Origin of the sequence: Bacillus sp. EB600 (assembly GCF_024494385.1) — a bacterium.
GTDB lineage: Bacteria > Bacillota > Bacilli > Bacillales > Cytobacillaceae > JAEVLT01.
Window position 1 is genome coordinate 57,672 of the sequence record NZ_JAEVLT010000010.1, and the last position, 57,671, is coordinate 115,342.

Annotated in this window: 56 protein-coding genes, 1 tRNA gene and 1 pseudogene (2 of these 58 cut by a window edge); 5 read left to right on the forward strand and 53 right to left on the reverse strand. The window is 39.3% G+C overall.

The window, feature by feature from the left end; genetic code table 11:
- Positions 1-99: pseudogene (locus JN080_RS12755) on the reverse strand (oxidoreductase); its annotated part reaches 963 nt to the left of the window's first position; the annotation flags it as partial.
- 130 nt (positions 100-229) lie between these two features.
- On the opposite strand from JN080_RS12755, the gene JN080_RS12760 reads away from it, so the two are divergent.
- Complete coding sequence (locus JN080_RS12760; protein WP_256236391.1) at positions 230-538, forward strand: ArsR/SmtB family transcription factor; 309 nt, start codon at positions 230-232, stop codon at positions 536-538.
- Positions 539-798: 260 nt separating this feature from the next.
- Here the strand turns inward: JN080_RS12760 and JN080_RS12765 are convergent, their stop codons facing one another.
- Positions 799-1,173 carry a hypothetical protein gene (locus tag JN080_RS12765; RefSeq protein WP_256236392.1) on the reverse strand — a complete coding sequence of 125 codons (375 nt, stop codon included), beginning with the start codon at positions 1,171-1,173 and terminating at the stop codon, positions 799-801.
- 15 nt (positions 1,174-1,188) lie between these two features.
- Positions 1,189-2,679: an FTR1 family iron permease gene (locus JN080_RS12770; protein ID WP_256236393.1), complete on the reverse strand. Its 1,491-nt coding sequence runs from the start codon at positions 2,677-2,679 to the stop codon at positions 1,189-1,191.
- 387 nt (positions 2,680-3,066) lie between these two features.
- Here JN080_RS12770 and JN080_RS12775 point away from each other — a divergent pair, with 387 nt between their 5' ends.
- Together JN080_RS12775 and JN080_RS12780 are read left to right on the forward strand one after the other, a co-directional pair.
- Positions 3,067-3,228: a GNAT family N-acetyltransferase gene (locus tag JN080_RS12775; protein ID WP_256236394.1), complete on the forward strand. Its 162-nt coding sequence runs from the start codon at positions 3,067-3,069 to the stop codon at positions 3,226-3,228.
- Positions 3,229-3,528: 300 nt separating this feature from the next.
- Positions 3,529-3,705, forward strand: coding sequence for an aspartyl-phosphate phosphatase Spo0E family protein (locus tag JN080_RS12780; protein ID WP_256236395.1), 177 nt, complete (start codon positions 3,529-3,531; stop codon positions 3,703-3,705).
- Positions 3,706-3,827: 122 nt separating this feature from the next.
- On the opposite strand, the gene JN080_RS12785 is transcribed toward JN080_RS12780, so the two are convergent.
- Positions 3,828-5,126: a GH25 family lysozyme gene (locus JN080_RS12785; protein WP_256236396.1), complete on the reverse strand. Its 1,299-nt coding sequence runs from the start codon at positions 5,124-5,126 to the stop codon at positions 3,828-3,830.
- A gap of 271 nt (positions 5,127-5,397) precedes the next feature.
- Between JN080_RS12785 and JN080_RS12790 the strand changes: the two genes are divergently transcribed.
- Positions 5,398-5,583 (forward strand): DUF8096 family protein, encoded by a 186-nt coding sequence (locus JN080_RS12790; protein WP_256236397.1) that lies wholly within the window; start codon positions 5,398-5,400, stop codon positions 5,581-5,583.
- 205 nt (positions 5,584-5,788) lie between these two features.
- Here the strand turns inward: JN080_RS12790 and JN080_RS12795 are convergent, their stop codons facing one another.
- The 3 genes from JN080_RS12795 to JN080_RS12805 form a co-directional block, all read right to left on the reverse strand.
- Entirely contained in the window at positions 5,789-6,019 is a 231-nt protein-coding gene (locus JN080_RS12795) for a hypothetical protein (RefSeq protein ID WP_256236398.1), read from the reverse strand.
- A gap of 81 nt (positions 6,020-6,100) precedes the next feature.
- Positions 6,101-6,892 (reverse strand): ABC transporter ATP-binding protein, encoded by a 792-nt coding sequence (locus JN080_RS12800; RefSeq protein ID WP_256236399.1) that lies wholly within the window; start codon positions 6,890-6,892, stop codon positions 6,101-6,103.
- A gap of 394 nt (positions 6,893-7,286) precedes the next feature.
- Positions 7,287-8,168: an SCO family protein gene (locus JN080_RS12805; protein WP_256236400.1), complete on the reverse strand. Its 882-nt coding sequence runs from the start codon at positions 8,166-8,168 to the stop codon at positions 7,287-7,289.
- A gap of 324 nt (positions 8,169-8,492) precedes the next feature.
- Between JN080_RS12805 and JN080_RS12810 the strand changes: the two genes are divergently transcribed.
- Positions 8,493-8,577: transfer RNA gene (locus JN080_RS12810), tRNA-OTHER, on the forward strand.
- 18 nt (positions 8,578-8,595) lie between these two features.
- On the opposite strand, the gene JN080_RS12815 is transcribed toward JN080_RS12810, so the two are convergent.
- From JN080_RS12815 to JN080_RS13040, 46 genes are all read right to left on the reverse strand, one after another.
- Entirely contained in the window at positions 8,596-9,357 is a 762-nt protein-coding gene (locus JN080_RS12815; RefSeq protein WP_256236401.1) for an IclR family transcriptional regulator, read from the reverse strand.
- Between the two features lie 83 nt (positions 9,358-9,440).
- A complete protein-coding gene (locus JN080_RS12820) occupies positions 9,441-10,091 on the reverse strand; it encodes a serine/threonine protein kinase (RefSeq protein ID WP_256236402.1) in 651 nt (216 codons plus the stop codon).
- A 194-nt stretch (positions 10,092-10,285) separates the two neighbouring features.
- A complete protein-coding gene (locus JN080_RS12825) occupies positions 10,286-10,486 on the reverse strand; it encodes a hypothetical protein (protein WP_256236403.1) in 201 nt (66 codons plus the stop codon).
- Positions 10,487-10,580: 94 nt separating this feature from the next.
- A complete protein-coding gene (locus tag JN080_RS12830; RefSeq protein WP_256236495.1) occupies positions 10,581-11,126 on the reverse strand; it encodes an outer spore coat protein CotE in 546 nt (181 codons plus the stop codon).
- A gap of 220 nt (positions 11,127-11,346) precedes the next feature.
- Positions 11,347-11,817: a YlbF/YmcA family competence regulator gene (locus JN080_RS12835; RefSeq protein ID WP_256236404.1), complete on the reverse strand. Its 471-nt coding sequence runs from the start codon at positions 11,815-11,817 to the stop codon at positions 11,347-11,349.
- A gap of 1 nt (position 11,818) precedes the next feature.
- Positions 11,819-13,363 (reverse strand): tRNA (N6-isopentenyl adenosine(37)-C2)-methylthiotransferase MiaB, encoded by a 1,545-nt coding sequence (miaB, locus tag JN080_RS12840; RefSeq protein ID WP_256236405.1) that lies wholly within the window; start codon positions 13,361-13,363, stop codon positions 11,819-11,821.
- A gap of 235 nt (positions 13,364-13,598) precedes the next feature.
- Positions 13,599-14,465, reverse strand: a complete 867-nt coding sequence (locus JN080_RS12845) for a 2-oxoacid:ferredoxin oxidoreductase subunit beta (protein WP_256236406.1) — start codon at positions 14,463-14,465, stop codon at positions 13,599-13,601.
- Positions 14,466-16,205, reverse strand: coding sequence for a 2-oxoacid:acceptor oxidoreductase subunit alpha (locus tag JN080_RS12850; RefSeq protein WP_256236407.1), 1,740 nt, complete (start codon positions 16,203-16,205; stop codon positions 14,466-14,468).
- Between the two features lie 477 nt (positions 16,206-16,682).
- Positions 16,683-16,943 carry a stage V sporulation protein SpoVS gene (spoVS, locus tag JN080_RS12855; protein WP_003211281.1) on the reverse strand — a complete coding sequence of 87 codons (261 nt, stop codon included), beginning with the start codon at positions 16,941-16,943 and terminating at the stop codon, positions 16,683-16,685.
- 209 nt (positions 16,944-17,152) lie between these two features.
- Positions 17,153-17,950 carry a TIGR00282 family metallophosphoesterase gene (locus JN080_RS12860; RefSeq protein WP_256236408.1) on the reverse strand — a complete coding sequence of 266 codons (798 nt, stop codon included), beginning with the start codon at positions 17,948-17,950 and terminating at the stop codon, positions 17,153-17,155.
- Positions 17,951-18,061: 111 nt separating this feature from the next.
- Positions 18,062-19,621 (reverse strand): ribonuclease Y, encoded by a 1,560-nt coding sequence (rny, locus tag JN080_RS12865; RefSeq protein WP_256236409.1) that lies wholly within the window; start codon positions 19,619-19,621, stop codon positions 18,062-18,064.
- Between the two features lie 322 nt (positions 19,622-19,943).
- Positions 19,944-20,987 (reverse strand): recombinase RecA, encoded by a 1,044-nt coding sequence (gene recA / locus JN080_RS12870; RefSeq protein ID WP_256236410.1) that lies wholly within the window; start codon positions 20,985-20,987, stop codon positions 19,944-19,946.
- A 707-nt stretch (positions 20,988-21,694) separates the two neighbouring features.
- Positions 21,695-22,945, reverse strand: coding sequence for a competence/damage-inducible protein A (locus tag JN080_RS12875; RefSeq protein ID WP_256236496.1), 1,251 nt, complete (start codon positions 22,943-22,945; stop codon positions 21,695-21,697).
- A 52-nt stretch (positions 22,946-22,997) separates the two neighbouring features.
- Positions 22,998-23,576: a CDP-diacylglycerol--glycerol-3-phosphate 3-phosphatidyltransferase gene (pgsA, locus tag JN080_RS12880; RefSeq protein WP_256236411.1), complete on the reverse strand. Its 579-nt coding sequence runs from the start codon at positions 23,574-23,576 to the stop codon at positions 22,998-23,000.
- 57 nt (positions 23,577-23,633) lie between these two features.
- A complete protein-coding gene (locus tag JN080_RS29635; protein ID WP_256236412.1) occupies positions 23,634-24,533 on the reverse strand; it encodes a helix-turn-helix domain-containing protein in 900 nt (299 codons plus the stop codon).
- A 21-nt stretch (positions 24,534-24,554) separates the two neighbouring features.
- Complete coding sequence (locus tag JN080_RS12890; protein ID WP_256236413.1) at positions 24,555-25,346, reverse strand: DUF3388 domain-containing protein; 792 nt, start codon at positions 25,344-25,346, stop codon at positions 24,555-24,557.
- Positions 25,347-25,594: 248 nt separating this feature from the next.
- Entirely contained in the window at positions 25,595-25,852 is a 258-nt protein-coding gene (locus tag JN080_RS12895; protein ID WP_256236414.1) for an AAA family ATPase, read from the reverse strand.
- 273 nt (positions 25,853-26,125) lie between these two features.
- Complete coding sequence (locus tag JN080_RS12900) at positions 26,126-26,389, reverse strand: DUF3243 domain-containing protein (protein WP_256236415.1); 264 nt, start codon at positions 26,387-26,389, stop codon at positions 26,126-26,128.
- Positions 26,390-26,463: 74 nt separating this feature from the next.
- A complete protein-coding gene (ymfI, locus tag JN080_RS12905) occupies positions 26,464-27,186 on the reverse strand; it encodes an elongation factor P 5-aminopentanone reductase (protein ID WP_256236416.1) in 723 nt (240 codons plus the stop codon).
- 54 nt (positions 27,187-27,240) lie between these two features.
- The gene (yfmH, locus tag JN080_RS12910) at positions 27,241-28,533 is read right to left on the reverse strand and encodes an EF-P 5-aminopentanol modification-associated protein YfmH (protein ID WP_256236417.1); all 1,293 of its coding nucleotides are present in this window, start codon (positions 28,531-28,533) and stop codon (positions 27,241-27,243) included.
- Positions 28,533-29,813, reverse strand: a complete 1,281-nt coding sequence (gene yfmF / locus JN080_RS12915; protein WP_256236418.1) for an EF-P 5-aminopentanol modification-associated protein YfmF — start codon at positions 29,811-29,813, stop codon at positions 28,533-28,535. The genes yfmH and yfmF overlap by 1 nt, the downstream gene beginning before the upstream one ends.
- 424 nt (positions 29,814-30,237) lie before the next feature.
- Positions 30,238-31,197 carry an ABC transporter permease gene (locus JN080_RS12920; RefSeq protein WP_256236419.1) on the reverse strand — a complete coding sequence of 320 codons (960 nt, stop codon included), beginning with the start codon at positions 31,195-31,197 and terminating at the stop codon, positions 30,238-30,240.
- Positions 31,198-32,244 (reverse strand): ABC transporter permease, encoded by a 1,047-nt coding sequence (locus JN080_RS12925; RefSeq protein WP_256236420.1) that lies wholly within the window; start codon positions 32,242-32,244, stop codon positions 31,198-31,200.
- Positions 32,237-33,772 carry an ABC transporter ATP-binding protein gene (locus JN080_RS12930; RefSeq protein ID WP_256236421.1) on the reverse strand — a complete coding sequence of 512 codons (1,536 nt, stop codon included), beginning with the start codon at positions 33,770-33,772 and terminating at the stop codon, positions 32,237-32,239. Before JN080_RS12930 ends, JN080_RS12925 begins: the two co-directional genes overlap by 8 nt.
- Positions 33,773-33,974: 202 nt before the next feature.
- A complete protein-coding gene (locus tag JN080_RS12935) occupies positions 33,975-35,078 on the reverse strand; it encodes a BMP family lipoprotein (protein WP_256236422.1) in 1,104 nt (367 codons plus the stop codon).
- Positions 35,079-35,169: 91 nt separating this feature from the next.
- A complete protein-coding gene (locus JN080_RS12940) occupies positions 35,170-35,895 on the reverse strand; it encodes a GntR family transcriptional regulator (protein ID WP_256236423.1) in 726 nt (241 codons plus the stop codon).
- Positions 35,896-36,116: 221 nt separating this feature from the next.
- Positions 36,117-38,480: an FtsK/SpoIIIE family DNA translocase gene (locus JN080_RS12945; protein ID WP_256236424.1), complete on the reverse strand. Its 2,364-nt coding sequence runs from the start codon at positions 38,478-38,480 to the stop codon at positions 36,117-36,119.
- 106 nt (positions 38,481-38,586) lie between these two features.
- Positions 38,587-38,823, reverse strand: a complete 237-nt coding sequence (locus JN080_RS12950) for a YlzJ-like family protein (protein WP_256236425.1) — start codon at positions 38,821-38,823, stop codon at positions 38,587-38,589.
- Complete coding sequence (locus tag JN080_RS12955) at positions 38,820-39,572, reverse strand: ClpP family protease (protein ID WP_305473940.1); 753 nt, start codon at positions 39,570-39,572, stop codon at positions 38,820-38,822. Before JN080_RS12955 ends, JN080_RS12950 begins: the two co-directional genes overlap by 4 nt.
- Positions 39,573-39,809: 237 nt before the next feature.
- Positions 39,810-41,477 (reverse strand): ribonuclease J, encoded by a 1,668-nt coding sequence (locus JN080_RS12960; RefSeq protein WP_256236426.1) that lies wholly within the window; start codon positions 41,475-41,477, stop codon positions 39,810-39,812.
- A gap of 169 nt (positions 41,478-41,646) precedes the next feature.
- Positions 41,647-42,519, reverse strand: coding sequence for a 4-hydroxy-tetrahydrodipicolinate synthase (gene dapA, locus JN080_RS12965; protein ID WP_256236427.1), 873 nt, complete (start codon positions 42,517-42,519; stop codon positions 41,647-41,649).
- Between the two features lie 76 nt (positions 42,520-42,595).
- Positions 42,596-43,822, reverse strand: coding sequence for an aspartate kinase (dapG, locus tag JN080_RS12970; protein ID WP_256236428.1), 1,227 nt, complete (start codon positions 43,820-43,822; stop codon positions 42,596-42,598).
- A 25-nt stretch (positions 43,823-43,847) separates the two neighbouring features.
- Positions 43,848-44,906: an aspartate-semialdehyde dehydrogenase gene (gene asd / locus JN080_RS12975; RefSeq protein ID WP_256236429.1), complete on the reverse strand. Its 1,059-nt coding sequence runs from the start codon at positions 44,904-44,906 to the stop codon at positions 43,848-43,850.
- 274 nt (positions 44,907-45,180) lie between these two features.
- Entirely contained in the window at positions 45,181-45,774 is a 594-nt protein-coding gene (gene dpaB / locus JN080_RS12980; RefSeq protein WP_256236430.1) for a dipicolinate synthase subunit B, read from the reverse strand.
- Positions 45,771-46,673, reverse strand: coding sequence for a dipicolinic acid synthetase subunit A (gene dpaA, locus JN080_RS12985; RefSeq protein WP_256236431.1), 903 nt, complete (start codon positions 46,671-46,673; stop codon positions 45,771-45,773). Before dpaA ends, dpaB begins: the two co-directional genes overlap by 4 nt.
- 170 nt (positions 46,674-46,843) lie before the next feature.
- Positions 46,844-47,083: a YlmC/YmxH family sporulation protein gene (locus JN080_RS12990; RefSeq protein WP_256236432.1), complete on the reverse strand. Its 240-nt coding sequence runs from the start codon at positions 47,081-47,083 to the stop codon at positions 46,844-46,846.
- A gap of 237 nt (positions 47,084-47,320) precedes the next feature.
- A complete protein-coding gene (locus JN080_RS12995) occupies positions 47,321-48,559 on the reverse strand; it encodes a M16 family metallopeptidase (RefSeq protein ID WP_256236433.1) in 1,239 nt (412 codons plus the stop codon).
- A gap of 52 nt (positions 48,560-48,611) precedes the next feature.
- Positions 48,612-49,607: a polysaccharide deacetylase family protein gene (locus JN080_RS13000; RefSeq protein WP_256236434.1), complete on the reverse strand. Its 996-nt coding sequence runs from the start codon at positions 49,605-49,607 to the stop codon at positions 48,612-48,614.
- Between the two features lie 330 nt (positions 49,608-49,937).
- Complete coding sequence (pnp, locus tag JN080_RS13005) at positions 49,938-52,055, reverse strand: polyribonucleotide nucleotidyltransferase (protein WP_256236436.1); 2,118 nt, start codon at positions 52,053-52,055, stop codon at positions 49,938-49,940.
- Positions 52,056-52,275: 220 nt separating this feature from the next.
- The gene (gene rpsO / locus JN080_RS13010) at positions 52,276-52,545 is read right to left on the reverse strand and encodes a 30S ribosomal protein S15 (RefSeq protein ID WP_256236438.1); all 270 of its coding nucleotides are present in this window, start codon (positions 52,543-52,545) and stop codon (positions 52,276-52,278) included.
- A 175-nt stretch (positions 52,546-52,720) separates the two neighbouring features.
- Positions 52,721-53,686 carry a bifunctional riboflavin kinase/FAD synthetase gene (ribF, locus tag JN080_RS13015; RefSeq protein WP_375141648.1) on the reverse strand — a complete coding sequence of 322 codons (966 nt, stop codon included), beginning with the start codon at positions 53,684-53,686 and terminating at the stop codon, positions 52,721-52,723.
- Positions 53,687-53,718: 32 nt separating this feature from the next.
- Positions 53,719-54,639 (reverse strand): tRNA pseudouridine(55) synthase TruB, encoded by a 921-nt coding sequence (gene truB / locus JN080_RS13020; RefSeq protein WP_256236439.1) that lies wholly within the window; start codon positions 54,637-54,639, stop codon positions 53,719-53,721.
- A 57-nt stretch (positions 54,640-54,696) separates the two neighbouring features.
- Positions 54,697-55,071, reverse strand: a complete 375-nt coding sequence (gene rbfA, locus JN080_RS13025; protein WP_256236440.1) for a 30S ribosome-binding factor RbfA — start codon at positions 55,069-55,071, stop codon at positions 54,697-54,699.
- Positions 55,072-55,089: 18 nt separating this feature from the next.
- The gene (locus JN080_RS13030; RefSeq protein ID WP_256236441.1) at positions 55,090-55,371 is read right to left on the reverse strand and encodes a DUF503 domain-containing protein; all 282 of its coding nucleotides are present in this window, start codon (positions 55,369-55,371) and stop codon (positions 55,090-55,092) included.
- Entirely contained in the window at positions 55,368-57,650 is a 2,283-nt protein-coding gene (infB, locus tag JN080_RS13035; RefSeq protein WP_256236443.1) for a translation initiation factor IF-2, read from the reverse strand. Before infB ends, JN080_RS13030 begins: the two co-directional genes overlap by 4 nt.
- Before the next feature lie 19 nt (positions 57,651-57,669).
- Positions 57,670-57,671, reverse strand: a 2-nt sliver of a protein-coding gene (locus JN080_RS13040; RefSeq protein ID WP_256236444.1) for a YlxQ family RNA-binding protein. 301 nt of this gene lie beyond the right edge of the window; just 2 of its 303 coding nucleotides fall inside the window; its start codon lies beyond the right edge, outside the window; only part of the stop codon is in view: it crosses the right edge, with 2 bases visible at positions 57,670-57,671.

Sequence of the window (57,671 nt, forward strand, 5' to 3'; positions counted from 1 at the left end):
ATCAGCAAAGCAGCGTGTCATCGGTGCCATAGCGGTACGTGTTCTTAAGTTCCAAGCTCCAACCTTAACAGTCTCAAAAAGTTTCTCTTGTACTGATTGTTTCATTGTGGTTCCTCCTGTTCTACATGGCTTTACACCATAAACTTCTATGTTGATCCTTTATTTGTTCTATAGTTCGAATATATTCGAACTATTTAACGGTATCACATTTTTATGTTATCATGCAATTATGAGAACACTATTTCATCCCAATTGCTCAGATATTCAATTAACAGCTGTATTATACGCTTTAAGTGATCCCATAAGGTTGAATATTGTCAGAAACTTGGCAGGCAGTAAAGAACTAACCTGTGGTGCTTTTGATATATCTATCGCTAAATCAACACTTTCACACCATTTTAAAGTGTTGAGAGAATCCGGAGTGATAGAAATAAGACTAGAAGGAAGGCAGCGTTTAATCTCTCTTCGAACTACTGACTTAGATAATCGTTTTCCCGGATTACTAGAATCGATCCAAACAGCAACTAAACCTTTTTAAAATTCTACTCAGCCTGAACAATTAGGTAGGATTTTTAGCTTTTGTAAATAACCAAGCAAAACTTCTGAAACCATTTTAGTTTCCCCGTTTTTAACCTCTTTATGTTAAAACGTTCAATTTTGCTTGTCGTTTATACATTCGCTGAAATGAAGGTGATTACCATGCCTATAATGGGTTTTCCATATAGACGCATCAATTCAGTTACACCACCAAAAAGAAGAGACTAGCAGCTAGTCTCTTCTTTTGTGTTTTCAATATGTTTATTTTGTTTTATTAGCTAATTCTTTTAAGGCATCTGTAAGTTGACCATTCAAATTACCTAAAGCTTCCTTATCAAGAGTAGCTGCTTCTGATCCGGCAATGGTTGGATCAAGATATTTTTCAATTTTTTCATAGCTGTCTTTATTGTCTTTTTTCACTTCATCTTCAAACGAAGACCATTGATCTTCCAGTTTAGGACCAACCTCTTTTACCTTTGCCTTGTCTCCGCTGTCAATTGCTTTTGAAAGCTGTTCGGTTGTATCCAACATTTTATTTACTCCAGCAGAAACTTTACTATTCTGTGAACCGCAGCCTGCTAAAAGTAATGCACTGCCAAGACCTACTGTTAATATCATTGAAGTTATCTTTTTCATTTTCTCTCCTGCTTTCTAATTTAATTTATTATCAGCTGTTATTAGCTTTTGAACTTTAAATTTCTTGAATAAAACAATAATCCCAGCAGCTAAAACAAGAACTATTTGAGGAATAGTGCTTTCCCACGATGGGTATAGGGCGAAAAACTCCACGCTTGGAATACTTTCGGCATTCGTTGTTGGAATCAGTCCTGCTAATTGCAGGCTGTGTATACCCATTCCGGTAAACTTAATGCAGAGGTAAAATACAATGACACTTGATACCATAAAGAATGGCCTTAGCGGCAGCTTTAAGCCAACAAACACCATTAAGTAGGCGATGATCCCGAGAATAACAGCTCCGATCAGAAAACCTATTAATAGGGATTGCAGTTTAATTTGGCTTGCCATTCCAATATAAAATAACACGGTTTCCGTTCCCTCACGGAATACTGCAAGGAAAGCAAGTACACCTAAAGAAATGAGTTTTCCTGTTGATAATGCCGTTTGACTTTTTTCACGCAAATAGCGGTTCCAATCAGCGATATTCGATTGGCTGTGGAGCCAATAGCTCATATACAATAACATGACGGCTGCAAATACGCCTGTCCACCCGCCAATAAGAGCATTATTATTACCAAATGCGCCGGATGAAATCACAAACTTAACGATCAGAGCCAGAATTACACTCACTCCAAGTCCACTAAGAACACCCGTCCAAATCCATCTTTTCCCCTTTGCTGATTCTGATTTTTTTGCAAAAGACATAAGGGCAATGACAACGAGTAATGCTTCCAGTCCTTCTCGAATTAGAATCATTGCTGCATCCCAATAAGTATATTGAGATTTTTGAGCTAATGGGGTAAGGTAATTAACCATATTCGTGATCGTCTTTTCAGCCTGTTGATAATTTGTTGGATTAGCAGTAAGCATAGCTTGAATAGAAACTAAATCTCTTTCAGAATCACTGTAAACAGAGGCTGACTGTGCAACCACTACGCCTTCCACGCTCAACCAGCTGTCACTAGCCTTCTTAATGCTTACAAGAGCTTGGCCTTGGTTTTGATTACTAACTTCCTTTTTTGTTTGCTGAAGTAGAATAATAAAATCGTCTAAAGAAAGATCCTCTTTCTTAAATCCTGGCTCCTTTGGGTAACCGCCACTTGCAAATTTTTCATTTACAGATTTAAGAGATTGCAACTCCTGTACTACCTGGTCCTGCTTTTTTAGAGTAAAAGCATAAACAACCTTGCCCATATTTGATTCAATATCCCGGTAAGCCGTTGCTGAATCTGCTTTTACTCCCTCTTCGATTTGCCGCCATTTTTTATTAAATTGATCATAAGACTTCTGTGATTCTGCAAGATTTCCTTTTAAAGCAAAATCAATTGCTTTATCAACAGATTCTTTGGCCTTCTTCATGTCTTCATTGGAATTTCCAGCAGCGAATGCAGGAGCAGGAATATGTATTCCAAACCCAATAATGATTAGAAAAGTGAGGATCTTGAGTAATAAATTTTTTTGCATATTCCTTCTCCTTATTGTAATATGTAAGCCTTTTAATTGATAATGAATTTCATTTATGAATCTATTATTATTCTATTTGTAATGAAAATGATTGTCAATTAGACTTTTTTTGTTTTTATTACAATAATGTGAACATTTTTTTATGGTACTGCAAAAACTTCCGGTTTTAACAAGTGCTACCCACAGAAGGAACTGCTTTATAACTCCACTGAAGTTTACCTTGCTCGTTGCAATGGCCTATAATCGAATCCAATCAGCCTTTTGGATTCATAATTCTGTGCCTTCTTTTTTATTAAAAACTGGCTTCCTTTTATTTTGTCTAATTAAAATTTAGGGGAAAATTGAGAGTGGGTTTCCTTTCAATCCAAACAGAGGGAGAAGTATTCAATGAGCAACGAAAGCCACAATGGCAAAGGACTAGGAAAAAAACTAATAAATAGACTAGCCGAATATGCAAGAGACGAAACTAAATATATTGTCCCTGTTTGTCCTTACGCAAAAAGTGTCCTTGAAAGTAAGGAAGAGTATCAAGATGTTCTTGCCAATTGAAGGATTTTTTGGTTCCTGTTTCATCATTAGGAAAACATTTTTAATCTATTCTTAAAAACTTTTTAACCCTCAATTTTTAAAGAATGTTAACTTGTTATTAATAATTTGTTCATTTCTAGTTGGTAAGATTAAAGCATGAAATCGGAAAGCTCTTTTTCATAAGACCCCCTTTTAATTAATTTTATTTTTCCGGCAAATTTTGTCGGAAATTTTTTTGCTTTTATGTGGGAAAAATCACTTATTTTTATCCAAAAAAATGTTAAATTGATACATGTACTTTGTAAAAAAGGAGATAATTTAGTGATTTCATTGCATAAAAAAATTGATAACCCATTTCTCAATAAAACAATTGAATTCCTTCGGCAAGAAATGATTCGGATTGGTATCCAAGAAGGACTTACAAGTGAAAAAACAATTAGAATCAGTCAAGAGCTTGATACTTATATCGCCAAATATCAAATGATGAGCAACAATTAGAAAATTAACTCCAGGCAATTCTCGTAACATACATTTGCAAATGATCTCATAAATTGTTAATCATATTTGGCGCTCAAGTACAACTTTCCATTTTCCTCTTTTGTTGAAATAATATAATAATTCTATTTAACTCTAATCGTTTTTCCGATGTAAATCGTATATCTCCTGTCTAATTTGTTCCATGCTTTAATCTGCGAACTCGATGTTCCAAACTGCTGTCCCAGTTCTGACACGGTATCCCCTTTACGGACAACATGATAGACTGCTTTGGAGCTTCCTGCCTGTGGACTAACAGTTCCTGTTATTTTTAGTACCTGGCCTGTTCTAATAAAGTTTACATTTCTTATATTATTTAAGGATGCTAAAGTTCTAACTGTGGTACGGTATCTTTTGGCAATCGAAGATAAGTTATCCCCTGATTTAACTTTGTAGGTGGAAGTATTTTCCTGAAGCGGAGGTGTCGAATTACCATTGATGATCAATTTTGAGGTATTCACCTTCGCTGGTTTCACACCACTTTTAAGTTTGGAAAGTATCGCCAGGTTTTGGGAAGAAGTTCCACTATATTCCATAATCCCATATTGTTTTGCAAGCTTGGAGCGATTATCGTAAGATGAGTCCAAGCCATTTGCTTTCATAAAATCAACTAGGGAGGTTGTACCTATTTGTCTAACCTCTAGTGTGGAGGATTTAACTTGATTAGTGTATTTACCGGCATAATCTTCATTTACATCAAAATCCCCGTATTCTCCCATACCAATAAACCTGTAATCTGAAGCCCACTGCCAGGCACCTAGACCGTTAGAGAAATTTGCCGTTGGCTGCCCTTTTAGCGGATTGGCCGGATAGGACGCTAACCAAGGATTACTGATGCTTAACGTTCGAGGTGTTAACCTAGTATTGTAAAAACTCGATCCACTGTAAATATCAACCTTTTTATATCCAAGCCTTTTCATTTCAGAAATAAATGTATTTGTAAATTCTGTGAGTTTCGCAGTATTACCTGGCAAATTAGCGGCCTCCACATCCACAACTACATAACCGTCTGTAGATTTATTAAAGCCAACAACCTGCAGCTTTTTATCAAACCATTGCGCTTCTTGTTTGGCAGAATTATTACTTGTAAACCGGGCAAAATGATAGGCACTTACGACCATTCCAGCCTGCTTAGCATTAGTGATGTTTACCGATGCCGCCGAGTCCATGTAATAATATCCCTCGCTGACCTTTACGACAACACCTTTTACTCCGCTGTTTTTAATTGATTGATAGAATGCGAGTGGTAGTCCAGCTTCATTGTTATAATGTGATACATCAATAAAGTCTACATCCGGTTCCTGCGCAAAAGCCGAAAATCCATAAGTGAACGTTAGAAATATTGAAAGGAAAAGTATACTTGCTGATTTAAATAGGTTTTTCACTGTATTCCTCTCCCTAAAAAATTTTGTATTAGCGTATGACATATAGAACCATTGAGTGAACGGTCGCTTTAAAAATCCTCCAATAGTTATACAAATAGGTAGTAAACTTAATAGCTGGACTGAAACTTTCATATTGAGAAATAACTAAAAGAAGGGAGGCTTCCATTTCCATGCTTTGATAACTTTTATAAAGACAGAGTGGTGTTTGATTTTATGAAAAAATGGCGGGGATCTGCTATGATGAAAAGGTGAAAATCTTTGAGGTGATAGTATGGAACAAAATCAAGAACCGAAAACAAACGGCTACGCTACTGACATTGTTTATGATTTTAAAGAATATCCCGACAAGGTCAGCGGTATCTGTGATAACTGCGGCAATACGTCATTTAAATCTTCCGTTTCGCATGGTGTATTTCTTAGAGAATGCAAAAAATGCGGGATGAAAAAAAGTATTTAGTGTTTCTATTGATTTACCAAGTAATTAAATTAAGCCATTCAACATTGTTTGAATGGCTTAATCGTCCTTTAAATTAAACAAAACGAAGATATTCTAATTCTTGTACACGTTCTTCTTTTAGTGATATCTTTGGATCATACACTACATGTTTGTACAAAAAAACCATTCCACATTTCATTTAGTGGAATGGTTTTTTGTACTATTTTTAATGAACAGTTCTTTCTGTCTCCTCAAAGTAAGGCTGAAAGAGGCCTGGCGGCTTACTTATGAAATGATTCGGATTTTCCGGGTCTTCAATCACAATAAATTGTGCTTCAATCCCATTAATAATTCTAACCGATTTGTCTACAACTTTAACAACGTAACTTGGCTCATACTTATGAGTTTTCTCCAACCTTAACAACATTCCTTTTTCAATCTCATTGAAAGTCATCATGTGGCATTCCCCCATGATGCCATTATATTCCTTATAGAAAGAATTAGCATACTTTTTTTGGTGGAAATTCACACCAGTTTTTTATTTTTCTACGGACTGCAATCTTGAAAGCATTGGCCGGCCATTTTTCCAAGAAACATCTACGGGAAGATCGAAAAATCGTGAGAGTATTTCACTGGAAATCAGTTCGTCCGTATTCCCAGTAGAAAAAACCTGCCCGGATTTTAAGAGTAATGTTTTAGTAAAGACAGGCAAAATTTCCTCAACATGGTGGGTGACATAGATAATCGTCGGGCCAATTGGATTTTTTGCAATTTTATCAATCGATTCCAACAAATGTTCACGCGCAATGAAATCAAGGCCATTGGCTGGTTCATCGAGAATAAGCAGCGAAGGGGCTCCCATCAATGCCCTCGCAATCAGGACACATTGCTTTTCCCCTTGTGATAATGTTTCGTAGGCTTGGTTAGCATAATGGAAACATCCCATCTCCTTTAGCAGGGAAATAGCCCTCTCTCTCATTTCATCTGTAGGAGTTTCATAAAGGCCAATCGAAGCAAAACCACCACTTAATACAATTTCAAATGCATTATCAACTGGATAAAATTTTTGTTGAAAAGAGGAGGAAACAAACCCAATTTGTTTACGCAGCTTTTCACCTAGGTAGCTTTTGCCAAATTCTTTTCCAAGAACAGTCACTTTCCCCTTCGTTGGAAAATATTCTGCATGCAGCATATTTAAGATAGCTGTTTTCCCTGCTCCATTTAAGCCAAATAATACCCAATGCTGGCCTTTTTTGATCTGCCAAGTCAAATTTTGTAAAATCCATTTTCCGTCTCTTTTTAAAGAGACCCCTTCTAGATGTAAAACCATCCCGGTTACTCCCCTCATCTACTAAAATTTTTAATATTGAAAATCTTATTTATTTCTATAATACCATACGTATAATAGGATGAAGCTACTAATGAATTAGATCAAATCTCCTAAAACCCCATTCTGCTTTTTTCCAGCGGCAAATATGATTTAGCTGATCATAAGACAGTAAAGACTAATAGGAAGACTTTCACTTCTTTTGATCTTCATCATCTATTCCACATGAAAGTCCTCAGAGAAAAAAAGTGAAGCAATAACAAGAAGCCATTTTTCCTGTAATAAAATGGCTTCTTTTATTGCTTCTTGGCTTTCTATTTACATTTCATTCTTACTTATTCCCAAACGATTCTCGCTTTCGGGTTCCCATAAGCGACGTATAATTATTTTTTCTGCGTTATTCATGACCTGCGACCACCTGGAACAGTTCTTCTTGATCAATGTAGCTTCCAGTGAATTCGTGTGTTAGCGTGCCAGTTTGATCAAATACAAGGGTTTTATTATCATGAATGACTTCAGCATCTTTTTTTTCAAAATGTTCTCCAAGAGGATTCGTTACTTTTACTATTTCCGATAAGTCCCCTGTCAGCATTTTCAAATAGGAGGTATCAAAGTTCATTTCCTGTGCATGTTTTTTTAAAACTTTAGGGGTATCATTCTTAGGATCAATCGATACCGACACAAGTAATATCCGGTTGGTAGGAACATTATTCGCTTTTATTTCCTGCTGCAGCTTACTAAAGTTTCCCAATAAAACAGGACAGGCATTCGGATCTGTGCAGTTTACATAAGTGAAGGTCATTGCCACAGTTTTTCCGATAAGATCCTTTTTAGTAACCTGCTGGCCATTTTGGTCAATAAGCGCAAAATTAGGCAGTTCAACATGCTTCGTCACCTTGTGTGCGCTTTCTTTCGTTTTAACATCAATTGAAAACGATTTGTCTTCCTCATCACTTTTCCCACCATGATCCACCTTAACGGTTGCAACCCAATCTCCATTCATCATTAGGTTTGCTTGTCCCACATACATCCCATCTCCAATTTCTTGGGTTACAATAGAAACAGTCCCATGATCCATATTTTTCATATTTAGATCGGCCGTCACTTTCGCCCCTGTTACGGGAGTTCCTTTACTATCTAAAATTTTAAATTGCATAGCAAAAGGTTGACCAGGAGTAAATGTTTTTGGTGTATAAAGCTTAATCTGTACATGATCTGATCCACAGCCTGCAATAAAAAAAAGCAACAGGCTTACAGCGAAAATAGCAACCCGTTTCATCAATATCAACCTTTCCGATGTAAATCATTTGAATTATTCAATCCTAATCATCTATGCGCTTTTATCAAATAAATGCACAAGGTTTATCATCTTTAAGCTTTGGTAAAGCCTATTTTATCGACAATTTCCTCTACTATCCATTATATTGTCGAAAAACAAGGAGTGGAGTGAAGAAAGTCACCTTTCAAAAAATATTCAGAAAAAAGCAGGAAGTCAAGCCATGAAAAGGTCTTGTCTTCCTGCCTACTTACTTGTCGATCTGTTCTTGGAATTTAACTACTGTTTTGCGTATAATTACGAATCTAACGTGCATAATTTAAGTAAGGACTTGTAGCTCAATGGTCAGAGCAGCCAACAGTTTCATCGGTAACTGTTGTGCCTTTTGTGGGTTCGATTCCCACCAAGTCCATAGAAAAGCGGAAGCGTCTTATAAATCCTTGGACGCATATCCTAAGCGTTGGGAAACCCTTGTGCCTACCTCAATTAATTTATCCTTAATCGCAGCAATTTTATCATCATTCATTCTCAATGCAGTACCTGATATACTTATCGCACCCGCAATTTCACCGCGATGATTAAAAATTGGAGCCGCAATACAGGTTATTCCAGTTTCATTTTCTTCTCGTTCAATTCCATATCCTTGTTCTTTAATCATTACTAGGTTTTCTAGTAATTCTTTTTCAGTTGTGATCGTCTTATCTGTATGTCTTGGTAATCCAGTTTGTTGAATAATCTCGATTGCTTCATTTTTTGGTAAATTTGCAAGAATGACCTTCCCAGCACTTGTACAATGCATAGGAGCTCTTCTGCCCACCTGAGAATGCATTCTCAATGTTTCGTGGCCTTCGAGTTTTTCAATATAAACAGCTTCTTTTTGGAAATAAGTTACCAAATGAATGACTTCATTCGAAATTTCCTCTAATTCTCTTAGGAATGGAATCGCTTCCTTTCGAATATCAATGGATTCCAATAATTTTGTGCTTAATTCGAGTACTTGATACCCTAGCTTATATTTCTTGGTTTCTTTATTTTGTTCAACAAAACCATGGGCTGTAAGTGTTTCCAATATTCGAAAAATAGAGCTTTTATTTAAGCCTAGTTTGTTTGCTAGTTCCGTTACCCCAATTCCTTCTTTGCGGGAACTAACTATTTTAATAATTGTTAATGCCCTGTCAACCGATTGGACCATATTCAACCCTCTCAATCCCAAATTTCCATTTCATCTTTAACTTTATCTTCTCTACAACCAATTATATCATCCGATCCCACACTTTAATTTATCTTCCTCTTAAACTTTTTATAGATCCGGTAGCCCTTGCGGATGCCATCAACAATTGAAAAAGGGATCGGTGGATGGTATTTTCCGATAAAAGGTTTATAAAGTTTGAAATATCCCTTTTTCAAATCATCCCATTTGCTGCAGTAGCCATCCTTGTAGAAGTCAGAAATATCGACTATATAGCCGCGCCCATTTTTCATGACTACATTTTTACCATGGACATCGTATGGATTCAAGCCCACTGATTTGGCATATGCCAAGCCGTTATCAATGTCCTTGATGACGGTTTCAGGAATGTAAACTCCCTTCACCAATGCATTAAATAACGTAATTCCCTCAAGCTTTTTTAATACTAAGAATTGATCTCCATATCCATATAATGTTGAATAAGCTTTATGGCTGCCTAGTTGTTTATAGACATCAATCTCTTTTTTAAGCTCCTCTGGATTTCTGCCATAAACCTTGACCACCCAATCTGGTTTAGATGGATGGACAAAAACTGCTGCATAATTGCCGACTCCAACCGTTTTCCATGTCTTTGATCCATTTTTTAGGCTAATGGGGTCAAAGGGGTTGTCCGATTCCAATTGAATAAAAGGCAATAACTCATGATCTATTAACTTTAAGTATTCATTTATTTCCATATTGCACCTACTACTAATCTTTTCCTAATTTAGAATGATAAGACCCACTGCAAACATGTCCTTATTTCCATTTATTTTACTACTGTAAACCCAGACAAACAAATTTTGGGTGAAAGGCTGTTTTTTCATAAACATCGTATCAAAGTTAAAGTAAAGACGCCAGAAAAGGATATTTCTGGCGTCTTTACTAACCATTATTCTTCAAAATAGTCTCTGAAAGCATTAGGATCTTTTGTGTTTTTAGCTTGGTAGTACGGGTTATTTTCTGTGGAGTCCTTTGGGTCAAGGTTTGTTTTAATAACAAGCATTGGCTCAGACTGTGTTTCAATAATCAAGCGATCAGTTAATTCGTTAAAATCAGGAATTTGTTCATTTCCGGGTTGTTTTGGCTTCATTGTAAAGCACACCTCCTAAAAGTAGGATGCAGCTTTATTAAAGTATTCATGCTATTAAAAGAAAAACTAGGGAAGTAAGTTCTCCCTAGTATGGTTATTCTTCTTCTGAACCGACTAAAAAATCAGGATTCAGCTCTTCAAATTCTTCATCGTCTACATCCATTCCCCACTCGTCATCTTCACAGGAACATCCTTCAGGATTAATCGCTACGCAAACTTTTGTTTCACCGATTACCTCGACAAGGAATTCTCTTTCAACATGAACGATGATTTTATTGCCATTAGGGGAAATAACCGCTTCTACGCAATTAGGCTGCTGAAGTACCTTTGCAATAATTTCGTTATCCTCTAAGACATCCTGATCCCGATACTTTAACTTTATGACATCAGTGTAAGTAACACGTTCGGTAACTACCTCTGTTTTTGTATTATTGTTATAAGAGTACCAAACGTTAATGTCATAGGAGCCATGTATCTCTATTGTTTTACCGGCTTTTTTCGCTTCGTATTTATGGTTGATGATCCAACAGCCTAGAATACTTGTTGGATTATGCGCCGGGCAAATCGTATGATTAGACTGCGTGAATTTTCGTCCTTTCGCTACGACCGCTTTAGTGATAATCTCTCTGTAGTCTCCCATTTCGAGCGAACCCTCCTCATTCATTTTCATTTCATCCTATGCTGATTTTTAGACTAGTGTGCGATATATTTTTGGGAATACTGGTTAAAAGTTTAGTCATAATTCATTTTATGTGGGTGTTTGTAGGATGTTCCTGCGTGGCACTAATTAAGGAGAAGCATCATTTTCTTTAAACTTTGCAAAAAAAAAACCAGGCTTGCAAATAAGCCTGGTTGATAACTTAGTGGTCGTGGTGGTCGTGGTGGTCGTGGTCATGGTCATGGCCGCAACCGCATGCTTCGTCATTTTCTAGACTAGCACCTGTTTCTCCTCGCAAAAGATCTCCGCCTGTTGCGATAATAATTTCATCTGTTACTGTATTTGAGATGGTTGAAGCAATAATTTGCAGTAATTCGTTTACTTCAAGCTGAGATTGTTTAAACTCCTGAACAACAGGAATATCATCCAATTCCTGTTCGATCGTGGCAATTTTGTCCTCTACTTTTTTTTGGGCTTCTGGTTTCCCATAATGCTGGAGATTTACTGCTTGTTTCTGTAACCCTTTAATATCAGCTATTAATGTACTTACTTTTTGGTTTCCATGAATTTGCGCTTCTGCCCGTTTGAAAAAATCTACTTCTTCTGTCTCCGCAACCATCTGCGCCAATTCCTTTGCGCGTGCAACGATTTCATCTTTTGTATACTTGGCCACATTACTTCACCTCTACCCGTTCTACTACTTCAATTAATTCTCCGTTTAAAGACCATGTTTTAGCATCAGTAATTTTCACTTTTACAATTTTGCCAATCGCTTGTTTAGGGCCTGTTAAATTCACAAGCTTACTCTTACTTGTATATCCGGCTAATACATCTGGATTGTTTTTGCTTTCCCCTTCAACCAACACTTCGACGATTTGATCCTGATACTTTTTCATTGCTTCAGCAGACGATTCATTAACTAGATTATTGAGCCGCTGCAGGCGCTCCTTCTTCACTTCGATTGGAACATTATCCTGCATTTGTGCCGCTGGAGTTCCTTCACGCGGAGAATAAATGAACGTATAAGCAGATTCAAATCCAACCTCACGGTACAAAGATAAGGTTTCTTCAAATTGCTCTTCCGTTTCATTTGGGTAGCCTACAATGATGTCTGTTGTTAAAGCTACATCAGGTATCGCTGCTTTAATCTTTCTAACAAGTTCTAAATACTGCTCTCTTGTATACTTTCGAGCCATGATCTTTAAGACATCCGTTGATCCTGACTGAACAGGTAAATGGATATGATTCATAAGGTGGCCGCCTTTTGCCAGAACCTCAATCAAATGATCATCAAAATCACGCGGATGGCTTGTTGTAAACCGAATCCGTGGAATATTAATCTTGCGAAGCTCATCCATCAAATCCCCAAGACCATATTTTATATCTTCAAAGTCTTTTCCATAGGCGTTTACATTTTGACCAAGAAGGGTAACTTCCTGATACCCTTGTGCTGCTAAATGACGAACCTCTTGGATAATTTCATCCGGTCTGCGACTGCGCTCTTTTCCTCGTGTATATGGAACAATACAATACGTACAGAATTTATCACAGCCATACATGATGTTAACCCATGCTTTGATATTCCCACGGCGCACCTTTGGAAGATTTTCAATAACGTCTCCTTCTTTAGACCAAACTTCTATAACCATTTCCTTTGACATATATGCATCATGTAAAATGTTTGGCAAACGGTGGATATTATGGGTACCAAAAATCATATCAACAAAATGATAGGACTTTAATATCTTATTGACGACTGATTCCTCCTGCGACATACAACCGCACACACCTAAGAGAAGGTCAGGGTTTTCCATTTTAAGTGCTTTTAAATGACCTAGCTCGCCAAATACTTTGTTTTCCGCATTTTCACGTATTGCACACGTATTTAAGAGAATGACGTTCGCATCTTCGACATCTTCTGTTGGTTCATATCCGAGAGCCATAAAGATCCCAGCCATGACTTCCGTATCATGTTCATTCATCTGACATCCATATGTGCGAATGTAAAATTTACGGCCTTCCCCCATGCCGCGAAATTCTTCAGGGATTGCAAAATCATTTTGGTACTTTACTTCCTCTTTCCCACGTTTTTTTGCATCTTTAAGGGAAGGAGCCGTGATTACTTTTTCAAAATACTTACTGTAATCCTTGGCGGATTTTTTGTCCGAAGGATTAGCTAAATTTGCTTGCTGACTTTCCAAACGTTGTTTTTCATTCATATTATGAAACTCCCTTCTAAAAAAATAGGCTTTATTTCATCTTTTGTAATCTGATTTTCCCACTCTTATATAGTGGGAAATAGTAGTGCCCAAATTATCTTCACATTATTATAGTATAAAGGTTAGAAGGGTTGAAAACAAGATCAAAAGCGGAAGCACGTTTAGGGAGGAACAAGGCAGTAGAGTTAGATAGCATAGAAAATCCCGCGAGGTAATTCGCGGGATTTTTATTTTCTTACATAAATTCGTTTACTAGTTTATCAAAATAGGCCTGATCAAGAGTCAAATCAGCTTGTGATAATGGCGTTTTTGCATAGTGAGGAACAAGTTCCTGATAGGAAGGTCGCTCCGTATTTTGATAAACAAGACCTGTAACAAGACCTTTATGTTTTAATAAGGTGCTCATTGCTATATCCTTACTTGAAGAATCATAGCCATCGACATCACTTAATTTCATTAGGTTTTCTTTAAACCAATCATAAGTGTTTACTTTATTGTAAGTTACACATGGGCTGAATACATTAATGAAAGAGAAACCATCATGATTAATTCCAGCCTCAATTAAAGCAGTAAGTTCTTTCAAGTCAGTCGAGAAGCTTTGTGCAACAAATGTTGCCCCTACTGATAAGGCTAATTTCATAGGAGAAATGGCTTCTTCAATCGAACCTTCTGGCGTAGACTTTGTTTTAAAGCCCATCGCAGAACGAGGTGAAGTTTGGCCTTTTGTTAATCCATAAATTTGGTTATCCATTACGATATAAGTAATGTTGATGTTACGGCGAATTGCATGAACAGTATGTCCCATACCAATTGCAAATCCATCGCCATCACCGCCGGATGCAATAACCGTTAAATCACGATTAGCCATTTTAAGACCTTGAGCGATTGGTAATGCACGGCCATGAATACCATGGACACCATATGAATTAATATATCCAGATATACGGCCGGAACAGCCGATACCAGAAATAACTGCTAAATTCTCTGGCTCTAAACCAACATTTGCTACTGCGCGTTGTATTGCTGCTTGTACAGAGTAGTCGCCACAGCCAGGGCACCAGTTCGGTTTTACATCGTTTCTGAAATCTTTAAATGTGGCCATTTAGAACAACTCCTTGCATTTGGTATAAACTTCATTAGGAAGGAAAGGGTTCCCATCATATTTAACATACTTAATAATCTTTTGAGCGTTTCCTACATTCATTTTTATAATATTTGCCAATTGACCTGTTGCGTTGTTTTCAATAACCAAAACTTTTTTGGCTGATTGAACAAGCGGCAATAATTCATCTGTTGGGAACGGATGGATTAAACGAATCTGAGCATGGTTAACTTTCATTCCATCTTTTTCAAGACGACCAATTGCTTCTTCGATTACACCGCGAGTTGAGTTAAAACCAACAAGTAATAGATCAGCATCTTCATGTGGCGCATATTTGTAAACTGGTGTATCAAAGCGAATATTTTCAAGTTTACGGAAACGTTTATCCATTTGAGCAATCCTGTTTTCTGGACCCTCAGAAGGCTTTCCTGTTTCAGCGTGCTCAACACCAGTAACATGGTGAATCCCATTTTTCATTCCTGGGATAGGACGAGGAGAAACACCGTCTTCTGTTACAAGGTAGCGCTTGTAATAGCTTCCCTGATGGTTTTCATTTTCTACAATGTCGTGATCGATGAGCTTCCCACGTCTAATTTCCACTTTACTGGAATCTAACGGTTCCACTGTTTGTTTTCCTAATGATAATTGAAGATCGGATAACACAATGACAGGGCATTGATATTCTTCCGCAAGGTTGAAAGCTTCAGCTGTATCATAGAATGCTTCTTCAACCGTACTTGGAGCGATAACAATTTTTGGGATTTCTCCGTGTGTTCCATAAATCATTGCCATTAAGTCTGATTGCTCTTGTTTTGTTGGTAACCCAGTAGAAGGACCTCCACGTTGAGTATCAACGATAACGATTGGTGTTTCAGTCATTCCTGCTAATCCAATTGCTTCCACCTTTAATGACATTCCAGGACCAGAAGATGCAGTTATCGCACGAACACCGCCATAATTGGCACCAATTGTCATTGTAGCTGCAGCAATTTCATCTTCTGTTTGAATAACCGCTCCACCAAGAGCTGGAAGTTTTTTAATTAAATATTCCATTATATCAGAAGCCGGTGTGATTGGGTATGCTGCCATGAAACGGCAACCTGCAGCAATAGCACCAAGTGCAATTGCATCGTTTCCAATCATGTACATCCGTTTTTTACCATCTGCTTTTTCAAGCTGCATGGTTTCAACACTGCCAAGCTTTTCTTTTGTATACTCATAACCCGCTTTGATTGCTTCCATGTTCTTTGCAACCACTTGGGCACCTTTTTTCCCAAAAATTTCTTGAACTACTTCTTCAAAAACGTTAATATCTAAATCTAATACAGCAGATGTAGCACCGATTGCAACCATATTTTTCATTAGGGAAGTTCCCAATTCTGTTGCAATTTCCGTAAATGGAACCGCATACAAACCTGCTTCGGTATCATCTGGTTTCTTTGGACTAAATTTCGCATCGGCTAAAATAACACCGCCTCGATGCAATTCTTTGTAGTTTACGTCAATCGTTTCTTGGTCAAAAGCAACAAGTATATCAAGGTCATCAGAAATAGTTCTTACTTGAGTTGTGCTTACTCTGATTTTATTGTTTGTATGACCACCTTTAATCCGAGACGAAAAGTGGCGATAACCATAAAGATAATAGCCTAATCGGTTAAGCGCAATTGCAAATATTTCCCCAGTACTCTCGATACCTTCGCCTTGCTGTCCTCCAACTTTCCACGAAAGTTGATTGATCATGACTTACACCCCTTTAGATATGTAAAAATTGTGTAAAGCAATTTTATCGTTAATATGTTAGTCCAATCCATGTAGACCACGAGAATTTAGCGATTCAACATGTTCTTTCTATTAAAAAATAGATTAATGGATATGTACTAAACGCTTACAATTCTAGACCTAAGTGTAAAAAATTGCAACCCTTAAGCCGCAAATTTTGTCTAAAATATGAATATTTTTTTACTATTTAAAAATTACTAGCTATTTCGCTAAATTCATATAATAATTTCCATACCTTAGCCCAGTTATTATAGGGTTCCATCCCTTATACAACTGGAAAGATTCCTTCTATTATAATTTAAAAACAATTTTATTCTATTTTACTATATTGTTGACATTTACCAAAAAGATTCTTTTTGTAGTGCAATTCCCCGGACTATAGAAAAAGCCTGCTTATTTCACACTCAAGCAGGCAGTCAATACTATTCGTTCTTCTTTTTATCGAGGTTCCACAATTAATTTTATAGCTGTGCGTTCTTCCCCATCAATCAGAATATCAGTAAACGCCGGGATGCAAATCAAATCAACTCCGCTAGGTGCTACAAATCCCCGAGCAATTGCTACGGCCTTTACGGCTTGATTTAATGCCCCTGCACCGATTGCCTGAATTTCTGCTGCACCTCTTTCTCGCAGAACCCCGGCAAGTGCACCAGCTACAGAATTAGGATTAGATTTTGCTGAAACTTTTAATATTTCCATTCCTAGCTCCTCCTTGTATATCCCGATCCCGCATGAGCAGTTTCATGAACTAATCAGGAATATATAATATTCCACTGCTACTATATTCGGACGGCAAAAGACTTATGCCGGCTTGGACAAAAAAGAGCTAGTAAATAGGAATTTTTTGTTTCAGTTGTTAGAATCGTTAGCGCCTTGTTTTGGGATTGTAGAGTTTGAAAATACTCCCATTATGAATAAAACGGATGATCATCGTTAATTACTATCGTTTCCATCTTTTTCGTATGCCCCGTTTTACGATCAAGTTCAATGAAAACAGCGCTAAGCTGTGTTCTTCCTGTAGTTGACACTTCAAAACGGGAAGGAAGACCGGTTAGGAATCTTTTAAGAACAGCCTCTCTTTCCATACCCAAAATTCCATCGTAGGGACCTGTCATACCAACATCTGTTAAATATCCTGTTCCCCCAGGTAATATTCGTTTATCCGCAGTTTGAACATGTGTATGGGTGCCTACGACTGCACTGACTCTCCCATCTAAATACCAGCCCATTGCCTGCTTCTCACTTGTTACTTCTGCATGAAAATCTACAAAAATAAACGGTGTCCTCACGCGGGCCTGGGCAACTAATTCGTCAGCTTTTTTGAAGGGGCAATCAATAGGGTTCATAAATGTACGACCTTGCAGATTAATAATTGCTACTTCCAAATCATTGATTTTTACATATACAATTCCTTTTCCAGGTGTACCTTCTGGAAAATTAGCAGGCCGTACTAAATACTTCGCGCCGTTAATAAATTCAAAGATTTCTCGGTTATCCCAAGTATGGTTACCAAGAGTCACAGCCTGTGCGCCAACCTCTAAAAATTGCCGATAAATTTTTTCCGTTATCCCTCTTCCAGACGCGGCATTCTCGCCATTAATAACTGTAAGCTGCGGACGATACTTTTCTTTTAACTTAGGGACATACTCTTTGATCATGTCACGGCCTGGTGAACCGACAACATCTCCAATAAATAATAAATTCATTTAACTTCCCTTTCTTAACTAAGCTATTTTTAATGGTAATTGTAGCATACCTTTTTCTTTTCTCTAATGGAATAAAGGCACTAAAAAATAAAGCAGTGCATAAGCACCGCTTTATTTCGCATATTCTACAGCTCGTGTTTCACGTATAACTGTAACCTTTATATGACCTGGATAATCCAGCTCATCTTCAATTTGTTTGCGAATATCTCTTGCCAGTCTATGTGCTGCGAGATCATCAATTGCTTCAGGTTTTACAATAATCCGTACCTCACGTCCAGCTTGAATTGCAAATGACTTCTCTACACCTTCATACGATTCAGAAATTTCTTCAAGCTTTTCTAATCTTCGTATATAGTTCTCAAGAGTCTCACTTCGCGCTCCCGGTCTGGCGGCTGATAAAGCATCTGCAGCAGCAACAAGCACCGCTATAACCGATGTTGCCTCTGTATCACCATGGTGCGAAGCAATACTGTTTATGACGACTGGGTGTTCCTTGTACTTAGTTGCAAGTTCAACCCCAATTTCAACATGGCTTCCTTCCACCTCATGGTCAATGGCTTTACCAATATCATGAAGCAAACCTGCACGTCGTGCCAATGTTTCATCTTCCCCTAATTCAGCCGCAAGTAAACCGGTTAGCTGTGCAACCTCAATAGAGTGTTTTAATACATTCTGACCGTAACTTGTACGGTACTTTAACCGACCAAGTATTTTAATTAAATCCGGATGGAGTCCATGAACTCCTACTTCAAATGTTGTTTGTTCTCCTACCTCACGGATATGATCATCAACCTCGCGACGAGATTTTTCAACCATTTCCTCAATACGCGCAGGATGTATCCGGCCATCTTGGACTAATTTTTCAAGCGCCAAGCGAGCCGTTTCACGACGGATAGGATCAAAACCAGAGAGAATGACTGCTTCAGGTGTATCATCGATAATTAAATCAATCCCTGTTAATGTTTCCAGGGTACGAATATTCCGTCCTTCACGGCCAATAATCCGGCCTTTCATCTCATCATTTGGAAGGTTGACAACAGAGACTGTTGTTTCGGCTACGTGGTCAGCAGCGCAACGCTGGATTGCCAGCGATAAAATATCTTTCGCTTTCCTGTCAGACTCTTCCTTAATGCGGGTTTCATTTTCTTTGACCATTACCGCTAGATCATGCGCTAATTCTTTCTCTGTATGTTCTAGAATGATCGTTTTAGCTTCTTCGCGGTTTAAGCCTGAAATCCGTTCAAGTTCAGCTTGTTGTGATCGTACCAACTCGTCCACTTTGCTTTCCATCTCTTCAATATGTTGTTGTCTTTGATTAAGAGAATCATCCTTCTTTTCCAAAAGAGTTTCGCGTTTATTTAGCGATTCATCTTTTCGATCTAAATTCTCTTCTCTTTGCAATAAACGGTTTTCTTGTTTTTGGAGTTCATTTCTTCGATCGCGAACTTCACGTTCAGCATCACTCCGAAGTTTGTGAATTTCATCCTTTGCCTCTAGCAGTGCCTCTTTTTTCATAGATTCTGCTTCTCGTTTGGCATCATCAAGAATTTGATCTGCAGCACCTTTAGCTCCCGCTATCTTAGCTTCTGCAATGGATTTCCGTATAAAATATCCAACAACTGCACCGACGAATAGGCCAAGCAAAATGGAGATGATTGTAATTGGTTCCATCGTTACACCTCCTCTTGCTATGAACTTTTGTTACGTTTTTTTAAGTGTCGGCATGTACATTGGTTTTGATTTCAACATACAGCAAGCACTAGGGCTTTTAAGCATTGTAATATTACCAAAAATGTAAAATATACATATTTATTGTAAAGGTGCACATATTTATTGTCAAGGGTTAGTCTACGTGCCATTTTCTAATAATTAGAAAGTGTTTATAAAACAATTATGTCAAGAAATTGGCGGATTGTTGCAAATGCTTTTTTACGTATATGATTGGAATGTTTAAAAAGAGTAAAACCCCAAATGGGGGCTTTACTCTTTTGGTTTAATCAAGCAGTTCAATTTGGTCAGACTCATCTACTGGACCAGTAACTGCTTTATCCGAATCTAATTCATAATGATCGCGGATTTTCTGTTTAATTTCTAAACAAACTTCAGGGTTTTCCTTCAAAAACAGCTTAGCATTCTCTCTTCCTTGACCTACGCGCTCGTCATTGTATGAATACCAAGAACCGCTTTTTTGAACGATATCTAATTCTGAACCAAGGTCAATAATTTCGCCTTCAATAGAAATTCCTTCTCCGTACATAATGTCAACTTCTGTAGTCCGGAACGGAGGTGCGACCTTATTTTTTACTACTTTGATTTTGGTTCTGTTTCCAACGATTTCATTACCTTGCTTTAATTGTTCGGCACGGCGCACTTCAAGGCGAACAGTTGAGTAGAATTTGAGCGCACGCCCGCCTGGTGTTGTCTCAGGATTTCCAAACATGACACCTATTTTTTCCCTGACCTGATTAATAAATACAGCAATTGTGTTTGATTTGCTGATTGCACCTGAAAGCTTACGGAGCGCCTGTGACATTAACCGCGCTTGTAAGCCCATATGAGAGTCACCCATTTCTCCTTCAATTTCTGCTTTTGGGACTAATGCTGCAACGGAGTCAACAACGATGATGTCTACTGCACCGCTTCGAACAAGTGCCTCTGCAATTTCAAGGGCTTGTTCACCAGTATCCGGCTGTGATAACAATAACTCATCAATGTTTACACCCAGGTTATGTGCATATTTTGGATCAAGCGCATGTTCGGCATCGATAAACGCTGCTTGTCCTCCCTTTTTCTGAACTTCTGCGATTGCGTGTAAGGAAACTGTTGTCTTACCTGAACTTTCAGGTCCGTAAATTTCGATAATCCGTCCTCTTGGATATCCACCTACACCAAGAGCAATATCTAGTCCTAATGATCCGCTTGAGACAGCCGAGATCCATGTATCTGTTTTCTCGCCCATCTTCATTATTGAGCCTTTGCCAAATTGTTTTTCGATTTGCTTTAGCGCCATTTCTAAGGCCGCCTGACGATCACTCACGTATTTTTCCTCCTTCATTTATAAAAAGCACAAGATGTTTGCGATAATCTATCAAATTAAAATCCTATTTATAATATAACTTCTTTTCGTTCATTTGTCGAGTAAAAAAACGAACATCTATTCGATTGCTTTCAACTTCATTTTACGTTGAAAAACGTGAAATCTCAAGGTTATTCTTGTTTTTTGAAGTTTGATTTCCAGCAGTTTACCTTTAATTGCTTGTTGTCAGACAATTGAGATTATAAAAAATATCTTCTGCTAACGTTGAGGGGGACTGGGCCTGCCTGCCTTAAGTGGAGATTTGTACTTTTTCAAGCAATCTACTTATTTTTTAAGAGATTCTATATAGATGTATTGATATTCTACATGTTTGATGCCCGATTAAACACGCTTGAGGTCACGTTCTACATGTTGGCACCGTATTATTCTACATGTTTGAGTCCATATTCTACATATTTGCCTCCACATTCTACATACTTGCCTCTACATTCTACATGTTTGAGTCCATATTCTACATATCTGCCTCCACATTCTACATGTTTAGGGCTACATTCTACATATTTGCCTCCACATTCTACATGTTTAGGGCTACATTCTACATACTTGCCTCTACATTCTACATATTTGGCCTATGATTCTACATTTAGCCAAATTCCAAGTGCCCGGTACAGGCCGCAAAATCAAAAATAAAAAAACACAGAACCTATTTAAGCATTCTGTGATTCTTGAAGTTTTTTCAAAAGGAAATAGCAGCCATATTTTATCGTTCGAATCCGATTGGCCGCCCGTGTTCCGCCTAGATTAAGCTTTTCAACAACCACTGGCTCACCCTTTATAGCCATTCCAATATAGACGGTCCCAACCGGCTTCCCTTCAGACTCATCGGGTCCAGCCACACCAGTAAAACTGATCCCAATATCCGAGTTTGTAAGCTCAGCAACATTTTCGGCCAGTTCCCTTGCACATTGCTCACTCACAACCCCATAGGTTTCAATTGTTTCCTGCTTAACATGTAAGACCTTATGTTTTACTTCATTTGTATAGCAGACAACTCCACCCTTTAAAATAGCACTTGTGCCGGGAATCGAAGTAATCTCCTGCTGAAACAAACCACCTGTTAAGCTTTCTGCCGCTGAAATGGTTAATTTTTTTTCTTTTAGCACCTTTACTAATTCTGCGACCAGTGAGCTATTATCATAGCCATACAAAAATTCCCCGACTTGTTGTCGAATCTCTTTTTCAATACCATCAAGCATGGATTCAGCCACAGCTGCATCCTCATGCTTTGCTGTCAGCCTTAAAGTAACCTCACCATCTGCTGCCAGTGGGGCAATTGTTGGATTGCTCTGGGCATCAATTAAATCCTCAATCTTTGTTTCCAACGCGGCCTCACCAATGCCAAAAAAGCGCAGTACCCTGGAAACGATTTTTTCAGATGATTTTATTTGGGTGAAAAGTGCATCTCTTCCATATTCGAAAAACATTGGTTCCATTTCTTTTGGAGGTCCAGGTAAAAGCATATAGGTATGTTCATCAGCAGTGAGCATCATTCCCGGCGCCATTCCATGGTCATTTGGAAGGACATGTGACCCAGCTAAAACAAGTGCTTGCTTCCGGTTATTTTCCGTCATGATCCGATTGGTTGTTTCAAAATAAACCTTGATTGACTCCAATGCCTCCTGGTCAAAAACGAGTTCTTTGCCAAGGTGCTTCGCGATCGTTTCCTTTGTTAAATCATCCTTTGTTGGACCAAGCCCACCTGTGAAAATAATCAAATCAGACCGTTTTTCAGCGATTTCAACGGCTGATTTTAGCCGATCAGGGTTATCACCCACTACCGTATGATAAAACACATTTATTCCCATTTCCGCCAAGTGAAGTGATAAAAAGCGGGCATTGGTGTTCACTATTTGTCCGAGAAGTAACTCTGAACCAACTGCGATGATTTCGGCATTCATCATCCATCACATCCTTTTAATCAATTATTTTCAAATCAGCTAAAAAAGGATTTTACTTTGAATTTTTAAAAACGTGCATGTTTTTCGCAAAGTAATCCCACCCTGACCAGATGGTAAAGAACATCGCAACCCATAAAGCTAATTGGTCAAATGGAAATGAGATTGCTTTAAAAATAATATTATGTAAAAGCAGTGCTGATATCGCAATAATTTGCGTCCAAGTTTTAATTTTACCAAGCATGTTTGCAGCGACCACCTCTCCCTCGCCTGCAAGCAGCAAACGAAGTCCAGTCACAGCAAACTCCCGGCTGATAATTACAATGACAATCCATGACGCTGCATAGTTCAAATCAACTAAAACAATAAACGCAGCAGAGACAAGGAGTTTGTCAGCCAGCGGATCGAGAAATTTCCCCATGTTTGTTACCAGGTTATATTTACGGGCGATATGGCCGTCAATCCAATCGGTTGTAGATGCCAAAATAAAAATGAGCGCACCAACTAAATGGGTAACTGGAAGAGTAGTCCACAGCAAATTGATTTCACCCCATTTAAAAGGCACAAGCATGACAATCATGAACAATGGGATTAAAAAGATCCTTGATATTGTTATTTTATTAGGTAAATTCATTTTTCCTACTTCCTCCAAAAAATTTATTAAACGCGAAAAATAGCCATCTTTAGATGACTATTTGTTCTTCGGAACATATTGAATCGTAATGTCCTGACGAACTACTTGCGTCGGTGGAACAGAATAGTCAAGTTTTTGATCATTCACGTATATATCCGTATCGATCGAGTTTCCAACCACGATTACTGCTTGGCTCTCAGTTGATAAATCTACTGTTTGACTATCTGTGCCTCCGGTTTTAAGCATTCCCTGGAAACGTGAAGCACCATGGCTATCTTTTACATTTACCCACGTATTACCCCTTGAGGAAACTTTTACAACAAATTTTTCTGCATTTGTTACCTGGTATGTCGTCTTGCTTCCCGCGCTTTGAACTACAGAGATCGCTTGCTTCGGTGCCTCCGATTGCTTAGCAGTCTCAGTTTTCTGTTTATCTTTCTTATCCGTCGTATTTGATTTCTTGCTCTGATCTTCGCTAGCTTTTGCCTGTTCAAGGTTTGTTGATTTTTCATACTGTACAGGTTCAGTTTGCTTAGTAAGCGATTCATTTGCATTCGTTCCTGCATTATGCTGTAAAAAATAATAAACCAAGGCAGCGGCGCCAATCACTAAAACACCAATTAAAATTTTCGGAAGAAGGTCGAAAATTTTCGGACTACGATCCGAGAGCCCTTTTCTCGTTTTAACCCGAGATAGCTGTTCTGGTAAATCATCATTATGTGCTGCTGGGATCTCATCTTTATAGGTTTCAAAAATTTCATCTGGATCTAACTGAACCGCCTCAGCAAATTGTTTAATAAACGCCCGGACATAAAAATTCCCGGGCATGGTTGAATAATCTCCCTCTTCAATACCAATTAAATAGCGCTTTTGTATTTTTGTGATGGTTTGTAAATCATCTAAACTTAAAGCTTTGGCTAATCGGGCTTCTTTTAGTCGATTACCTAATTCCGTCACGCTTTACACCTTCCAATATCTTTAAAAATCAAAATCTCCAAAATCCGATCCAGAAAATAAATGCCCTTCATTAACCAGATCATATGTAATTTCCTCATTCTCATCATTGCGCAACTCAATAATATAATCAAAATCATCAAGAGAGTAATCTGTATTTTGGACGAAAATATCAGGGTGTTCAACAATTTTCGTTGCCGGAAGGCACATGATTTCTCTTACTAATTGTAAATGCCGTTCATTTCCTCTTCTCGTCGAAACAATGCCGTCTAAAATAAATAAATTATCTGCATTATACTCGTCTTCAATTAATTGATTCCTAAGAGTTTGTTTTAAAAGAGTTGAAGAAAGAAATAACCAGCGCTTACTAGCACAAACACTCGCCGCTACAATGGATTCCGTTTTTCCAACCCGAGGCATCCCCCGAATTCCAATCAGCTTATGGCCTTCCTGCTTAAACAATTCTGCCATAAAGTCAACGAGAAGACCAAGTTCGTCCCGAACAAAGCGGAACGTTTTCTTATCGTCTGCATCTCTGTGAATATACCGACCATGTCTAACCGCTAGCCGGTCCAAAATTTTTGGTTCCCGGAGCTTGGTTATTTTTATTGTGTCCATCGTCTGCAAAATTGACTCCAACCTTTTAATTTGATCGTCATCTTTTGCTAAAATCAACAAACCGCGTCTTCCTTCATCCACCCCGTTAATCGTTACAATATTAATAGATAGCATCCCAAGAAGCGAAGATATATCCCCTAATAAACCAGGACGATTTTTTTGAATCTCATATTCAAAATACCATTCCTTTTTTCCCATAAAAAGCCCTCCATCGGTTCCCGGTTCCTGTTCAACAAGAAACGACAAAATTCTTATGTACTTTTTCTATCCCTTATATTAAATGATTTTGCTAGAAGATGAAAGGAAAAACAAGGAGAAAGATTATTTATCCGAAAAACAGGACGAAAGACTGGTAGGTAATTCAATGAAAAAGGATGATCGTTAACAGCTCTTTATGCTCTTTATGCTCATTTGAGAGCTGTTCATATTCTTGCCGTCCCATTGGTCTACCTTGAACTAAGGGGATTGGTCATCCTGCCAGTACCAGTTGGGCCGACGACAAATAAGTTGCAGCCTGATTGCTCAACTGATAAACCAAATTCCATTGCCCTCACGGCTCGATGCTGCCCAATTATTTCATTTGGCATCCGCTCAAGATCATCTGTTGTTTCAAAGCAGAAAATTCTCGAGTCAAACTCTGGACGCAGTTTTGAGAATGGAACTCTATAGATGGAACGAACATTTTCATATTCTTCTGTTTTCATAGAATCAGCCCTCACTTCTATTTGACGGAGCACTATTTTTGCCATTCCCTACTATATTTGCCATTTTTTTCAAATTACCTTTAAATTTACTAAACGTTCAAAAAAATTTAATAAAAACACCTCCTCATTTGGAGAGATTCTCTTACTTTATGTATATAGATAACATTGATAATTTCCTTATGGTAAGGTAAAAGGATGACCCCTGAATAGAGATCATCCTTTTTACTAGTCATTTTTATGCAACAAGTATAATTCAACTAGTGCATGCAGCACCTACTGTTGCTGTGTCCCGTTATTTTGTATCAGCTTTACCATCATGTTTGCAATTGCACGCTGTTCATTGTCATCTGCAACAGACCATAGATCGGCAAGCACTCTTTGCTGCTCGTTTTTTGGATCAACGTGATCTTGCAGGTAGCCGCCAATTTGGTAAGCAAGATCAGTGATATGATCTTGATCCATTCCAGCACTTTGGGCGTGATGCAGGCGATCTGCTAAAAAGTCTTCCCATTGCTTCCAGTTTTCTACAACAGACATATTTTAACCTCCCTTTAAAATGGTACAGCTTTATTTTGCGATCAGGAGGATTAAAATATTCATTCATTTTTAATTTAAATGTACCAGCCGCCATTAATGGCGAGGACCTGCCCAGTAATGTAAGATGATTCTTCTGAAAGTAAATAGGAAACCCCATCCGCAATTTCATCTGGGTGCCCCATTCTTCCCATCGGAATTTCTTCATTAAGTGCAGCTACTTCCTCGCTCGTAAATCTCGCCATCATCCCTGTTTTTACCGCACCGGGGGCAATCGCATTAACACGGACTCCACTTAAGGCAACCTCTTTACTCAAAGCCTTTACAAACGAGATTTGCGCTCCTTTTGCAGCAGAATAAGCAACTTCACAGGATCCGCCTGTTTGCCCCCAAATCGATGTAATTACAACAATTGAACCCGAGCGCTTGCTGGTTAATTTAGGTAGCAGCTCCTTCGTTAACATGATTGGGTTAATCACATGAATACGCATTAAGCTTTCGACTTCCTCAAGCTGAAGATCAACGAACATCCCATATTGACTGTTTCCACTGCAGTGAACGATCCCATCCAGAGAAAAGATTTCCGAGGCGATTTTTTTAAAGCCTGCTAGTGTATCTAAATCAGCCTGAATAGGAAGGTACTCTCCTTTATAATTGTCCAGTTTATCGATCAGCTCTTTTATGGCAGCCACATTTTGATTGTAATGTAAATATAAATGGTATCCCCTTGAAGCAAGCTTTAACGCAACAGCTTGTCCGATTCCCCCGCTTGCCCCTGTTATCAGAACATATTTCTTCACTTATACTTCACTCTTCCTAAAAAGAAAGCGCCGCTACCCGACGCCTTCTTCGACTCATTTCTTTTTTGGTACTACTTGGCAAACCGAGAACCGCTCCTCTGAAATAACCTCAGCTGCCAGAGAAGTTACTTCCTTTAAGGTGATTTTCTCCAATGTCGGAACTACTTCAAATAAGTTCATATCATTAAAAGCGTAGCGGGTAAATTGGTTTGCAATATATTCCGGTGAATTGATCGACCGGAGAAACGCACCAATTTTTTTCTTTTTAGCCCGCTCCAATTGTTCATCCGTAAAGGACTTGCCGTTCTTAGCTTCGAGAAGCATCTTTTCAAGTGCTTCAGCAAGTTTATTTGGCTCAGGGGTATCACCGCCAATCATAGCAAAACCAAAGCCCTGTTCCTGCGTGTAATCAAAGGAAAAGGTCTCATCAATAAGACCTTCGTTATAAAGTTGGTCATAATTTTCAGAGCTCTTTCCAAACAATAAATCAAACAGAACATTCATAGTAAGCTCCGTTTTCAACATTTCCTCACCCGATTGATCAGCATGCAAGGCTTTAATTCCAACTAGGCATTTGGAGGTTTGAACATTCATTTCGAGAATCCGCTTCTTTTCAGCGGCTTCCGCAGGCTCTTCATCGAATTTGCGTTGAATCTCAGGCTGATCCTTGTAATCCTTTTTCGCTTGATTATCTCTTACTTGGTCCATAATTGCTTTCGGGTCAACAGGGCCGACAATAAACAAGAGCATGTTGCTAGGATGATAAAATGTATTGTAGCATTCGTAAAGTAAATCCGGTGTAATATGGGAAATGGATTCTATCGTTCCTGCGATATCAATTTTAACAGGATGGTTTTTATATAGATTATCGATGAGGCCAAAATACAAGCGCCAATCAGGGTTGTCATCGTACATCGTAATTTCCTGGCCAATAATTCCTTTTTCCTTTTCAACTGTTTTTTCGGAGAAATAAGGATCTTGAACAAAATCGACTAACGTTTCAAGATTTTTTTCTACATCAGACGTACTTGAAAAAAGATAGGCTGTACGGGTAAAAGACGTAAACGCGTTTGCGGAAGCACCTTGACGACTGAATTGCTGAAAAACATCGCCATCTTTCTTTTCAAATAACTTATGCTCCAAAAAGTGAGCAATTCCGTCTGGGACCTTCGTAAATTCCTGCTTTCCAAGTGGTACAAAATGATTATCAACCGAACCATATTTGGTGGTAAAGGTAGCAAATGTTTTATTAAAGCCTTTCTTGGGCAGTATATAAACATTTAGACCGTTCGGCAGTTTTTCATAAAAAAGCTCCTCTTGCAGCTGGTCAAATGAGAGTTTTTCCATTATTTACTTACCTCCGTTCCCGTTAAAAAATAAATCGTGTCCAGCTCAATTTTCTTCCCGACCTCAACCACGTCTTGTTTCGTAGCTTTATTGATTTCACTTAAATAATGATCAAGTTTTAAATCAACATTTGCCACGACATTATGATAAAGAACCTCTACCAAACCGCGTGATGTATCAATGGTTTCCAGCATTTGGTTTTGAATGACCGCTTTCGTTTGCTCTAAATCTGAATCTGTGAAGTCCCCTTTTTTCATCGCATCCATCTGCTCATGAATGATTCCGACAGCCTGGTCATAATTTTTCAAATCGATTCCCGACATAACCATCATTAACCCTTTATGGCTTTCTACCCTGCTTGCTGCATAGTAGGCAAGGCTTGCTTTCTCCCTAACATTAATAAAAAGTTTTGAGTGGGAAAACCCTCCGAAAATTCCGTTAAATACCTGAAGCGCATAATAATCTGGATCACCATAGCGGATATTTGTCCGGTAGCCAATATTAAGCTTCCCTTGTTTAACATCCTGTTCTTCTTTTATTTCATTAACTTTTTCCACTTTCTTGCTACCATCCGGTTTACTTCTCTGTGGTTGTCGATTTTCAAAATGGAGAAGCTCGGAGGACAGTTTTCTAACCTCTTCCTCGTTCACATCACCAATGACGAATAAATCCATTTCATCTTCTTGAAACGCTTTTTGATAATACGAGTATAGTTTCTCTGCTGTAATCCCATCAACATCTTCCATCTCACCATTGACCTGCAAAGCATAGGGTTCGCCTTTGCACATTTCTTGAACAAGACGAAAATTGGAGTAGCGCATCTTATCATCATAAACAGACTGGATCCTTTGCTTTAAGGTACGCTTTTCTTTTTCGACTGTTTCCGGGTCAAACGAGTTACCCCTTGCATTTGGATTCGTTAAAATCTCTGCTAAAAATTCAAAGCCTTTCTGTAACAGTGGACTAGGGTCATTTAAAAACTTTTCATTCGCAATTTCAATCGAAAAACTCATCACATGGTTATCACCTTTTTTCCCTAAATCCACAAAAAAAGTAGCTCCATATAAATCATCCAAATAGGAACGCAGTCGTGTAGTAGACGAATATTTTGCTGAACTGCTTTGCAGAACTTGTGGTAACAATGCCCGTAATGTAACATTTTCCTTATTTAGTGGCGCTTTCATTTTCCAGACAAACGTATTGGTTTTGTATTTTTCCGTTTTAATTACATGGAGTTTATAACCTTGCATTTCCGTTATTTTTTCCGTCAACAAATCCATTTGCAATCCTCCTTCAAAATTAAAAAGCCCTATCAACAATATGTATACACTGATGAGGTTATTTTATATCTTTTCCTTTCTAATAAAACGCTATTCTCATCATAAGTGGTAATGCTCCTACGATACAAGCGATAGGTAAAACCCCAGCTTTTTTTGCTAGGGTTTTATAAGAACTGTCCAGCTTCAGCGCCCAGCGGCTAGTGTCCTTCGCTCTTCTCCCTACGATAAGTCAACATCGGATCGCTAACGCTCCCCGTGTTTCCTTTGCCGCGTATTAACGGGCAGTAGATTCTCAACTGCCCGTATATACGCGGTTGGCTCAACTAACAATCAGCGAGAAAAACATTCGCTGATTGAAGGTTCGCCTTATCTCAGTCGAAGCGCTCCAGGCCATACGCCGCTAAACGGGCGCTTCCGCCTTCTGTTACCTGCTTCCTTTTATATAATGAACACCATCTGCTTTTGGTGCTTCGGCACGGCCGATGAAGCCAGTTAAGGCTAAAATCGTCAGTACATATGGAGCAATTAATAAATAAACACTTGGAATTGTTTTTAAGAATGGTAAGCTCGAGCCGATTATACTCAAACTTTGAGCAAAACCAAAAAACAATGCCGCTCCCATCGCTCCAAGCGGATGCCATTTTCCAAAAATCATCGCTGCCATAGCCATAAAACCCTGTCCACTGATGGTGGCATGGCTGAAATTAGACGAAATGGATTCAGCATAAATACCGCCGCCAATACCTCCAAGCGCTCCTGAAATCATTACGCCCAAATAACGCATTTTTGCCACATTGATTCCCATTGTATCTGCCGCCATCGGATGCTCGCCAACAGAACGAAGCCGCAAGCCAAATGGAGTTTTGTAAATCATGTACCATGCTATAAACGCAATAAATATTGCCAAAAAGGAAGTCCAATACGTATTTTGGAAAAATAACTTTCCGAGGATCGGAATATCCTTTAAGATAGGGACATCAATCTTATTAAAACCTCTTTGGATAATATCCGTTTCACCTTTATCATAAATAAGCTTTACCAAAAAAAGCGTTAGCCCTGAGGCCAATAAATTGATTGCCACCCCTGAAACTGTATGATCAGCACGGAAGGTGATGGCTGCTACCGCGTGAAGTAATGAAAATAGTAGCCCGGCAATCATCGCCGCCAGCAAGGAAACCCATGGTGTTAAACTTCCAAAAGTTTGCACAAACGTCAAGTTAAAAACAATCGCAGTAAATGCTCCTATCCACATTAATCCTTCAAGACCAATATTTACGACACCAGACCGTTCTGAGAAAACCCCGCCTAATGCTGTGAAGACAAGTGGGGCTGCCCAAAGCAGGGTCGAAGGGATGATAATCATTAATAACTCCATAAGGCTCACTTACTTCACCCCCTTTTTACTGATCCGATCAAGAAATAATCGGATAATATAGCTTGATGCCACAAAGAAAACAATCAACGCAATGATAATATCGACAAGTTCATTCGGTACACCTGAGGTAAACGGCATGTTTAATGCCCCCACCTTTAATGCACCGAAAAGAATAGCCGATAAGAATACACCCAAGGCCGTATTTCCACCTAAAAAGGCGACAGCAATCCCGTCAAACCCGACTCCGGTAAAAGAACTTTTTATGGCTATATAACCAAATGTACCTAATCCCTCCATTGCACCAGCTAAGCCAGCGAATGCGCCGGAAATCACCATTGAGAGGATAATATTCTTATTTACACTCATCCCGGCATATTGGGCCGCATGCTGATTAAAGCCTACTGCTCGCAGCTCGAAGCCCCGCGTTGTTTTTTCTAATAAAAACCACATAATGAAGCAGCAAACAATTGCCAAAATAATCCCCCAGTGCAGTCTGGAATACTGGGTCAAGCTTTGCAGCCATGGTGAAGCAAGAGAGACCGAGTCAGGAATATTCGGGGTCCTATCCTTATTATTGGTAATGACGTTCTGAATCAAATAATTTGTTACGTGTAGGGCAATGTAATTCATCATAATTGTCACAATAACTTCATGAACACGAAACCGTGCTTTTAACAATCCAGGGATATATGCCCAAACTGCCCCTGCCACGATGGCAGCGATAATTGCCAGCGGCAAATGAATGATCTTGGGAAGGTGGAATGCCAGACCAACCCAAACTGATGCAAGCCAGCCGACAATAAATTGCCCTTCAACCCCAATATTAAACAAGCCAACACGAAAAGCAAAAGCTACCGCTAAACCGGCTAAAATATAGGGGGTCACTTGACGGACCACTTCCCCGATATAATAAGAATTGCCAAATGCTCCTTCCCATAATGCAGTTAAAGCAGCAATCGGGTCATACCCGGAGACAAGCATAATAATAACCCCTACTATTATCCCCAGTAATAAGGCGATAATAGGTGTTGCTATATTCTTAAAGCGTTTAGACATGTGTTCCTTCCCCCGCTTCTTTTCTTCTCGAACCAGCCATTAATAATCCCAGCTCTTGTTCAGTTGTCTCTTTGGGGTTAACGACGGCCACAATTTTCCCTTCATAAATAACGGCAATCCGGTCACTTACATTCATAATTTCATCCAGCTCAAATGACACGAGCAGCACAGCTTTTCCATGATCACGCTGCTCAATCAAGCGTTTATGGATAAATTCAATCGCACCAACATCGAGCCCCCGCGTCGGCTGGGCCGCAATTAACAAATCAGGGTCCCGGTCAATTTCACGGCCGATAATGGCCTTTTGCTGGTTTCCCCCGGACAGGGAGCGGGCAAGTGTATATTCGCTTGGGGTACGCACATCAAATTCACGGATTAACTTCCTTGCTTTATCGTAGATGGCTTTAAAGTTCAAAATCCCGCCCTTAGAAAAAGGTGGTTTATAATAGGTTTGTAACACCATATTTTCGGCAAGGGGATAATTTAAAACCAGGCCATGCTTATGTCGATCCTGCGGGATATGGCCGACACCGGATTCAAACACTTTCCGCGGTGAAAGATTAACGATTTCTTTCCCATTTACCTTTATACTGCCGCTGTCTGATTTACGCAAACCGGTTATCGCCTCGATTAATTCAGTCTGGCCATTTCCGTCAACTCCGGCAATTCCGACGATTTCACCAGAACGCACCGTTAAATCAAGACCGTTAACAGAAGTAACGCCGCGTGTGTCCTTCACAACTAAATCTTTAATTTCAAGTACATCCTGTTTAGGCTCTGCCTGCTTCTTTTCTGTTTTAAAAACGACTTCACGTCCAACCATTAAACTGGCTAATTCATTCTCATTTGTTTCACTGACATTCAGTGTTCCGATTCCTATTCCTTTACGAATAACGGTACAGCGGTCGCAAACTTCCATAATTTCCTTCAGCTTGTGGGTAATCAGAATAATAGATTTGCCCTCTTTTATCAGTGTTTTCATAATTTGAATAAGTTCTTTTATTTCCTGAGGGGTAAGAACGGCTGTTGGTTCATCAAAGATGAGGATTTCCGCACCGCGGTAGAGTGTTTTTAAAATCTCCACCCGCTGCTGCATTCCAACTGAAATATCTGCAATTCTTGCTTTTGGATCGACAGAAAGCCCATAGCGTTCTGAAATATCACGGACCTCTGTTTCAGCCCGTTTCAAATCAATTCTGCCAGCCTTTGTTGTTTCTTTTCCGAGGATAATATTTTCTGTAACGGTAAAAACATCGACCAGCATAAAATGCTGGTGAACCATTCCGATTCCCAGATCATTTGCAATATTAGGATTTGTTATTTTCACTGGCTTTCCTTTGACGCGGATTTCTCCTTGTTCCGGCTGGTATAAACCAAACAAAACATTCATTAAAGTGGATTTTCCTGCTCCGTTTTCACCAAGCAGTGCATGGATCTCTCCTTTTTTTAACTGAAGCGTTATGTTATCATTTGCAACTATACCTGGAAATTCCTTTCGAATGTTGAGCATCTCGATAACGTATTCCATTTGTTTTCACTCCTTGCAATAAGGTAGAGGAATTCAAGTAAGCTATGTATGTAGTAGGATGTAAGATGACAGACCTTAAATAAACAGATAAAATCTTAAGTGAAAAACAGAAAGCTTCTGCGCTTCAATTAAGATTCTAAAAATTGGGAGGCGGGCCAAAAGCTGCCCGCACAAATCCCATAATTTTATTCTTAAAGGTTTTTTATTTACCCGTAAAGTTTTTCAATTCTGCACGAGTGGATGGAACTTTTACATCACCGGATTTGATTTTGTCAGACCAAGTCTTCACTGCTTTTTCAATATCAGCTTTGTTTGGAACACCATCATTCATTGGTGCTAATCCGACTCCATCTTCCTTTAATCCATAAGTTGTGGTTTTGCCTCCAGGGAAGTCGCCATTTTTGGCTTTTGTTGAGATATCAACTACAGCATTATCGACACGTTTCATTGCTGATGTTAAGACTACATTTTCTTGTTTCCCGTTTACCGTTACAATTCCTTCTTTAGACTGGTCAGAGTCTACGCCAATAGCCCAGATAAGCTTTGTCGGGTCTTTACTCCTGCGGTCACGTGCTTCTTTAAAGAGACCATTACCAGTTTGACCAGCAGCATGGAATATGACATCATCACCAGAAGAGTACATAGTAGAAGCAATAGCTTGTCCTTTATCCGCTTTATCAAACGCTGCTGCATACTGAATATCTACAGTCGCATTCGGATTTGCAGCTTTTACCCCGGCAACAAATCCGGCTTCAAACCGTTCAATAACAGCACTTTCCATTCCGCCGATAAAACCAATTTTATTTGATTTTGTTACCATTCCGGCAGTAACCCCGGCAAGGAAGGATGCTTCATTTTCTTTAAATAGAACGCTTGCCACATTTGGCTGTTTTACCTCAGCGTCAATAATCGCATAATGAGATTTCGGCTGCTGCTTAGCAATTTTTTCAATATCATTTTGCATCAAATAGCCAATCCCATAGATTAAGCTAAATCCTTGATGTGTAAGTGTATTTAAATTAGTAGCATAATCGGCATCAGATTTAGATTGAAGATATGTGTACCCGCCAGCACCTTGTTTCATGTTATTCTTTTTTCCGAAATCCTGTAGACCCTTCCAAGAAGATTGGTTAAAGGATTTGTCATCAATACCGCCAATATCTGTTACCATTGCGACAGTAAACGTTTTGTCTTTGTCTTTACCGCCTCCGGCATTTTTATTGTCATTTGTTTTTCCACATGCACCTAAGAGCGTTCCGGCAGCAAGAACCAATGACAGCGCTAAACCAAGTTTATGCCTTTTCAAAGTTTAACCCCCTATATAATTATTGTTGATTAAGTAGAAATTTTCGAAAACAGGACTGTTTTTCTTTTTCATTATGCAATAAAAAGCGTGATTATATTCTTTTTCGAAGCACACGAAAGCTAAATTTGTCCGCTTTAAAATAGTTTACCGAATAAAGGATGGGTTCATCCATTTCATCATAATGCATTTGATTTAAGACAAGTAATGCTGTCTCTGGTTCACATTCAAGAATGGGAGAGATTTTGTCGTGGTATCCGATTGGTTCAATTTGCGCAACTGCGTATGTAATTTTCCGGTTTGCTTCCTCTTCTAAAATAAGTAAGAGTGATTCTTCCCGGTGGGGAAAGATTTCTGGCAAGATTTTTTTAGGAACCTTATCAATACAATAAACAACGGGCTCGCCATTTGCCGTTCTAACCCTCTCAATTACGAATATGCTCTCTTCTGGTGAACATGAAAAACGACGAATATCCTCTTCGGTTGGATCTTGTGTCGATGAACTTAGGAAAATCGTTCCTGGTTTCATCTCTGCCTGCTCAATCATTTTTGTAACGCTGTTAAGTTGTTCAATCCCAGATGTAAATAATGGCTTTGTGTTAACAAATGTTCCAACACCATGACGCCGGGTAATGACATTATCCTCTTCAAGAATCCGTAATGCTTCTCGAAGCGTTGCCCTGCTGACCCCAAGCTTCTTCGCAAGTTCAAATTCAGAAGGTAATTTTTCTTTTTCTTTATAAATACCCTCTTCAATGTCTTGTTTTAAGTGATCGATTACTTGTAAATACAAATGCCTATTATCTGCTCTAATCGACATACAGGTTCCTCCAGCATTTTTTCCTTTAACATCAGACCTCTGATGTATGATCATTCCTACTAATCGAAAATACTATAACATTTTTCATTCGATAAATAAATAGGGTTTGCAACTTTTGTCGAAAGATGAATTTTAGATAATAGTAAGTGCTCTCGATTATTCGCATAAAAGCACCAAGCTCGTGCTTGGCGGCTTCTTTTAAATGAAACTTCTTAGTGAATTTATAATGAACTTACATCATCCTTTGGCTTCGCCATCAGGACAACACGCGGCTTACTGCCTTCGTATGGTCCAACAATCCCCCTGGCCTCCATTTCATCTATTAGACGTGCTGCCCTAGTGTAACCAATCCTAAAGCGGCGTTGTAGCATAGAGACAGAAGCTGTTTGCATATCCACGATCAAATCAACCGCATCCTGATATAATTCATCATCAACAGCACCTTTTACTTGGGGAACATCATCTGGGATCATATTCTCTTGATACTGTGCTTTTTGCTGACCGATGACAAAATTAACAGTTTCCTCAACCTCTTCATCTGATACAAATGCTCCCTGAACACGAACTGGCTTCGAAGCACCCACAGGCAGGAATAACATGTCTCCTCTTCCTAATAGCTTTTCTGCCCCGCCCATATCAAGAATCGTTCTTGAATCTGTTGAGCTTGAGACGGCAAAAGCAATCCTTGAGGGGATGTTTGCTTTGATGATCCCTGTTATGACATCAACAGATGGACGCTGTGTGGCTATAATTAAGTGAATGCCTGCAGCCCGGGCCATTTGCGCCAATCTTGTAATCGAATCCTCAACATCTGAGGAGGCAACCATCATTAAATCAGCCAACTCATCGACAATTACCACAATAAACGGTAAAAATGGCTGCTTGTCATTTTCCTCTAGATTATGCTTTTTAATATGTTCATTATATCCTTCTATATTCCTTGTTCCGGTATGGGAAAATAATTCATAGCGCCGTTCCATTTCACTAACTACTTTTTGTAGGGCTTGGGAAGCCTTTTTAGGATTTGTAACGACTGGTGCCAGCAAATGCGGAATCCCATTATAACCATTCAGTTCAACCATTTTGGGGTCAATCATCATCAGCTTTACTTCATGCGGCTTAGCCCGCATTAAGATACTAGTAATGATTCCATTAATACAGACACTTTTTCCGCTTCCTGTTGCTCCAGCAACGAGTAAATGAGGCATCTTATTTAATTCAGCCAAGACTGCTTCACCGGTAATATCCCTGCCTAAGCCAATTAAAAGCTTTGATTCCGGTTTTTCGTTTTGGGTTGCTTCTAGTACCTCTCGCAGCGAAACCATCGCAACCTCTGAATTTGGCACTTCAATCCCAATCGCAGATTTTCCGGGGATTGGTGCTTCCATCCGAATATCTTTAGCCGCAAGTGCTAATGCTAAGTCGTCACTCAAACTAACAATTTTACTTACTTTTACACCAACATCGGGGTGGACCTCATATTTTGTAACTGCCGGGCCAAGGTGAACCTGGGTAACCCTTGCTTTGACGCCAAAGCTTTGAAATGTCCTTTCAAGTTTCGCTGCATTAGCATGAATTAATTCATATTCACCGCTTTGATCTGTTTTCTTTGGCTGTTTTAATAAGCGCAATGGCGGTAATTCATATGCTGCATTCTCTACCTCCGTAAAGGTCATTGGCGTTGTTAAATCTTCCTCTTCCTCAACATGTTGTTCTGCTGTTGTCTGTGTTTCCTGCGGGATGTGATTTCCTTCATTAGCAGCAGTTCCATCAGGATAGGCTCGATCTGCAAAGCTGGAAATAATCGGTTCCGTCGTTATCACTTCATCTGATGGAAGCTGATTCTCCTCAAGCTGAGTAGGAGAACTTGATCGGGTACGCCTAGTTTCGCGAGTCTGCTGCTGCTGATTCCGCTTTTGCTCTTGCTTTTCTTGTTGTTTTTGTTTCCAATCGGCTAAGTCTGTCTTAAAAGCACCCCATTGATTTTTGGAAAAGCCAAAAACTCCTGTCATTATTTTTCCCACAAAATCACCAAAGGACTTTCCTGTGATCAAAATAAAGCCAATCAAAATAAACACAAAGGCAATGATTTTGGTACCTGTTTCGGCAAACAGATAATAAAAGAGTGCAAATAGAACAGCACCGATCATCCCGCCTCCAAGGTCATGGGTCGTTGTCTGTCCATTTACTTCCATCATAAACATCTCCCAGGTGTTTTTAATAACACTTGGGTCTGTAAATTTTCCATTTTTCAAAAGTAAATGAAAGAGTGTTACATGACTTAATAAAAGAATGGATGAAATAATCAAATATGTCCCAATTAATCTTGGACTAAATAGAAATGGAATGGCACGCTTCCAAATCAAATAAATACTTAAAATAAACAGACCGATCAGGCTAAGGATATACCACTCACCCATCCAAAATCGGAAAAATAAAACGGTCGCTTTTCCAACTGCCCCAAGTTTAGCAAATGAAATAATTGATAATGATAGCAAAACAAGTGCCGTTAATTCATATTGGAGTGTACTTTTTAATTGATTATCTCTTTTTCTTGAAGTCTGCCGCCGCTTTTTTTTTGCCATTTAATCACCTATATTTTTTATAAATTATGGATAGAAAGGAAGAAAGCAGCCTAGAATGGCTGCTCTTAACTTTTTCTTTATATAGCATATTATACCATAAGAAAGCTTAGGTTGAGGACATTCCTTCCAGGTTAAACAAAGAAATTTTTGTTCCTGGTGAGAACCGGTCATCCAAAAAGTGCTGTGGATCACTGCTCAACACCCTGACAATCTGCATCGATTGCGGATCCGCACAATCTACTAACAGTGGGACACCGTTATAGTTAATCGTCTTTTGTCTGTCGAAAGATTCCATATCATCCGGAAAGATCAGTTCATATGGAACCGTTGTATAGAGAATCATTGCACCAGCCCCTCGCTGTTTTCTTTGTGCAAATCAATAAGTTCATTTAGTTTTTTCATTGCTTGACCAAGTCCGCCAACCTCATCAATAAGCCCCATTTCAACCGCTTCAACACCGATTACATTTGTTCCGATATCTCTGGTTAGATTTCCCTTTGCAAACATTAAGTCTTTAAATTTTTCCTCGGTGATATGGGAATGCTTTGTAACAAATCGGGTAACCCGCTCTTGCATTTTATCAAGATATTCAAATGTTGCCGGAACGCCAATAACAAGCCCTGTTAATCGAATCGGGTGAATTGTCATCGTAGCGGTTTCTGCGATAAATGAATAATCGCAGGAGACTGCAATTGGGACCCCAATTGAGTGCCCTCCCCCAAGTACGATGGATACGGTTGGTTTTGATAGAGTTCCAAGCATTTCGGAAATGGCAAGTCCCGCTTCAACATCTCCACCCACCGTATTCAGGATAATCAATACCCCTTCAATTTTGGGATTTTGTTCAATGGCAACTAATTGCGGGATAAGGTGTTCATATTTTGTTGTTTTATTTTGGGGAGGAAGGGCAAGATGTCCTTCAATTTGTCCAATAATCGTTAAACAATGTATTTTAGAATCTACTGAGAGCTGTGGAACATTGGTCTGTCCTAGCTGCTGAATTTTTTCGATTAACGCTGAGGAAGGCTTTTCTTCTTTTTGCGGTTCCTGATCTTCATTTTCCATTTGATATGGTTGTAAATTCTTATCCATCCTTTGTTCTCCCTTCAGGCATGATATTCACTAGTATTCTCAAATTGAATCATTTCATCCTTCAGGCAAAAGAAAAAAGCATCGGGGAATCCCAATGCTTTTTTAACATAAGAGAAGATATTTGACTTTGAGAATTGTCTAGCTTCGACGCACAGGACGTGCTAGTGCCTGCGTTGCTGCCAGGACGGCGGCGCTTTTAGTCGTCCAGCGCCCAGCGCCTAGTGTACTTCCGCTTTTCTATACTTCCATGATTATAGGTAAAATCATTGGACGGCGTTTTGTTTTTTCGTATAAGTATCGGTTTAGGTCATCGCGAATATCTTGTTTTAATGATGACCAATCAAATGTACCCTTTAATCTGTTCTTCTCTACAATCTCTCGAACCAATTTTGTTGAATCATCCATTAATTTTTCTGATTCACGGACATAAACAAATCCTCTGGAAATAATTTCAGGTCCCGAGATTATTTTCTTTTCGTGCTTGGTTAATGTTACAACAACAATTAAAATTCCATCCTGTGATAATAGCTTTCGGTCACGCAAAACAATATTACCAACATCACCAACGCCAATTCCGTCAATAAGAACGTTTCCAGAAGGGACTTTCCCACCGGGGGAAAATTTGTTATCCTCGATTTCAAGTACTTCTCCCCGATCAAGAATATAAATCTGATCCTCTAAAAGACCGCATTCTTTTGCAAGTTTGCTATGGGCCTGCAGCATCCGATATTCACCATGCACAGGAATGAAAAACTTTGGATTCATTAAATTAATCATGAACTTAAGTTCTTCCTGACTTCCATGGCTGGAGACATGCACCATTCGTCTTCCAAAAATGACGTTAGCCCCTACCCTAAACAGCATGTCGACTGTTTTCGTAATAAAAAGTTCATTACCTTTATAAGATGATCCTGCAATGATAACCGTATCACTAGGCTGAATATTTACCTGTTTATGGGTTTGTTTAGCCATTTTTTGCAGACCTTCGATTGGTTCACCTTGATTCCCAGTCATTAAGATAACAATTTGATTGTCTTGAAATTTGTTAATTTCTGAAATTGGAATAATACATTTATCTTCTACTTTTAGATATCCTAAATCAAGAGCAATATGAAAGACTCTTTCTAAGCTTTTACCTACTACCGCAACTTTTCGTTTCGTTTCTTTTGCAGCATCAAAAATATGCTGGATCCGATTAATATCAGATGCAAAGCATGCAGCGATGATCCTAGCTGGTGCATTGTAAAAAGAATTTGACATTTCCCGAGCGACCGTAGCTTCGGAAGTTGTATAACCAGGTTTCTCTGCTTCCGTACTATCAGAAAGCAAGCAAAGTACGCCTTGTTCACCGATTCTAGCCATTTTTCCAATTTCCGGTTTATAAAGGTCTGTAGCCGATTGATCAAATTTAAAGTCTCCGGTATAAACGATCGCACCTGCAGAGGTATGGATACATACTCCAACGGAATCAGGAATACTATGATTTGTTCGGAAAAAGCTAACTTCTACGGAATCCATGTCAACAATGGAATCCGAATGAATCTCGATCATATTTGCCGGACCGTAATAGTCCTGTTCCTTTAATTTTGCACTTGCAAGCGCTAACGTTAATCTCGTCCCATATACGGGTACATTCATTTTTCCCAAAATATAGAATAACGCTCCTATATGATCCTCGTGGCCATGGGTTAGAAAAACAGCTTTTACTCTTTCTTTATTCTCTACTAGGTAGGAGATATCCGGAATAACAATATCAATGCCAAGCATTTCATCCTCGGGGAACATTAAACCGGCATCAATAATGAATATATCCTTATCCACTTCGACAAGGTACATATTTTTTCCGTTTTCTCCTACGCCACCTAGAGCAATTAGCTTGATGGAATTATTTTGTTTCTTTATCAATTGTGTTGAACCTCCTGTATTGATGTTAGGCCGACCATAGATCAGTTACGCTTATTATACTTGATATATGAAATTTATTACAACCAATATCCAACAGTGAGCTCTCCATTCTTAAAAAAATAGATAAAAAAACCCAATCGAAACTTCATTTCGATTGGGTTTTACAATACTAATTATTAGTTAAAAGTTTTCCTAAAGTGGTTCGCTCTTGTTCTGTAAGCGGAACAAGCGGCAGCCTGACCGATCCCACATCCAGTCCCTTTAATTGAAGGGCTGTTTTCACAGGAACGGGATTTGGAGCTGCAAATAATCCTTGCATAATTGGCAAATACTTTTGGTGGACCTCTGCTGCTTTTTGGGTATCCCCATTTAAAAAGGCTTGAACCATTGCTTGAAGTTCATTTCCGATCACATGCGAGGCTACTGATATAACTCCAGCACCGCCAATTGCCAGAACTGGCAAGGCCATGCTGTCGTCTCCGCTGTATAAGTCAAAATCCTCAGCAGTATTAGCGATAATCTTCGTCATTGCATTCAAATCACCACTTGCTTCTTTTACAGCGACGATATTGGGTATTTTTGAAAGCTCAATAATCGTATTTGGATGGATGTTAACAACCGATCTCCCGGGAATATTATAGACCATGATTGGAAGCTTTGTAGCTTCAGCAATTGCTTTAAAATGCTGATACATCCCTTCTTGGTTTGGCTTATTATAATAAGGACCCACGACCATAATCCCGTCTACACCAAGCTGTTCTGCTTTCTTCGTCAACTCGACAGTTGCGTACGTATTATTGCTGCCGGTACCTGCAATAACCGGGACCCTTTTATCAACTGCTTTAACCACATGTTCAAATAGCGCGAGTTTCTCTTCTTTAGATAAGGTTGGTGATTCTCCGGTTGTTCCCGCAACAACAAGCGACTCAGTTCCATTCGCAATTAAGTAATTAACGAGTTTGGTCGTTTTAGCAAAGTCAACATGTCCTTTTTTATCAAAAGGAGTTACCATCGCTGTTGAGACACGCCCAAAATGAACCATTGTATAATGCCCCTTCCTTACTGATAACAAACAGCAATCATTATTTTAAGGATAATTCATTAAATCTGTTTAATCATTATTCAAGTGTCTCTTCTTCTAAATGAAAGGCATCATGTAATGCATTTACAGATTTAACTAAGTCCTCCTGTTTGACAAGAACCCAGATCGTTGTATGACTATCTGCCGATTGTAAAATTCGAATTCCCTGATCGGACAAGGCAGTGACAATTTTTGATGTCACACCCGGAACTCCAGCAATCCCGGCTCCTACTACCGAAACCTTGGCACAATTACGTTCCACTACAGGCTCATGACCAAGCTCTCTTAGAACCTCAATCGCGTGATTCGTCATTTCATCTGTTACTGTATAGACAACACCATTCGGCGAAATATTAATAAAATCAACGCTTATTTTCTCATTTGCCATGGCTTTAAAAACTTCGGCCTGTAAATTATATTGCTCTTTTTTAGCAAAAACTTTTATTTGCGTGATAGTTGAAACATGTGCAATTCCTGTAACTAGCCGTTCATTGATATCGCTGCCGCGATTATCTTTGGTAAGAGATGTAACAAGGGTTCCCAGTTTATCGGAATACGTTGAACGAATTCGAATCGGCACTTTGGCCTGCATCGCTATTTCTACAGCCCTTGGGTGAATGACTTTTGCCCCCTGATAGGCCATATTGCAAACTTCTGTATACGTAACAACCGAAAGTGGCCGGGCATTTTCGGCGATCCGGGGATCGGCTGTCATAATACCTTCTACATCGGTAAAAATATCAATCCATTCGGCATTAAGTCCAGAGCCCAGAGCCGCAGCAGATGTATCGCTGCCACCCCGTCCGATCGTTGTTACGTCTCCATTCTTTGCCATCCCTTGGAAACCTGCGACAACGACAACATCTGACTGTTCTAATTCACGGAGAAGTCTTTCACATTTCATTTCAATTATTTTGGCATTGGTGTGATCATTGTTCGTTCGGAAGCCTGCCTGTGCTCCGGTTAAGGATGTAGCATGAATACCGCTCTCTAGTAGCATATTGGTAAAAACAATACTAGCAATTGATTCTCCGCAGGACAACAATAGATCCTGTTCCCGCTTTGAAATTTTGCTCAGGTTCCCATTCACTAGCGAAAGAAGAGTATCTGTTGCATATGGATCTCCCTTTCTACCCATAGCAGAAACCACAACGACAACCTTGTAGCCATCAGCTAACGCTTTTTCAACGTGACGCTGTGCATGTTTCCTACTTTCTTCATCCTTTACAGATGTTCCACCAAACTTTTGAACAATAATTTTCATGGGTGATTAAAACCTGCCTTTTCGACTATTCCCGAACTTTTACCAGCCCTAATTTGAGTAAGCTTTCGGCGATTTGGACTGAATTCCAGGCAGCACCTTTAAGAAGATTATCAGATACTACCCACATGTGAAAGCCACGCTCTTCATCAAGATCTTTACGAATTCTTCCAACAAAAACATCATTGCTGCCTACACAGTTTGCAGGCATTGGGTAAATTTGATTTTCAGGATCATCCTGAAGAACAATACCCGGTGCATCACTTAACAATGTTTTGATTTCGCTCGCACTAACACCCTCTTGCTCAACTTCAAAATAAACGGATTCTGAGTGTCCAACTGCAACCGGCAGGCGAACACATGTGGCAGCTACAGCTAATTCTGGCAAGTGCATAATTTTCTTTGTTTCATTAATCATTTTCATTTCTTCATAGGTAAAACCATTTTCTTGAAACACATCTATTTGTGGGATCGCATTAAAAGCGATTTGATAATGCTTTTTAGCTCCCTTTACTGGTAAAATTTTTGGTTCGAAGCTTTCCTCATTTACAATTGCTTTTGTTTGCTCTTTTAATTCTTGGATAGCAACTGCACCTGCACCGGATACAGCTTGATAGGTTGAAACAAGCACTTTGTTTAATCCATATTTTTGACGGACTGGTTCTAATGCAACAACCATTTGGATCGTTGAGCAATTTGGATTTGCAATAATACCATTGTGTTTATGAAGGTCGTCCTCATTCACCTCGGGAACAACCAATGGGGTATCTGGATCCATTCGAAAAGCGCTGGTGTTATCAATACACACTGCACCACGTTTAACTGCTTCCGGTGCTAATTCTTTTGAAACGCTCCCACCTGCTGAGAATAAAGCAATATCAACACCTTCAAAACTCTCAGGCCTTGCCTCCTCAACTGTATATTCCTGACCTTTAATCAAGACCTTTTTTCCTGCAGACCGTGCTGATGATAATAAGGTTAATTTTGCGAAAGGAAAGTCCCGTTTGACTAAAGTATCGATCATTTGTTGTCCAACTGCTCCAGTTGCCCCAACTACAGCAACATGAAGTCCATTTTGTTGATTCATTTTCTAGTGCCCCTTCCACTCTCTACATTTATTGATTTTCGGTCATCTCATTTTTAAAGGAAATGGAATTTTCACTTACCAGATGACAGAAGATCTTTCAGTTTTTCAAGTAAAATTTTACTGAATTTCATGTCCTGCATCTTTAAAAGAAACCGAACGAATCTACATCTTCATCCGTAGGCACGAAGTCGCCCACGGATGACAATGTGATAATTCATTTTACCATATTCCTAGAAAGAAATAACCCTTTTTACTTTGTTTGAGTGAAGGAAAATTAATCACGATACCTTTCGACTAGTACAGGCTGGATCTGTTTTCCAATGATTGCACTTTCAATTGTTTCATACATCATTGGCATTCTTGCTACCATCGAGTTTGGCTTTTTCACAGGGTCATCCTGGCCAAAAGGAATAAAATAAATATTCTTCGTTGACATTAATCTCATTAAATTAACTCCATTAAGTCCCAAAGCATCGTTTGTGGAAATTCCTAGGACGACAGGCTTTCCGTTTCTTAATGTTGCTTTAGCCGCCATTAAAACAGGGCTGTCTGTCATTGCATTGGCAAATTTACTCATTGAGCTGCCTGTTATTGGGGCTATTACCATACAATCAAGAGGAATCTTTGGTCCGAGCGGTTCCGCTTTTACAATCGAATCGATCGCTTTATTTCCTGTTAATTCCTCGATCCTGTATACCCAGTCTTCCCCTTTGCCAAATCTAGTTTCCGAGCTTTTGACCGTAAAGGTAACAACAGGAATTATTTCAGCACCAGCCTGAACTAGTTTCTCAATTTCCGGAAATACAGCATCATAGGTACAATGGGAACCTGTTAAACCTAAACCGATTCTCTTGCCTTTTAAACTCATTTTGTATTCTCCTTTCGCATTGCGTAATCATCCTGAAAGAGTTGAGCGAGAACATCGGCAAGAATTTGCCCTGCTGTTTTTGGTGCAACAATTCCTGGCAGACTAGGAGCAAGCAATGCTTTTATTCCACGTTTTTCAGCGTAACGAAAATCTGTCCCACCGGGTTTTGAGGCAATGTCAATAATGAGTGTATGGGCCGGCATCTTCGAAATAACATCCGCACTTACAATTGGATATGGGATGGTATTGATTAAAATATCCGTGTTGTTTACTTCCTTCTTAAGATCATTCAAATGAAATGGGGTTAACGCCATTTCAGTGATCCTAGCCATATGTTCGCTTTTTCTTGCTCCGACCTTTACCTTTCCGCCGAGGAGATGAAATGTTCTTGCCACACTCATTCCGCATCTTCCTAAACCAAGAACGACAATGTTAGAACCATGAATGGTAAAATCGGTATGCTGAATGGCCATCATAATCGTTCCTTCTACAGTTGGGATCGAATTATAGATCGCCACATCATCCCGCTCAAATAATTTGACAATTTTTCTGTTTACCTTTTCGGTAATTCCATTTAAATAGGGGTTACTTATACCGGAATAAATTGTGCAGTGATCTGGAGTTTTTGAAAGTACTTCTTCTGTTAAAAGGACCTTTTCATTGGAGAAAATGGTCTCAACATGTCCTTCCAAATTGGTACCAGCTACAGGTAAGATAAAGGCATCTATATTCGTAAAGTCGACTTCGTCAATTTTTTCCTTAACCGCACCTGGAAAACCATGGTCGAGCTGCTCGAATCCAATTAATGATAGTTTGGCATCTAATTCGGTCAGCTTTCGGATAATTTCCAGCTGTCTTGCATCTCCACCAATCACGGCTATCTGCATCCCTGTCAGCATGAAAACATTCACCTTCTTTTATTAAAAAATCCAACCATGAATTATTTCTTCTTTTTACTTCACCATCTTATGTAAAAGGTGACGAATCGGTGAGTGTTTCAAGCTGTGTAAATCAAAAAGCCCAAGCAAGTTGATCCTGCTTGGGCTTTCCGTGATTAATTTAAGTGCTTTTATTCTTCGGGAACATCAATCATTATCATATCAGTGCCAATTTTTTTGATATGCTGCCAGGGGACGCGGATTTCTTGACCTTGTTTTCGCAGTCCAAACCATTTTACAGAGGGAATCAGCAGGGCTTGGATTTGTCCAGTCCCTTCATTTATTTCTAGATCCGTTTGTCCAAGTACGCCTAAACGTTCCGCCTTCTTTACATCAACAATTTCTTTCCCGCTTAATTCACTCAATCTCATTATAGGTAGGCTCCTTTCTTCTATATGTACTAGTGTATAAGCCTGAATAGAAAATTAGACTAAAAAATAAAAGCGGAAGCGCCCGTTTAGCGACGTACACTAGTCGCTAAGGCGTTGGCCGAATAAAAGCGCCACCGTCCCGTCCTGGCGGCAACGCCAGCACTAGCACTTCCTGTGCGTCGAAGATAGACGATAAAAAAACAGCCCGGCATTATCTGCCGAACTGTTTTTTCTATTTTATATAATGCTTTTTGGAAATTCTCCTTCAGGACTGACTAACGAGAGGGAGTATTGATCCGTAAACACCGAATCAGCCATATTGTTAACACCGTTCATGGTGACCCGGTCAATTTCCTCGATGATTTCATCCAAGGAACGATGACGTTTTAAGAGTAGTTCATTTTTTCCGTTCCGGCTCATCCTGCTATTTGTGCTTTCCAAGCCTAACATTAAGCCGCCTTTTAACTGTTCCTTACTATTATTTAGTTCTTTTTCGGTAATTCCTTCTTGCTTTAGCTTTGCCAGTGTTTCTTGTATGGTTCCATACAAAACATCAAGCTGCTTAGCACCTGTTCCGCCATAGATGGTTACAATGCCACTATCCTGATAAGCTGAATGATAGGAAAAAACAGAATAAGCTAAACCACGCTGCTCTCGTACTTCCTGGAATAAACGGCTGCTCATGCTTCCACCCAAGATATTATTTAGAATAATCAACGTATAAATATCTTCATGGCCAACCTGTAAGCCATTATATCCAATACATAAATGAGCCTGTTCTGTGTCCTTCTTACGGGAGATCCGATTCGTGTGGAAGAACGACTTATTTTCTGATGGTACACTGCTCGCACCTTCAAAGGCACCAAAATACTTTTCAACCTCGCCAATAAATGTTTCAGGAATATTGCCTGCGATCGAAATCACGACATTCTCAGGAGTATACCTTTCACCAATATACTCTTTTAATGTTTCAGTAGTAAATGTATTAAGTGTTTCTTCTGTTCCTAAAATCGGATAACCTAATGGATGATTTTCATAAACAGCCTTGGTTAATAGATCATGGACAATATCATCAGGCGTGTCCTCATACATTTTAATTTCTTCTATCACTACATTTCTTTCCTTTTTTAATTCTTCTCCCTCAAAAGTCGAATTAAAAAACATATCTGCTAAAACTTCTAAGGCATAATCTGCATGTGTATCAAGGACTTTAGCATAGTAGCATGTATATTCCTTCGAGGTAAACGCATTAACCTGACCGCCAATACTATCAAATGACTCGGCGATATCCCGTGCCGTCCTTGTGGTTGTCCCTTTAAAAAACATATGCTCTAAAAAATGGGATATCCCGTTATTTTTTGGGTTTTCATCTCTTGACCCTGTTCCAATCCACACTCCAATTGCGACGGAACGCACTGTTGGAATCTGCTCTAGTACAATTCGTACTCCATTTTGGCATGTATACTTCTTTATCATCGAACTCCTCCTGTTCATAAACAGCTGCTGCTAGGTAACACATTCTCATTTTTCAATTAAGGTTAGTGTTTCCTTTATGGTGTAAAAGTTTCTCATTTTCTTTAATGATTCGATCTTCATCCATTAAATCTGTAACGGTACCAATTGTTAAATTCTTCTCTTCGATTAACGTAATAAGTCTGTCTAATGCTTTAGCAGTTGATTCTGTAGGGTGCATTAGGATTAATGAACCGTTTCCCACCTTTGTCATGACACGCTTTATTAATACATCCGGTGACGGCTTTTGCCAATCGACTGTATCAACTGTCCACATGACAGTCTCCATCTTTAACCCATGGGCAATTTTAACTGTTTCGTCCCGGTAACTGCCGCTCGGCGGGGCAAACCATTTGACGACTTTACCTGTGGTGGCTTCAATGACCTCATTTGTTTTGAGCATTTCCGTTCTTGCTCTGTCCGCTGATAAACGTTTCATATCGGGGTGGGAGTAAGAATGGTTTCCCACTTCATGTCCAGCATCTACGATCATTTTGGCTAAATCTGGATTTTTCTTTACCCAATTTCCTTCTAAAAAAAAGCTTGCAGATACGTTATGCCTCTTAAGCGTTGCGAGCATCTCTGATAAATATTCATTTCCCCATGCAACATTAATAATAAAGCTGACCATAGGTTTATCGGGATGGCCTCTGTATATAGGAGATGGGGGTAAGTCCTTCAGATGTACCTTTGGGATTATTTGCTTAAAAACTAGACCCTTCTCAGTAAACTTTCCGATCTTTTTCATTTTTTGATAAGAGCCTGATATATCAACCTTTAGGCCATTATAGCCCGGAATCTTTTTCCATACTCTATCTATTGTAGCATCTGAGGGCTTAATTTCATATTTTGGTGCTTCTTTACTTATTTCTTGATACAGAGAACCTGTTTGGTTTGCAACTGAAAGTGTTTGTTGTTTTTTTATAAAATTTACATATGTACTTACTGCGGTATCATTAACAGTTATCAAAGCACCAATCAAGAAAAGCAACATTATCCCGATCTTCGTCATTTTTCAACCTTCCCCTTTCAAATAAACATTATGTATAGAAAGGACAAGATAGAACTAAAAGCGGAAGCGCCCGTTTAGCGACCTACTCTAGTCGCTGAGCGCTGGAGCTAGATAATGAACCTAAAGGGATTAGCCTGCTTTAAGGGTTACTAGCACAGCAATGGTTGCTTGTTAGCATCATTGGCAAAGACCAAACTTTCTAAACCACCCAGAGCGCTGGAGCTAAACAGTTCTATGCGTTTGCACAAAATGAATCTTAGCATAGAAAAAGCCAGGGTTTCCCCTGACTTACCTACTTATATTTACTGCATGGCTTCCTGATTACGGAAATTAATGCTTTTCTTCTACTTTTTCACGCTGTTCCTTTAAGACCGCCTTGCGCGAAAGGTTAACACGGCCTTGTCTATCAATTTCGGTAACCTTTACTAAAAGTTCATCTCCAATTGAAACAACATCTTCTACTTTGCCGACACGCTCTTCAGCAAGCTCAGAGATATGAACTAAACCGTCTTTACCAGAAAAGATCTCAACGAAGGCACCGAATTTCTCAATCCTCTTAACCTTCCCAAGATAAAGCTGTCCAACTACTACTTCACGAACAATATCTTCAATGATTTTTTTGGCTTTTAGGTTCATTTCTTGATTCGTTGAAGCAATGAAAACAGTACCGTCCTGTTCAATGTCAATTTTGACACCTGTTTCTTCAATAATCTTATTAATATGTTTGCCACTTGGTCCAATTACATCGCGAATCTTATCTGGTTTAATGGTCATTGTCAAAATTTTAGGAGCATAAGCAGAAAGATCTGTTCTTGGTTCTGAAATGGTACTTAGCATGTGACCTAAAATTTGCATTCGGCCTTTTTTAGCCTGCTGCAAGGCTTCTTCTAAAATTTCTCGAGAAAGACCTTCGATTTTAATATCCATTTGCAGAGCCGTAACACCTTTCGCTGTCCCAGCCACTTTAAAGTCCATGTCTCCAAGGTGATCTTCCATTCCTTGAATATCAGTTAAAACCGTAGAATTATCCCCAGACTTCACTAGTCCCATCGCAATTCCGGCTACAGGTGCTTTAATTGGCACCCCTGCATCCATCAATGCAAGCGTACTTCCGCAAATACTTGCTTGTGAAGTGGAACCATTCGATTCTAATACCTCAGAAACTAAGCGGATTGTATATGGAAAATCCTTTTCAGATGGAATAATTGGTTCCAATGCACGTTCTCCAAGTGCCCCATGACCAATTTCGCGCCGACCTGGTCCGCGCATTGGTCCTGTTTCCCCAACACTAAACGGTGGGAAGTTGTAGTGGTGCATAAATCGTTTTTCCTCTTCAATTCCAAGTCCATCAAGAATTTGGACATCACCCATTGCTCCTAGCGTACAAATGCTTAATGCTTGAGTTTGTCCACGTGTAAACAAACCAGAACCATGTGTACGAGGCAAAATTCCCACTTGAGATGACAATGGACGAATTTCATCAATCTTTCTGCCATCCGGACGGATTTTTTCCTCTGTGATTAAACGGCGCACCTCGCCTTTGACAATCTTGTCCAAAATTTGTTTCACTTGTTTTAGATCATCATCCGTTGCTTCTTGTTCTTCATATTTAGCAATTACTTGGCTTTTCACTTCTTTAATCGAATCCTCGCGGGCGTGCTTTTCTTGGACTTGAATCGCTTTGAGCATGTCCGATTCGCACATTTTTCTTACTGCTGCTTCAAGCTCCGGATTGATTTCATATAAAGCAATTTGCATTTTTTCTTTGCCAATTTCACTTACGATTTTTTCTTGAAATTCAATTAAACGCTTAATTTCTTCATGTCCGAACATAATTGCTTCAAGCATGATCTCTTCAGGAACCTCGTTTGCGCCCGCTTCAACCATGTTAATTGCATCTTTTGTTCCGGCAACCGGTAAATGAATATCGCTTTTTTCAGCTTGTTCTACGGTTGGATTAATCACAAATTGACCATTAACACGACCAACAATGACTCCTGCAATCGGACCTTCAAACGGAATATCAGAAGTGCTCAGTGACAATGATGAACCGAACATAGCTGCCATTTCCGTTGAACAATCCTGATCGACACTCATCACGATACTGACAACCTGAACATCGTTACGAAAGCCATCCGCAAATAGCGGGCGGATCGGACGATCGATGAGTCGGCTTGCCAAAATTGCTTTTTCACTTGGACGGCCTTCACGTTTAATAAAGCCTCCAGGTATTTTTCCTACTGCGTACAACCGTTCTTCATAGTTAACTGTTAACGGAAAAAAATCCAGTTTCTTTGGTTCCTTGGATGTTGTAGCTGTACTTAAGACAGCTGTATCACCATAGCGGACTAAAACGGCACCATTAGCTTGTTTCGCTAATTGACCAATTTCAACAGTCAGCTCTCGGCCTGCCCAATCTATGGAATAAGTGTGTTTATTTTGATCCATATCAATTATTACCCCTCTCTAACCTTATTCGCTTTGGAGGATGATGCGAAAAAAAGCTTTCGCTATTATCATCTTGCTTTATGTTCAAACCATAACAGGTAAATATATAAAAATGAGTATATTATAGTATGCACTTTTTTGAAGCAACTTAAAATATGTATGAAGATTCTTTATCTTTTTTAAGCTAATAAAAAAGCGGGAAAAATCCCGCTTCTGTTGATTATCGACGTAGGCCAAGCTTGTTGATTAACACGCGGTAACGTTGAACATCTTTGTTACGTAAATAAGTTAACAAATTACGGCGTTTACCAACCATTTTCAAAAGACCGCGACGTGAGTGGTGATCCTTTTTGTGAGTACGTAAATGGTCATTCAGATTGTTAATCGATTCTGTAAGGACAGCGATTTGTACTTCTGCAGATCCTGTGTCGTTTTCATGAGTTTTATACTCATTAATAATTTCATTTTTACGTTCTTGAGTGATTGCCATCCTGATTCACCTCCTATTTAGCAAACGCTCAGCACTGCTTTTAAGCAGCTGCTGCTTTGCTTAATTTCAATCGCCTGTTACTGAGCAAGCGTCGGTGACTCGACTTGCCAAGCAAAGGTTCGTATTAGTACGAATATAAGAATACACTTTTTCATGTTAAAATGCAAGTGTGTTATCAATGGTGGCTAGACTTTTTTGAATGGTTCACTTGGAAATATTGAATGGCATTTTGCTTATCCTTTTCTATTTGAGCAACGAGCTCATCAATTCCGGAAAATTTTTGTTCATTTCGTAAGTATTGATGCCATTCAACTTGAACTTTTTGACCATAAATATTTCTGTTAAAATCAAAGAGATGTACCTCTATTGATTTGGCAGCTGCTTTGTTTTTAAAGGTCGGTCTGTAACCAAGGTTGCAAACTCCATTAAACCATTCACCCTCCACTTTGAACCGAACAGCGTAGACCCCAACAGGTGGAACGATATATTCATCATTTAGATCAACATTTGCGGTTGGAAAACCAATAGTTCGCCCGCGTTGATCACCATGGATAACACTTCCAGAAGTGGTATAATATCGGCCAAGTAAACCGTAAAGTTGTTCGGTTTGTCCTTCTTTTAGGAGCTTTCTGATCCAGGTCGAGCTTACTTTTTCATCTCCACATGTAAACTTTGGTACAGTTGTGGATGTAAATTGCCCTCTTGAGTGGAATGGCAATGATTCCATTGTCCCTTTCCCCATCCGGCCATACGTATAATCAAATCCGGCTACAACATGCTTCACATTTAGGCCAATGATATAATGGTCAACAAATTCCTGCGGGAGCAGATTAGCAAACTCCTCCGTAAAGTGAACAATATATAAATAGTCGATACCAAGATCCGCGATGATCTCCATTTTCTCACTTAGCGGGGTAATATAATGAACGTGCATATCATTTTTCCTTAATACCACTGAAGGATGGGGATCAAATGTCATGACAGCGCTATTGAATCCAAATTTCTCGGCGCTTCTCTTCGCCTCAAGAATAACCTGCTGATGTCCACGATGAACTCCATCAAAATAGCCTAATGCTATGGAAAGTGGGGGAATCTCCTCTTTATTCATATGAAGGGGGAAATCGAGCATTTTTATTTCCACAATCAAACTCACCTTTTCTCTATGTAACTATCTTACATTTGATTATTGCGCAATACCTTAACAGGTTTGATGAATCCAGGTTTGTTTGGATGCATCGCATAGATAGCTAATGCTATTTCTGCTTCAGTTTCAACAACAATTGGTCCATCCCAATTTTGGCTATCAGTTGGGAGTGGTAAGACCGCACCATTTTTCACTTTCTCTGCTACTTTATCATTAATACGGTATTTGGGCAAATGAGAAATGGCCCTTTCAAGAGGGTATAAGGAATTTTCAATTGTCCCCTGTTCCATTTTTTCCTCTATCTGCGAAAATGTCAGACAATCCGCAAGTGAAAAAGAAGCTGCCCGAATTCTTTGTAAGCTTGACATATGGGCAGGAAACCCAAGTTGTTCCCCAATCATAACGGCTAACGTCCTAATATAGGTACCTTTACTACAGTCAACCTGAAACCGAAACGTAATCGTTTCACCAGAAAACTCTTGGCGGTCGTCAAGTAATTGGATGCTATAGATTGTCACTTTTCGAGCTGGACGCTCCACTTCGATTCCAAGCCTCGCATATTCGTAAAGACGTTTCCCATTTACTTTTACTGCTGAATACATAGGTGGAGTTTGTTCAATTTCACCTGTTAATGAAGTTAAGACGGAGAGAATTTCATCTCTTGTTATGAGTCTGTCCACAACTTTTTTGGCAACAGTATCCCCTGAAGAGTCTTCCGTTGTTGTCGAGAAACCGATCGTGACTTCGCCTTCATATGCTTTGCCAGCATCCGTTACATACTCTGCCACCTTTGTAGCTCTACCGATACAAATAGGAAGTACTCCAGTAACATCTGGGTCAAGGGTGCCGGTATGGCCAACCTTTTTTGTTTTCAATATTTTTCGTAATTTAAACACGCAATCATGTGATGTAAGCCCAGCCGGCTTAAACAATGGCAAAATACCTTCCATACTATTTCCCCCCATTGGAGTATTTCAGAAAAAAATGGATAGACAGTGTCTATCCATTTACTCTTCACTTTCATGCTGATGTTCATTTTCTTCCGTATGCAATTTGTTGATAAGCGTCTCAATTCGATTGCCATAATCGATTGATTCATCAAATTCAAAAATAATTTCAGGTGTTTTGCGAAGGCGAATTCGCTGGCCAATCTCTGATCGAATAAAGCCTTTAGCTTTTGCCAGCCCTTTTAGGGTATTCTCCTTTTGCTCATCATCACCTAAAACAGAGATATAAACCTTTGCCTGTTGAAGGTCGCCAGTCACTTGTACATCTGTTACGGTAACGAATCCTATTCTTGGATCCTTTATTTTACGGCCGATGATGTCACTTAATTCTTTCTTCATCTGCTCCCCAACCCGGTTTGCTCTGTGGTGGGTCATTTGTATTCACCTCTTATTTTAAAGCCATTCGATGTCGGTGATCGTTCTTTCTATTTCCGGAAACGAGTCGATTAACTTTAAAGCATGCTGGATTTCAATTTCAACGGAAACCCGGACAGAGGCAACGGACGCAATCGCAATTTTTGTCCTTTGCCATACATCCTGATAGTCAACCTCTGAAACAGACACATTATACTTTTGTTTTAGCCTGGTTAAAATCCGCTGTAGGACAGCTCGTTTTGCTTTCAATGAATGGGCGTCATAAATGATGCATTCACAAGTGGCTACGCCTACGATCATTTACGTTCTATTTCTTCCATTACATATGCCTCAATGACATCGCCTTCTTTTACATCATTGAAGTTTTTAATGGTGATTCCACACTCATAGCCTTGGGCTACTTCCTTTGCATCATCTTTAAAACGTTTTAAATCATCAATTTCCCCTTCGAAAATAACAACTCCATCACGAATTAAACGAATACCGCTATCGCGTGTAATTTTACCATCCGTTACATACGAACCGGCAATTGTTCCAACTTTTGATACTTTAAATGTTTGACGAACTTCTGCTTGACCAATAATTTTTTCTTCAAATTCAGGATCAAGCATCCCTTTCATTGCTGATTCAATTTCTTCAATTACCTTATAAATAATCCTGTGAAGACGAACATCGACTTTTTCAGCTTCAGCAGCACGTTTTGCATTTGCATCCGGACGTACGTTAAATCCGATCACAATTGCATTTGAAGCAGCTGCTAAGGTGATATCAGATTCATTAATAGCACCTGCGGCACTGTGAATGATCTTGATGTTAACCCCTTCAACTTCGATTTTTTGTAAGGATGCAGCAACAGCTTCTGCTGAACCTTGAACGTCCGCTTTAATAATAACATTAAGGTCCTTCATTTCCCCTTGCTTCATTTGTTCAAACAAGGTTTCCAGACTGACACGAGATTGTCCACCACGATGTGCAACAAGTGCTTGTTGTGCACGAGCTTCACCGACGTGACGTGCTGTTTTTTCATCATCAAACACAACGAAACGGTCTCCAGCTTGTGGTACATCATTTAATCCCGTTATTTCAACTGGAGTAGATGGGCCTGCATCTTTCACCCTGCGGCCTTTGTCATTTACCATAGCTCTGACACGGCCATGGGTGCCCCCAACAACAATTGGATCTCCAATGCGAAGTGTTCCATTTTGGATAAGCAGTGTAGCAACTGGTCCCCGACCTTTATCCAAACGGGCTTCAATTACCGTACCAAGAGCATTTCGATTTGGATTTGCTTTATATTCTTCCACTTCGCCGACAAGAAGAATCATTTCAAGCAGGTTGTCAATTCCTTCTCCAGTTTTTGCAGATAGTGGAACAAAAATGGTGTCCCCGCCCCACGCTTCTGAAACTAAGCCAAATTCAGTCAACTCTTGCATAACACGATCTACATTTGCAGCTTCTTTATCCATTTTATTAACGGCAACAATAATTGGAACTTCTGCTGCTTTTGCATGGTTGATTGCTTCTACGGTTTGTGGCATAACACCGTCATCTGCTGCTACAACAAGTATGGTAATGTCGGTGATTTTGGCTCCGCGAGCACGCATTGTTGTAAACGCAGCATGTCCGGGAGTATCAAGGAAAGTAATTTTCTTTCCATTTTCGACAACCTGGTAGGCACCGATATGCTGAGTGATTCCGCCCGCTTCGCCTTCAGTAACCTTTGTATTACGAATCGAGTCAAGTAAAGTAGTTTTACCATGGTCAACGTGGCCCATGATCGTTACAACAGATGGTCTTTCAACAAGATCTTCTGGTGCATCTTCAGAGAAATAAACCTCTAAATCTGTTGCATCAATTTTGATCTCTTCCTCAACCTCGACACCATACTCACCTGCAATTAATTCAATGGCATCTTTATCTAAATCTTGGTTAATGGTCGCCATTACACCCAATAAGAAAAGCTTCTTGATGATTTCAGAAGGTTCACGATGTAGCTTTTTCCCAAGCTCTGCTACCGTTAATGATTCACTAAACGTGATCTTAGCAGGAAGTTCTCTCTCTTTCCTCTTTTGAGGCTGTTGCTGTGCTTGCTGTGCGTGTGCCTGAGGCTTTTTGTGATTGTGGTTTCGATTTTGCTGCCCAGGCCTATTAGTAGCTTTTCCTTTATTGAACGCTTTATTTTCTTTTGATTGAAAATCTTGATCGTGTTTCTTGCCTTCCTTTGCTTTAGGAGGAGACACTACTTTCACCTTTGTTTGCACAGCTACTTTCTCATCATCGTCTTCATACGCCTTTGCTGAAGTTTTTGGCTGGACTTGTGGCTTTTGAGGTTGACTAGCCTGTTTTGGACTTCCATTTTGGCTCTGCTGCTGCCCAGGCTTCGCTTGTTGTTGCGCTTGTTTTGGAGCTTCTTTGGCTTCCTTCTTATTATAAATAGCGTCAAGCTTAGCTATATCTGCTGCTTCAATTGTGGCCATATGATTGGAAACCTCTATATTCATTTCCTTTAATTTTGTAATAACGTCCTTACTAGAAATATTGTATTTTTTGGCATATTCATATACACGCGTTTTACTCATTCTTTCACCCCCGCTAGATTT

Excerpts from the sequence above, each read along its gene's own strand:
- infB (WP_256236443.1), bottom strand. The coding sequence starts at position 57,650 with ATGAGTAAAACGCGTGTATATGAATATGCCAAAAAATACAATATTTCT.
- JN080_RS13000 (WP_256236434.1), bottom strand. The coding sequence starts at position 49,607 with ATGACGAAGATCGGGATAATGTTGCTTTTCTTGATTGGTGCTTTGATA.
- JN080_RS12930 (WP_256236421.1), bottom strand. The coding sequence starts at position 33,772 with ATGGAATACGTTATCGAGATGCTCAACATTCGAAAGGAATTTCCAGGT.
- asd (WP_256236429.1), bottom strand. The coding sequence starts at position 44,906 with ATGAATCAACAAAATGGACTTCATGTTGCTGTAGTTGGGGCAACTGGA.
- JN080_RS12815 (WP_256236401.1), bottom strand. The coding sequence starts at position 9,357 with ATGGTCCAATCGGTTGACAGGGCATTAACAATTATTAAAATAGTTAGT.
- JN080_RS12990 (WP_256236432.1), bottom strand. The coding sequence starts at position 47,083 with ATGAGATTGAGTGAATTAAGCGGGAAAGAAATTGTTGATGTAAAGAAG.
- JN080_RS12895 (WP_256236414.1), bottom strand. The coding sequence starts at position 25,852 with ATGAAAACAGAAGAATATGAAAATGTTCGTTCCATCTATAGAGTTCCA.
- JN080_RS12795 (WP_256236398.1), bottom strand. The coding sequence starts at position 6,019 with ATGATGACTTTCAATGAGATTGAAAAAGGAATGTTGTTAAGGTTGGAG.
- JN080_RS12820 (WP_256236402.1), bottom strand. The coding sequence starts at position 10,091 with ATGGAAATAAATGAATACTTAAAGTTAATAGATCATGAGTTATTGCCT.
- JN080_RS12945 (WP_256236424.1), bottom strand. The coding sequence starts at position 38,480 with ATGGCAAAAAAAAAGCGGCGGCAGACTTCAAGAAAAAGAGATAATCAA.
- JN080_RS12760 (WP_256236391.1), top strand. The coding sequence starts at position 230 with ATGAGAACACTATTTCATCCCAATTGCTCAGATATTCAATTAACAGCT.
- JN080_RS12825 (WP_256236403.1), bottom strand. The coding sequence starts at position 10,486 with ATGAAGCCAAAACAACCCGGAAATGAACAAATTCCTGATTTTAACGAA.
- dapA (WP_256236427.1), bottom strand. The coding sequence starts at position 42,519 with ATGGTTCATTTTGGGCGTGTCTCAACAGCGATGGTAACTCCTTTTGAT.
- dpaB (WP_256236430.1), bottom strand. The coding sequence starts at position 45,774 with ATGAGTTTAAAAGGCAAGAGAATCGGTTTAGGTTTAACAGGTTCCCAT.
- JN080_RS12770 (WP_256236393.1), bottom strand. The coding sequence starts at position 2,679 with ATGCAAAAAAATTTATTACTCAAGATCCTCACTTTTCTAATCATTATT.
- JN080_RS13030 (WP_256236441.1), bottom strand. The coding sequence starts at position 55,371 with ATGATCGTAGGCGTAGCCACTTGTGAATGCATCATTTATGACGCCCAT.
- miaB (WP_256236405.1), bottom strand. The coding sequence starts at position 13,363 with ATGAATGAAAAACAACGTTTGGAAAGTCAGCAAGCAAATTTAGCTAAT.
- JN080_RS12875 (WP_256236496.1), bottom strand. The coding sequence starts at position 22,945 with ATGAATGCCGAAATCATCGCAGTTGGTTCAGAGTTACTTCTCGGACAA.
- pgsA (WP_256236411.1), bottom strand. The coding sequence starts at position 23,576 with ATGAATTTACCTAATAAAATAACAATATCAAGGATCTTTTTAATCCCA.
- JN080_RS12940 (WP_256236423.1), bottom strand. The coding sequence starts at position 35,895 with ATGTCGATTAGAGCAGATAATAGGCATTTGTATTTACAAGTAATCGAT.
- JN080_RS12850 (WP_256236407.1), bottom strand. The coding sequence starts at position 16,205 with ATGATCAATCAACTTTCGTGGAAAGTTGGAGGACAGCAAGGCGAAGGT.
- dpaA (WP_256236431.1), bottom strand. The coding sequence starts at position 46,673 with ATGCTGACAGGGATGCAGATAGCCGTGATTGGTGGAGATGCAAGACAG.
- JN080_RS12890 (WP_256236413.1), bottom strand. The coding sequence starts at position 25,346 with ATGGGAAAAAAGGAATGGTATTTTGAATATGAGATTCAAAAAAATCGT.
- pnp (WP_256236436.1), bottom strand. The coding sequence starts at position 52,055 with ATGGATCAAAATAAACACACTTATTCCATAGATTGGGCAGGCCGAGAG.
- JN080_RS12900 (WP_256236415.1), bottom strand. The coding sequence starts at position 26,389 with ATGTCTGTTGTAGAAAACTGGAAGCAATGGGAAGACTTTTTAGCAGAT.
- JN080_RS12790 (WP_256236397.1), top strand. The coding sequence starts at position 5,398 with ATGGAACAAAATCAAGAACCGAAAACAAACGGCTACGCTACTGACATT.
- truB (WP_256236439.1), bottom strand. The coding sequence starts at position 54,639 with ATGGAAGGTATTTTGCCATTGTTTAAGCCGGCTGGGCTTACATCACAT.
- JN080_RS12995 (WP_256236433.1), bottom strand. The coding sequence starts at position 48,559 with ATGATAAAGAAGTATACATGCCAAAATGGAGTACGAATTGTACTAGAG.
- JN080_RS12950 (WP_256236425.1), bottom strand. The coding sequence starts at position 38,823 with ATGATTCTCTATACAACGGTTCCATATGAACTGATCTTTCCGGATGAT.
- JN080_RS12845 (WP_256236406.1), bottom strand. The coding sequence starts at position 14,465 with ATGGCCACATTTAAAGATTTCAGAAACGATGTAAAACCGAACTGGTGC.
- rbfA (WP_256236440.1), bottom strand. The coding sequence starts at position 55,071 with ATGACCCACCACAGAGCAAACCGGGTTGGGGAGCAGATGAAGAAAGAA.
- JN080_RS12800 (WP_256236399.1), bottom strand. The coding sequence starts at position 6,892 with ATGGTTTTACATCTAGAAGGGGTCTCTTTAAAAAGAGACGGAAAATGG.
- rny (WP_256236409.1), bottom strand. The coding sequence starts at position 19,621 with ATGGAACCAATTACAATCATCTCCATTTTGCTTGGCCTATTCGTCGGT.
- yfmH (WP_256236417.1), bottom strand. The coding sequence starts at position 28,533 with ATGGAAAAACTCTCATTTGACCAGCTGCAAGAGGAGCTTTTTTATGAA.
- JN080_RS12765 (WP_256236392.1), bottom strand. The coding sequence starts at position 1,173 with ATGAAAAAGATAACTTCAATGATATTAACAGTAGGTCTTGGCAGTGCA.
- dapG (WP_256236428.1), bottom strand. The coding sequence starts at position 43,822 with ATGAAAATTATTGTTCAAAAGTTTGGTGGAACATCTGTAAAGGATGAA.
- JN080_RS12955 (WP_305473940.1), bottom strand. The coding sequence starts at position 39,572 with ATGGATAAGAATTTACAACCATATCAAATGGAAAATGAAGATCAGGAA.
- yfmF (WP_256236418.1), bottom strand. The coding sequence starts at position 29,813 with ATGGATTTGTTGACGGAAAAAATAACGGAAATGCAAGGTTATAAACTC.
- rpsO (WP_256236438.1), bottom strand. The coding sequence starts at position 52,545 with ATGGCAATCACTCAAGAACGTAAAAATGAAATTATTAATGAGTATAAA.
- JN080_RS12830 (WP_256236495.1), bottom strand. The coding sequence starts at position 11,126 with ATGGGAGACTACAGAGAGATTATCACTAAAGCGGTCGTAGCGAAAGGA.
- JN080_RS12775 (WP_256236394.1), top strand. The coding sequence starts at position 3,067 with ATGAGCAACGAAAGCCACAATGGCAAAGGACTAGGAAAAAAACTAATA.
- JN080_RS12860 (WP_256236408.1), bottom strand. The coding sequence starts at position 17,950 with ATGAATTTATTATTTATTGGAGATGTTGTCGGTTCACCAGGCCGTGAC.
- JN080_RS12805 (WP_256236400.1), bottom strand. The coding sequence starts at position 8,168 with ATGAAACGGGTTGCTATTTTCGCTGTAAGCCTGTTGCTTTTTTTTATT.
- JN080_RS12925 (WP_256236420.1), bottom strand. The coding sequence starts at position 32,244 with ATGTCTAAACGCTTTAAGAATATAGCAACACCTATTATCGCCTTATTA.
- spoVS (WP_003211281.1), bottom strand. The coding sequence starts at position 16,943 with ATGGAAATATTAAAAGTTTCAGCAAAATCTAATCCTAATTCTGTAGCT.